Below are 56984 nucleotides of genomic sequence, written 5' to 3'. Positions count from 1 at the left end.
GTCACGTCGCCCGCCAGCAATTTGGTTCGACACGATCCGCAACTCCCCGCCCGGCAACTGAACGCGGGGCTGAGGCCGCGCGCTTCAGCCAGTTCGAGCAGCGTTCCGGACTCCGGAGTCCAGCGCGCCTCCTTCAACGAAGTCGTGAAGGCCACCGGGACCGGCCTGGTCGCGGGCGGCCGGCGCGGCGGTGCGGCCGTGGCCACATCGGTCTTTCTCACCAGCGATGAGGGACCGAACGCTTCGGCGTGAATCCTGTTGTCCGCAATGTTGTAGTTCCGCAAGCCATCATAGAGCGATTGCGTGAACTGCGGCGGACCGCACAGGTAAAAGTCGTAGTCGTTGAACGGCAACAGGCGCGACAGCAGCGTCATGTCGATCCGCCCCGCGGCGTCGTAGTCGAGGCCTTCCTCGGCGCCATCGACATTGCTGAGCACGCGGATGATCCTGATAGCGCCACCGGCGGCATCAGCGAGCTGCTGTAATTCATTGCCGAAGGCACGGTCCTGCTTGGAATGCGCCGCCTGGACCAGGATCGTCGGCCGGATGCCGCGAGTACGCAGCCCCTCGTAAACCACATGGTGCAGCATCGCGAGCATCGGTGTGATGCCGACGCCGCCGGCCAGCAGCACTGCGGGCCGCTTCTCGCGCGCATCGATCGTGAAGGCGCCGCTCGGCGCGCGCGCCTCGATGATGTCGCCGACCGCGATCCTGTCGTGGAGATGCTGCGACACCAGACCGTCGCGCTTCACGCTGATGCGGTACATTCCGTCCGACGGCGCAACCGACAACGTATAGGTCCGGATCACCGGCTTGTCCGTCCCTGATAGTGACAGGCGGATCGGCAGATGCTGTCCCGCATCGTGTGGAAGCAGCCCGGCCCCGTCATCCGGTTGCAGATGGAACGAACGGATCGAGGTGCTCTCATCGACGATCTTTGTCACCTTGAACGGACGCCACTGCGTCGCAAGCTCGGCTGCCCGGATCCGGTCGGCGGCCTGCGCCCAGTCGCCGGTCATCAGTGCGTTCGGCGACCAGCCGTCACTCCGGAAAGCCCAGCGCAGCGGCAGCGCGCCCCGCCTCCGCACCACACGACGGGCGCGGAAACTCCAGAGCCGTTCGGCGCCCTGAAACGCCGCGATCTCAGGTGAATCCAGCATCACCTCGGCATCGCCGGTCATCTGCAGCAGGTCGCCGGTTTCGAAATCGACGAACACCAGCCCGGCCTTGCCGTTCAGCAGGATGTTGCCGAGCGTGTTGAAGAACAGATTGCCGGCAAAATCGGGAATCGTCAGCGTGCCGTCGTCGCCGACCCGGACGAACCCCGCATTGCCGCCGCGATGCGAGACGTCGACCTGGCGACGATCCTTGCGCTCGGTGTAGGACGCGACGAAGAACGTGTCGGCCGCCTTGATCATGTCGCGCGCGGCTTGATCAAGACCGGAGTTCTCCTCGACCTGCCCCGTGAAGGCCTCGCTCGGCTCGCGCACGAACCTGAAATCCCGCAATTGGATGTACTGCGGACAATTTCCAAAGCTCTGATCGAGGTCGAAACTGAGCGCTTCGCCAACTGACGCGCGAAGCATCCCGTTCGCGCGGTTGCGGCGCCTTGTGTGCAGCTCGATTCCCAACAGGCCAATGGCGTCGCCCACTAGCGTACCCTCGCTCGCGGGATCGGTGGGGTCGGGCTTCGCATCGATCTCGAGGCTCCGCGGTGTCGGTGACGAGATGAAGCCCGGCCTGCCCGCCATCAAGGTAGCCCAAGCGTCGCTGCTGCGGTCGACGCTGCCCAACACGATGAAAGGAATCTGGGCGTAGAATTCGCGGTGCTGGTCCGGCATGAAGTCCCGCACGGCCCGCTCGCCTACGGCCAGCATCCGTTCGGAAACACCGACCTTCTGCTGGATCGCCTTTTCCCCGGCATGCCAAGTCGCCAACCTGGTTTTCGATCGCCTGTCGCTCATCGTCTCGCCCTCCCCTTCGGGGTTGGACGGGCGCGCCCAACGGCGCGTCCGGTCAGCGCGTCATGCGGCAGCCGCCAGACCGACCGCGGTCTTGGCGAAGGGCACGAAGCCCGGCAGCGCTTCGATCCGGCGCAGCAGCGCGTTGACGCGAGGATATGGCGACAGATCGACATTGCCTTCAGGCGCACTGGACAGATAACTGTAGAGCGCGACATCCGCGATCGTCGGCCCCGCGCCGGCCAACCATTCGCGGTCGGCAAGATGGGCTTCGAGCCGCTTGAGCAGGACATGCGCGCGGCCGATCACATCCTCCGGATTGAACTTCGCGCCGAACACGGTGACGAGCCGCGCCGCGGCGGGGCCAAATGCCACATCCCCGGCGGCTACCGACAGCCAACGCTGGACAGCGGCGGCGCCCTTCGCATCCGTGGGCAGCCAGTCGGTTCGGCCGAGCTTGGTCGCGAGGTAAACCAGGATCGCGTTGGAATCGGAGATGATCGTGCCGCTGTCGTCCAGCACCGGAACCTGGCCGAAGGAATTGAGCGCGAGGAATTCGGGGGTCTTGTGCGCACCCGACCTCAGGTCGACTTCGATCAGTTCGTGCGGAATTCCCAGCAGCGACATGAACAGGCGCGCGCGATGCGCGTGGCCCGACAAGGGATAGTGATAGAGCTTCATGATGCCGTTCCCGAGATCGTGGACGGGGTCATTCCCGATCCGCGACCTGAAGATGGCTCATTGCAGTCGTAATGATAACTGTCGGAATCGACACTTCATTATTGCAGTTACCGCAACAATATGGCCATGACGAGGACTTCGAGGGCAACTCAGACCACGAACTCCGCGCGGTGAAGCCGCCCCTTTGAGGGGGCGGCTTCGTGGTCGATCAGCGCATGACGAACGGGTTGGCCGGAACGTCCTGGGCAGTCGAGATCCACACGCTCTTGGTCTCGAGGTACTCGCGGACCGCATCGATGCCGCTCTCGCGCCCGACACCCGAATACTTCATGCCGCCGAACGGCATCATGTAGCTGATCGCGCGATAGGTGTTCACCCACACGGTGCCGGCGCGAAGTTGTTTCGGCACGCGGATGGCGCGGGCGAGATCCTTGGTCCAGATGCCGGCGGCAAGGCCATAGATGGTGTCGTTGGCGATCCGAACGGCATCGTCCTCGGTGTCGAAGCCGATGATCGAGAGCACCGGCCCGAACACTTCCTCACGCGCGATCCGCATCGAGTTGTCGACATCGGTGAAGATCGTCGGCTCGACAAACTGGCCGCCGATGATGCCGTCGCCCGAGGCCGGCTTGCCGCCGAGCAGGCAGCGCGCGCCTTCGGCTTTGGCAATGTCGATGTAGTCGAGCACCTTCTTGTACTGCGCAGGCGTGGTGATCGGGCCGACATTGGTGCCTGATAGCATCGGATCGCCGATCTTGGCGGTCCGCGCCAGCTCCAGAACGCGTTCGACGAACTTGTCCTTGATCGAGTTCTGCACCAGCAGGCGCGATCCGGCGATGCAGGTCTGCCCCGTCGCTGCGAAGATGCCGGAGATCGCGCCCGCCGCGGCGGCGGTCAGATCTGCATCCTCGAAGACGATGTTGGGGGACTTTCCGCCGAGCTCGAGCGACACGCGCTTCAGGCTCTTCGCCGCGGTCTCGTAGACCTTCGCGCCCGTCGTATCGGATCCGGTGAAGGTGATCTTGGCGACCCCAGGATGCGAGATCAGCGCGGACCCGGCCTCGGGTCCGAAACCGGTGACCACGTTGAAGATGCCATCGGGAATCCCGGCCTCCTTGGTCAGCGCGGCGAACTCCAGCGTGCTGGCAGAGGTGAATTCCGACGGCTTGACGACGACGGCACAGCCAGCGGCAAGCGCGGCTGCGCATTTCCAGGCGACGAACAGCAGCGGCGAATTCCAGGCGGTGAGCGCGGCAACGACGCCGACCGGCTCATGCGTCGTGTAGGCAAAGGTATCCGGCTTGTCGATCGGCACCAGGCCGCCTTCGAGCTTGTCAACCAGCCCGCCGAAATACCACCACCATTCCGAATGGTAGCGCACCTGGCCCAGCATCTCGGCCATCAGCTTGCCGTTGTCGCGCACCTCGATCTCGGCGAGACGCTCGACATTCGCGGCGACGAGGTCGCCGAGCTTGCGCATCGCCTTGCCGCGCGCCGACGCCGTCATCTTCGACCAGGGACCGCGCCACATCGCCTCGTTGGCGGCCTTCACCGCCTTGTCGGCATCGGCGGCGGATCCGCGCGGAATCTTCGCCCAGGCCTCGCCGCGATAGGGATCAATCGTGTCGAACCATTCGCCGTTGGCGGGGTCGACATACTGGCCGTTGACGAAAAGCTGGTAGGTTTTCACGATACCCTCCGGTCGAGGCAGGATGCATGCGGCTGACAACGATATAATGCATTCCGTGACGTCGTGACAACGAAGCCGGGTCGGCGCCGGGTCATCAGCCCGTGCCCCTAGACTTCCACAATCACGTAATTGTCCTCGACGTGCACCGGAAACGTCTCGGCCACATAAGGTCCCTTCTGCAATTCCTCACCGCTTTCGACCGCGACCGGATAGGAGCGGATCCTGAACCGGCTCGGATCGAACCAGGACTGGCCGTTGCGCATGTCGAATTCCCAGCCGTGCCACGGACAGCGCAGCATCTCGCCAACGCGGTCGCGCTTATAGATGCCGGGCTCCGGCGAAGTGAGCCGCGCCACGCAAGCGGCCTTCTCCAGCGGTGCGCCCTCATGCGGGCAGCGATTGAGCAGCGCGAAGAATTCGCCGTTAACGTGGAACACGACGATGTCGCGCCCGTCGACGCCGAACACCTTGTTGCCGCCGGCCGGAATCTCGCTGGTGCGCGCGACGATGTGACGGGTCATGGTCAGAACTTGTAGACCGCGCGCGCGTTGCTGTTGAAGATCTTGCGCCGCTCGATCTCGGTCAGCGGCGTCTTGAAGGCAAAGCGCGCATCGTCATAGTCCCAGTGCGGATAGTCCGACGAAAACAGCAGGCGATCGATGCCGACCCATTCGATCAGCGAACGCAGGTGCTTTGCTTCATCCGGCTCGTCGATCGGCTGCGTCGTGAACCAGAAATGCTCCTTCACATATTCACTCGGCTTGCGCTTGAGATGCGGCACCTCGCTGCGGAAGCGCTCGAAATGCTGGTCCATCCGCCACATCGCCGATGGGATCCAGCCAAAACCGCCCTCGATGAACACGATCTTCAGCTTCGGGAAGCGTTCGGGGACGCCTTCGAGCACGAGGCTCGTGAGCATCGACGCCATCGTATGCGCGTTGGACTGATGCTCCTCGCAATAGTAGGACGGCCAGCCGCCGCCGGTCGGCGCGTGCCCGCCATAGCCGCCGACATGGATGCCGAGAGGCAGGTCGAGCTCTTGCGCACGCGCATAGATCGGCCAGTAGCCGCGGCGCCCGAGCGGCTCGTTGGCGCGCGGCGAGACGTTGATCTGGACGTATTCGCCTGTTTTGGCACAACGCTCAATCTCGGCGAGGCCGAGGTCGCTGCCGTCCTGCCCGATCAGGATCGAGGCCTTCAGCCTCGGATCGCGGTGCGCCCAGAACGCCAGCTGCCAGTCGTTGATGGCGCGCTGGATCGCGGCGCCGAATTCCAGATTCTGCTGCGAGAAGATGAAGAGGTCGAGCACCTGTAAAATGCCGAACTCGACGTCAAAGGGATCGAGATGCTGCTTGCGCATGAAATCGAGGTCGGAGCCTGGCACCCCGCCGGTCGGCGGCCAGGCATCGCGCCGCGCGATCAGCGGCGAAGAGCGCGGATAGGGCGTGGTGCCGATATAGGGCGTCCGCAGATGGCTGCCATATTCCTTCAGATGCTGCTGCCAGCGTTTTGGCAGGAATTCGTTGAGGTCATCGTGCGAACGGATGCTCGGATGGATATCGCAGTCGATGATCCGCAAGCGCGTCGCGGCGGTTTTCTCAGTTTCCAGCATCGGGCGGTCGATGACATCACTCATGCGATCCTCCTTGGATCAAGAGTTGAGCTTCAAGCGCGGAAAGGTTTCCAGCGGATTGTCTTCGCACATCCGCGTGACGATGCTTTTCGGCAGATGCGGCGGGATCGGGTCGTCGCCGTCGAACTGCCAGTGCGGATAATCTGACGCGAACAGGAACATCTTGTCCGAGCCGATCTGGTCGATGATATCTTCGACACCGGTCGCATCCGGCGGGCCGTCGAACGGCTGCATGGTGACGCGGAAATGGTCGCGGATGATGGAGGCCGGCTCGCGTTCGACCCAGGGCACCTCGACGCGCACGCCGCGCCAGGTCTTGTTGGCGCGCCACATGAAGGCTGGCAGCCAGCTCACGCCTGACTCCATCAGCACGACCTTCAGCCCCGGAAACTTGCCGAACACGCCCTCATAGATCAGGCTCAGGGTCTGCGCCTGAAACGCCTGCGCTTCCGCCAGATAATATTCATAGCGATAGGACGGCCAGCCGATCGAACTTGGCGCACCCCGGTAGGCGCTGCCGGCATGGATCGCGATCGGAAGCTTGTACTTCTCCGCGGCTTGATAGATCGGCCAGTAGTGCCGCCGCCCGAGCAGCATCTCACCCTGCGACAGCACCAGCACGGAGACGAAGCGGTTGTCGCCGGCCCTGCGCTCGATCTCCTCGACGGCCAGATCAGGCGCCTGGATCGGCACCACGATCGAGGCGCGCAGCCGCTTGTCTTTCGACAGCCACTCCGCCGCGATCCAATCGTTGATCGCCTTGCAGAAGTCGGCCGCCATATAGGGATCGAACACCGCCTGCGCGCCATAGACGACGTTGCAGATCGCATGGCTGGCGCCGAGCTGGTCGAATGCGCCGCGCTGCACCATGGCGAGATCGCTGCCGGGCTTGCTTCCGTCGGACGGCCGCCAGTCGGCGCGGCCGCTCAGCGGCATCGACGGCGGATAGGAGTTGAGATCGAGACCGTCGATGGCGCGGCTGACCACCTGTTCCTTCCAGTGGTCGTTGAGATAGGGCAGCAGCGTGGTGCGCGTCCCCCCCACCGCGGGATGGATGTCGCAGTCGATGCGCATGGCCGCCATCGAGGTTTCCTCAGGCTTTGCTTTTTGGCGGCTGTTTCGAGCCGCTGGCCGAATGTGCCGCCGTGGGCCTGGAAGCGCAAGGACACAAGCCGCGGAACAGCTATTCGCTGGAGCCTCCAGCCACTGCCTAAACCTCCAGCCACTCCTTGCGCACCGCGGAATTCTCGCCGAAATCGGCTGGGGTGCCCCGAAACACGATCCGGCCGTGGCCCATCACGTAGAGCCGCACCGAGATCTTCAGCGCAATCGCCAGCTTCTGTTCGACCAGCAGGATGGACACGCCGCGTCGGGAGATCTCCTCCAGCAGGCCGCCGACCTGCTCGACCAGCTTTGGCGCGAGTCCCTCGGTCGGCTCGTCGATCAGGATCAAGTCGGGATCGCCCATCAGCGTACGGCACATCGTCAGCATTTGCTGCTCGCCGCCGGAGAGCAGCCCGGCCGCGATATCCTGCCGCGCTTCCAGATTGGGAAACAGCCGGTACACGTCGGCGAAATTCCAGCGGCCGAATTTGCTCGCGCGCTTCAGCCCGAGCTCGAGATTTTGCCGCACCGTCAGCGTCGGAAAGATCTGCCGGTCTTCCGGCACGTAGCCGATGCCGCCATGCGCTACCTGGTTCGGCCGCAGGCCGGTGATGTCGCGGCCCTTGAATTTGATGCTGCCCTGCGCCGGAACCAGGCCCATGATCGCCTTGCAGACGGTCGAGCGCCCGACGCCATTGCGTCCCAGCAGGCTGACGATCTCGCCGTCACCGACATTGATATCCACGCCGTGCAGAATGTGGCTCTGGCCATAGTAAGCGTGAAGATTGTTGACTTCGAGGATCATGCGGCGAGCCGGCCGAGATAGGCTTCCTGCACCGCCGGATCGGCACGCACCGCCGCAGGCGGCCCCGACGCGATGACCTGGCCATAGACCAGCACCGTGATCACGTCGGCGAGATCGAACACCACCTTCATGTCGTGCTCCACCATCACCAAGGTCTTGCCTTCGGAGACGCGACGGATCAGTTCGACGGCGTTGTCGGTCTCGGTGTTGCTCATGCCGGCGGTCGGTTCGTCGAGCAGGATGACGGACGCGCCGCCCGCGATGGTCATGCCGATCTCGAGTGCGCGTTGATCGGCGTAAGACAACAGGCCCGCGGCGGTATCGCGCCGCGTGGCAAGGTTGAGCTCTTCCAGCATCCGATCGGTGCGTTCGTTCAGCGCGCGTTGCATCCCCAGCGCCGTCCAGAACGAATAGCGATAACCCATGCTCCAGAGCAGCGCGCAGCGAAGGTTCTCGAACACCGACAGGCGGTGGAAGATCGAGGTGATCTGAAAGCTCCGCGACAGGCCCATCCGGTTGATCCGGTGCGGCGGCAATTCGTCGACCCTGACGCCGTTGAGCAGGATCTCGCCCGACGACGACGGAAAACGGCCGCTGATCAGGTTGAAGAGCGTGGTCTTGCCGGCGCCGTTCGGACCGATGATGGCGTGGCGTTCTCCCTTTGCGATGTCGAGATTGACGCCACGGATGATCTCGGTCGGTCCAAACGCCTTGGTCAGGTTGCGCAGGCTGAGCGCGGTCTCGGTCATGCCGCGCTCCGCCGCGGCTTGAGCTCGGCCATCAGTCCGTCCCAGACCTGCCGGAACGACCGCGCTTCGATCCGCAGCCACGCCATCCCGCCGAGCAGGCTGATGGTTGCGGCCGACCACGGCAGCACGGCGTGGACGTCGATCTTGCGGCCGAACAGCACCAGCGTCTTGCCCTGGGCCGCACCGATGGTCAAAAACGAGGTTAGTTCCACCAGGGCAACGAAACCGAGCAACGTCAGAAGACCAGGCACGATCACCCGCGCATAGGGCATCGCGAGCCGGCCGAACTGCCCGGCGCGGACGATCGGCCGGTGCGCCATCACGAGGCCCATCATGCCCTGCGGCGCGAAGATCACCATGCCGATGAAGAGCACGCCGACATAGACCAGCCAGGAATTGGACATCAGGCTGACGCCGCTCTGCAGCAGGGTGATCAGGACCGCGCCGAGGATCGGGCCGCCGAACACGCCGGTGCCGCCGATATAGGCCATCAGCAGCGCATTCGCTGACAACGGCGCGGCGAGCGCGTCGAAGGTGACGATCTCATAGGTGATGGCGTAGAGACCACCGCCGATACCGGCGAAAAATCCTGACAGCGCGAACTGCAGGAAGCGCACGATGCGCGGGTCGTATCCCATGAACTGCGCGCGCTCGAAATTGTCGCGCGTCGCGTTCGCCATCCGCCCGAGCGGAGTCTGGGTCAGGAAGAACATCGCCAGCGCAGCGATCAGCGTCCAGGCCAGGATCAGATAATAGACCTGGATGCTGGAGGCATATTTCAGCCCGAACAGGCTGTGATCGATCATGCGATTGGTATTGACGCCGCCTTCGCCGCCAAAGAAGTGATGAAAGCTCAACGCCGCCGTCGTCATCAGTTCGCCGATGCCGAGCGTGATCATCGCAAACGCCGTGGCGCGCTGCTTGGTCGCCATGTAGCCGAAGACGATCGCCAGGCCGAGCCCGCACAGACCCGACAGAAATGGAATCAGTTCGATCGGCAGCGGCAGGCTGCCGGCGCCCGCCATGGTGAGGAAATGCACGGTCGCGTAGCCGCCGATGCCGAAGAAGGTGGCGTGGCACAGCGAGAACAGGCCGGCCTGCCCGAGCAGCATGTTATAGGACAGGGCCAGGATGCTCATCATGCCCATCTGGCTCAGCATCGACAGCACGAAGCCTGACTGGCGGCCGGTGCTGGTGTTGAAGAACACCCAAGGTGCGGCGATCGCCGCTATCAGCGTGACGATCCAGACCCAGCTCTGACCCCATCTGCCGTTCATGTGTCGCGCGTTCCCATCAGGCCGCGCGGGCGGAACAGCAGCATGATGATCATGAGCGCGAACGGCAGCAGCGCGCCGATCCGCGCCACTGGCATGGTCAGGATTTCCGTGAACAGATTGTCCCCCGGCAGCGTCACGCCGAGCGGCTTGACCAGGTCGAACAGCGAGTAATTGATGACGACGGCAAAGGTCTGGATCAGCCCCATCAGGATCGAGGCGATGAAGCAGCCCAGCAGCGAGCCGAGGCCGCCGAACACGACCACGACAAAGACGATCGGCCCCATCGCGTCCGCCATGCCGGGTTCGGTGGTCTGATAATTGCCGCCGATCACGCCGGCGAGACCGGCAAGCAGGCAGCCGCCGGCGAACACGATGGTGAAGACGCGCGGCACGTCGTGGCCGAGCGCGCTCGCCATCTGCGGATGGGTCAGCGCCGCCTGGATGATCAGGCCGACGCGGGTCTTCTTCAGCAGCACCCAGGTGGCGAGCAGCATGCCGACCGAGACCAGCAGCATGAAGCCGCGATAGGCCGGGAAGTTGGCGCCATAGACCGTGAACAGCGGAAAATCGAGGCTCGGCGGCACGCGGTAGGCCATCGGCAGCATACCCCATATCATCTGCACGCCGCGCTGGATGATGAACACGAGGCCGAAGGTGAACAGCAACTCGGCGATGTGGCCGTTATGGTGCACCCGCCGCAGCCCCCAGACCTCGATCGCCGCGCCGATCAGCGCGCACAGCAGCGGCGCGACGATCAGCGCGGGAAAGAAGCCGATCAGCTGACTGACGGTGAAGGCGAGATAAGCGCCGATCATGTAGATGCTGGCATGGGCGAAATTGAGCACGCCCATCATGCTGAAGATCAGCGTCAGCCCACTCGCCAGCATGAACAGCAGCATGCCGTAGACCAGGCCGTTGAACAGCGAAACGAGGACGATCTCCATGATTGCGCCCCCGGTTTCGCCGCCCCTTCCGCCCGGCTATTCCGGGCGCTTCATCTTGCAGATCGTCGGCAAGGTCAGATCGGCGGCGGTTGCCGTCATGATGTTCTTCCAACCGAAGCCGGTATGTTCCGAGTCGAACTTCACATCCTTGCTGAAAACACCCGCGTAATACGGCATCAGCAGCTGATGATCTTCCTTGCGCATGATGTTGTCCTGGCCGACCAGGTCCTTCACATGCATGTCCTCGAGCGCGAGCGCCACCTTCAAGGGATCGGTCGAGCCCACCTTGTTGATCGCATTGGTCAGCATATCGATCATGGTGAGGAAGTTGAGCGTCGAGAAGTCGGTTGCGTGGTTGGCCCGCCAGTCGCTGGCAAGCTTCTCGGCGTCGGCGCTCTTCTGGTCGACGGCGACGTTGCCGTTGAATTCCATCACCGAGGTCAGGCGGTTTTCGCCGGCCGAGCCGATCGCGGTCGGGCCGCCGATCAGATGCGACAAATAAGTGTCGAAGCGCACGTCGAGACCGGCGTCGACCGATGCCTTGATCAACAGGTTGAGGTCGCGGTTGTAATTGCCGGTGACGACGCTCTGCGCGCCGGACGCCTTGATCTTGGCGACGTAGGACGAGAAATCCTGCACCTTGCCGAACGGCATCAGCTCATCGCCGACGATCTCGATATCGGGACGCAGCTTCGCCAGCCATTTCTTGGTATCATGCTGGATCGACTGGCCGAACAGATAGTCCTGGTTGAGCAGATAAACCTTCTTCAGATCGGCCGGCAGCGACTTGATCCGCGCCGCCGCCCGCATGTCGACGCTGCCGGCAAACCGGAAGTGCCAGAAGTCGCATTGCTCGTTGGTCAGTTCGGTGGCGAGCGCGCCGCAGTTCAGATACAGGATGCGGTTGTCAGGGTTGCGCGCGTTGTGCTTCGACACCGCGTCGATCAGCGCCGAGCCGACATTGGACCCGGTGCAGTGCATGACGAACGGGATGTTCTGGTCGGTCATGCTCTTGAGCGCGATCAGCGCTTCGGCCGGCTGCAATTTGTCGTCGAACGGAACGAGCTCGAACTTCTGGCCCAGCGCCCCACCGGCAGCGTTCTTTCGCGCAATGATGAACTGGAAGACCTTGAGGAACTCGTCGCCCCCCGAGGCGAACGGGCCCGAGAACGGATCGGTGTAAGCGAGCTTGATGGTGTCTTCGGCGAGAACCGGCCGTCCGGAACACAACAGACCCAGGATCGCAACAGAACAGCAAACCAGCCGTAACCAGCTCATGGCGCCCTCCCTGCTCCTATCCTTGGTTTGGACAGGCCTCGTCTTGTTGAGCCGGAGAGTACATCCCGCAAAGATTGAGTCAATTGCCGGCCTCCCCGGCGATGCCGGTCACGGCGACGTCACGACAGCGTATGAGCCAGTTCACCATTCGCAATTGCGGGATGTGTTACCGGTCATGTCCGTGCATTGGACCATCGTCCGGACCAGAGGAGGACATGATGACATCTGGAAGATCCGCTACCCTCATCCTTTCGCTTGTGGTGGCCTCCGTCTCCGCCGCCTCGGCCGCGCCCGCGACCACTTCGGGCTCGGTGGCGCTGGCGCTCGCCGGTGTGGTCGCGCCCTTTTCGCCGCTGCCGGCGGCGGAGAAGAAGGCGGTCGCCGCGTTCTTCGCCGGCAACAGCAATGTCCCGTACACGAAGAAGATAACCGTAACCGCGGACAAGATCCTCTGCCGCGCCAGCAATGTAGCGATCACATCACGCTCCTGCGAGCTGACCTTCGGCAGCCACACAAGCACCGTGAAGGGCCGCGCAGCCAACGAGATCTTCGCCACCGAGGCGCTGGCCGGCGTGCCCTCCGACGGCGCGGCGGGGACGATCTTCGAGGGCCTGACCAAGCTAAGCTGCACGCTCGATCCGAAGGTGATCAAGGAAAATGCCGGCGGCGGCGCCGACTGCACGTTCGAGCCGGGGAATTAGAGCGTGTACTGATAAATCCGACGAGCTCGTGTCTGCTGTGCCCTCTGGAGCGGACTACCTCGCTGGGGTGACGAGAGGACACTCGCTCTGTTCGAGCGGAGAGAACGCTTCCCCGGCTGGAATACGGCGAATGATTTTGTAATAGTCCCAGGGCTCCATCACTTCGGACTTTTTCTTGACCTCGAAAAGGTAGAAGTCGTGGATGAGCTTCCCGTCCACCCGGAGTTTGGAGCCTCGCGCGTAGAAATCGTCGACCGCGTTCTCGCGCATCCATGCCGCGACGGTATCGGTGTCGTCTGATCCTGTCGCCGCGACGCCTTTCAGGTAATGCGAGAGGCCGGAGTAGAGGGCTGCCTGGGGCGCTGTGGGCATTCTATGATGTAATTCGAAGAAGCGATGACCGAACGCTCTGGTTTCATCGTTCAGCCCCCAATACCAGGCAACGATTGAGGTGAGACCTCCCGCTATATCGAGCCCCATGCTATGGACGTCGGTCAACCACAACAGTTCGGCAACAGGCCGCTGCTTGCCGTCGTCCATCCCGAATTCTTTCCACTGCTTCATTGAATTAACGACCTGGTCGCCGGTATTCGCGAAGGCGACCACCTTGGCACCCGAGCTTTGGGCTTGAAGCAGAAACGAGCTGTAGTCGGTATTCGCCATCGGGTGATAGACTGCACCAAGAGATTTTCCGCCGACGCTCGCCAGGATGCGTTGCGATTCTGACACCATGTTCTTTCCAAAGGCGTAATCGGCCGCCACGAAAAACCATGTGTCTTGCCCCTGCGCCACAAGGGTTCGGATCGGTCCGGCGACCAGCGTGAAAGCATCGTGGAGCCAGGCGAAGCCGGTTTTCGTGCACTGCTTTCCGGTCAATTCTGTCGTTGCGACCGCAGTGTAAATAGCGATCTTGTTCTTGTCGCGGATCAGGTTTTGGAGTGCGAGGCCGACCGCCGAATTGCCCACGTCGGCAATGACGTCGACGCCGTCGGTTTCGAACCATTTGCGCACGATTGCGACCCCGACATCCGGCTTGTTCTGGTGGTCCGCGTACGCCACTTCTACTGCTATATTCGGGTGGCCTTTATGGAAATCGTCGACGGCCATTTTAGCGGCGACGAGCCCTCCCGAACCAGTCGCATCAGCAAGCGGACCGGACGCATCATTGATGACGCCGATCCTGACAACGCCGCCCGAAATTTGTTCCGCTCGCGCTGTTGTTACCCTCCCGTCAAAACCTGCTAGAAATGCCACAAGAATTGCGCTGGCAACCCGGCCCAAAAAACTCATCAACTTCACATTCGTGTTTGGCATCCCGGCCGGCTCCTCTGACAACGCCACGGTTTTCTGGTTAAGATTCGCTTGTCAAGGAAAGGTCATGCAAACGGCATGCCTCAGGATGATTACTCTTGTTGGGAGTTGCTTGCGCAAGGCTGCTTCACCCGCACAGGCTGCTTCACCAGCAAAAGCCGACATCATGCACTTGCGGGTCCACGCCATCGCCGGAATCTGCGGCCGGTCTGCTGGCTCCGCTACACCTGAACAACGATGCCCATCCTCGCAGCAATGCGTCGGGCGGTTTCCTCGCGTTGCGCCGTGATCGCGTGCACCGCCTGCCGGGCCTGTTGAAGGATCGCAGGCGGCGCCGTCTCAGGTGTGCCGCTGTTGAAGGGCGGCTCCGGCGCATAGGCCATGTACAGCTGGATCGCCCGCGCCGCATCGTCGCCTCGCAGTTCGGCAGCGAGTCGCAACGCGCCGTCGATACCCGCGGTAACGCCGGCGGCGAAGATATAGCTGCCATCCACCACCACGCGTTCGTTGACGGGGGTCGCGCCGAAGAACGGCAGCAAATGGAACGACGCCCAATGGGTGGTCGCCCTGCGTCCCTTCAAAAGGCCGGCCGCGCCGCACAGCAGCGCACCCGTGCATACCGAAAAGATGCGGCAGCCGCCTGCCGCCTGCTGGCGAATCCAGCCGAGCACCTCCGCGTCCTCCATCAGCGCCTCCTGGCCGAATCCACCCGGCACGTGCAGGACATCGAGCGGCGGCGCATCGGCCAGCAAAGCATCCGGCGCCAGCCGCAATCCCTTGACGTCGCGCACCGCACCCGTCGTCTTGCCGTAGATGCGATAGGTCGAGTTCGGAATCCGCGACAGCACCTCGAACGGACCGGTCAGATCGATCTGATCGACCGCCTCAAACAGCAGCGAGCCGATTTGCAGATGAACATCATGAGGTATCATTGAGGCTTCCTGTTCCGCTATGGACAAGGCAAGCCTATCGCGGCACGTTTCGGCAATGACGCCAAAATCCCCTCGTTCTCGGCCAAACGGGAGCCGACTGGTCGAAGTGCTCGCCTACCCGGCGGTGCAATTGCTCGATGTCACCGGCCCGCTGCAGGTGTTCGCGTCCGCCAACGCGCTGACGTCGAAAGCCGGTCACGCGGAGCCCTATAAGGTCCGCATTGTCGCCAAGGACGGTCCCTCGGTCGAAGCATCGGCCGGCGTCGGACTCGCCGTGCATCCACTTCCTTCCGTTGATGCAGCCGTCGATACGCTGGTGGTCCCCGGCGGCGACGGCGTCAATGCCGCGGCTGATGATGCGGTCCTGGTTGATTGGGTCCGCGAGCGCGCCGGGCGGGCCCGCCGCACGGCATCGGTCTGCACCGGCGCGTTCCTGCTCGCCGCATCCGGTGTCCTCGACGGCCGACGCGCGGTCACTCACTGGGGATTTTGCGCGGAACTGGCCCGGCGCTTTCCCGCCGTCCGCGTCGAGTCCGATCCGATCTTCGTACGCGATGGCTCGTTCTGGACCTCGGCCGGAGTGACGTCCGGCATCGATCTCGCGCTGGCATTGGTGGAGGAGGATCTTGGCCGCGCGGCCGCGCTCGCTGTCGCGCGCTATCTGGTCGTGTTTCTCAAGCGACCCGGCGGGCAGGCGCAGTTCAGCGAGATTCTGTCGCTGCAGGCAACCGACGACAAATTCAGCGCGCTGCATGACTGGATCAGCAACCATCTGGCCGCTGACCTCTCGCTTCCGACGCTGGCGAAACAGGCCGGCATGAGCGAACGCAGCTTCAGCCGGCACTACGCCGATGCGACCGGGCTGACGCCGGCGCGCGCAATCGAGCGGCTGCGGGTCGAAGGCGCACGGCATCTGCTGTCGGAAACGCGCCTGCCGATCAAGCGCATCTCGCAGCGTTGCGGCTTTGGATCCGAAGAGACGATGCGCCGCAGCTTCGTGCGATTGCTGGCGACCACGCCGCAAGACTACCGGACGAGATTTACCTGACGATCGGCCACAACAACAACACGGCGGCCATGCGGCCGCCGTGTTGTGAAGCGCGCGAGAGAGACTGCGGTTCAACCGTTCCAGGCGTGCGCCTGCAACGCCGCCTCTAGAGGTGGGTTGGTCACGCTGCCGGTGTAGTTGGTGATGGTCGAGGCCGCGACGATGGTGATCGCCTCGAGCAGCAGTTCCTTGCCGAATCCCGCCGCCACGAAGCATTCGATGTCCTGATCGTCGAGCCGCCCGCGCTTTTCGATCAGCGTCCGCGCCAGTGTCGAGAGCGCGCCGAGCCCCTTGTCCGATGGCGAACGGCCAGAGCGCATAGCCTCGACGTCGGCTGCATTGAGGCCGGCCTGCAATCCGAGCGTAGAATGGAGCGCAACCGCCCAGTTGCAGCCATTGGTGACGGCATCAGTGAGCAGCACGGTCTGGATCTGCTGCTCGGTGAAGTTGCCGCCATGAACCTTGTCGAAGATACCGATGAACGCCTGAATCAGCACCGGCGATGTCGCCATCGCGCCCGCGAGGTTGGGAATCATCCCGAATCGCGCCCGGACGTCGCGCAGGGCAGATTTGGAGGCTTCAGGCGCGGACTCGAGCGTGTAGACAGAAAAACGTGTCATGGGAATTGCCTTTTGTTGATGAGCTCGATGACGGCTATCTAGTCGCCCCCAGCGGGGAGGCTTCGCCAAAGTCCCCACCTTCCCCGCCAACGGCTCCCATCGCAGCGATTGTTCCGATGGGCGCATCAAGCGCTCACGAACGGTTCATCCGCTGACTAAATTTTCACCTGTCACAGGGCAATCGCGCGGCTTACGCTGCGGGCGATCCCGCTCCCGCAGTCGCGCAACCGTTCCCCGGAGACATCATGCCCCTCCTCATCCGCGGCGGCACCGTCGTCAATCACGATCACTCGCGCCGCGCCGACGTCCTGATCGACGGCGAAAACATCGCGGCAGTCGCCAGCGCGATCGATGCGCCCGCTGATACCACGACCATCGATGCCGGCGGCTGCTACGTGATGCCGGGCGGCATCGATCCGCACACCCATCTCGAAATGCCCTTCATGGGCACCGTCACGGCTGATGATTTCGAATCCGGCACCAAGGCGGCGCTGACCGGTGGCACCACGATGGTGGTCGACCACTGCCTTCCCGATCCCGGCCAATCCCTGCTTTCGGCCTATCAGGACTGGCGGCGCAAATCCGAGCTGGCGGCCGCCGACTACGGCTTCCACATGGCGATCACGTCTTGGTCCAAGCAGATCCACGACGAGATGGAGACCGTGGTCAAGACCTACGGCATCAACACCTTCAAGCATTTCATGGCCTACAAGGGCGCGCTGATGGTGAACGATGACGAGCTCTACAACTCGTTCGCCCGCTGCGCCGGTCTCGGCGCGATGCCGCTGGTGCATGCCGAGAACGGTGACATCGTCGCGCACATGCAGGAGGCGATGATGGCGCGCGGCGTCACCGGACCCGAGGGCCACGCCTATTCGCGGCCGCCGGAGGTCGAGGGCGAGGCCACCAACCGCGCCATCATGATCGCCGACATGACCGGCACGCCGCTCTATGTCGTGCACACCAGTTGCCGCGAATCGCATGAGGCGATCGCGCGGGCGCGCGCGGCGGGCAAGCGCGTCTATGGCGAGCCGCTGATCCAGCATCTGCTGCTGGATGAGCGCGAGTATGAGAGCAAGGATTGGAACCATTCGGCGCAGCGCGTGATGTCGCCGCCGTTCCGCAACAAGGTGCATCAGGACAGCCTGTGGGCCGGCCTGCAAGCGGGATCGCTGCAGGTCGTCGCGACCGACCATTGCGCCTTCACCACCGAGCAGAAGCGGTTCGGGCTTGACGATTTCCGCAAGATCCCGAACGGCACCGGCGGGCTGGAAGACCGCATGCCGCTGCTCTGGACCGCAGGCGTCGGCACCGGACGGTTGACAAACGAAGAGTTCGTCGCGGTGACCTCGGCCAACATCGCCCGCATCCTCAACATCTATCCGCGCAAGGGCGCCGTCGCGGTCGGCTCCGATGCCGATCTCGTGGTGTGGGATCCCGCGGCTACCAAGGCGATCCGCGCCAAGACGCAATTCAGCCGGATCGATTACAACGTGTTCGAGGGCTTCACCTGCACCGGCGCGCCGGCGATCACGCTGTCACGCGGCAAGATTGTCTGGAAAGACGGCGACCTTCGCGCCGACAAGGGCGACGGCCGCTACATCGAGCGGCCCGCCTTCCCGCCGGTCCATGTCGCGAATTCGACCTGGAAGGAATTGACAGCACCACGTGCCGTTCCACGCGGCCCTGTCACGCCCTGACAACCCGCATCGCGTGCGCCTAGGCACCCGCGCGATCCTTCACCCGCTGCGAGACGATCCCGAGCAGGCGGCCCAGCGTTCCGCTCGCGGGCCCCTTCTTGCGCGCCAGCGCGAGCGGGGCGACGAGGCCCGCGGCTCGGTCGAGGCGGAGATAGGCGACGCCTGTGGTCTCGAGCCGCGCCATCGATTCTGGAACGATCGAAATCCCAAGCCCCGCTGCGACGAGACTCAGCGTTGAGACCATCCGCGTCGCTTCCTGCGCCACCTTCGGACTGAAGCCTGCCGCGCGGCAGGCGGCGATGATGCTGTCATAGAGGCCCGGTCCGGTCGGGCGGCGATAAAGGATCAGCGGCTCGTCGGCAAGCGCGGCCAGCGAAATCCGGCGGCGCGTATCCTTGCGGGCGCGCGGATGGTGGTCGGGAACCGCGACCAGCATCTCCTCGTCCAGCAGATGGGTGATCGTGAGGCCCTCGAGCCGCTCGCTCGGCGAGCGCACGAACGCCGCGTCGAGGCGGTCAGCCTCGACGGCTTCGATCAGTTCTCCTGTAGAGGCCTCTTCAAACGACAGCGTGATCGCCGGCGTGTGCTCGCGCATTTCGCGCATCACACCGGTGACAAAGGGATGGAACGCGGCCGAGCTGGTGAAGCCGATCGCGAGCTGGCCCTCCTGGCCCCGGCTCGCGCGGCGCGCCGCCTCCACCGCAAGGTCGACGTCGCGCAGGATCAACCGCGCTCTGTCGACGAAGGCGCGGCCGGCGGCCGTCAACTCGACCCCGCGCGGCTGCCGGCGAAACAGTGGCGCCCCGATCGCCGCCTCCAGCGCGCGGATCTGCTGGCTCAGCGGCGGCTGCTGGATGCCGAGCCCGGCCGCGGCGCGGGTGATGTGGCCCTCTTCGGCAACGGCGACCGCATAGCGAAGGTGACGCAATTCGATCATCTGAAGCATCCATATCCAATAGATATGTATTTTGCCATTTCCATATATTTGAAATTTGGGACGCCGCAAACTAGGTTTGGGTCGACAACGATTCATACGGAGCCGATCCGCCGATGGACGCCGCACCCGCCGCAGTCGAGATCAAGCAGGACGCGCCTGGTGTCGGCGAATTGTTCGCCGGCTTCTTCATCCTCGGACTGACCGGCTTCGGCGGCGTGCTGCCGTTGGCACGGCGGATGATGGTGGAGAAGCGCGGCTGGCTCACCAGCGCCGAGTTCACCGACCTGCTGGGACTCTGCCAATTCCTGCCCGGCGGCAACATCATCAACATGTCGGTGGCGGTCGGGCTGAAGTTTCGCGGCATTTCCGGCGCCTTCGCGGCAATCCTCGGCCTGATCGCCGCGCCGACGGCGGTCGTGATCGCGCTTGGCGTGGTCTATGACCGCTACGAAAACGAGCCGACGGTCCGCCATCTGTTCGGCGGACTGGCCGCCGCCGCGGCAGGGCTTTTGATCTCGATGGCGATCAAGATCGCCTGGCCGCTGCGGCGCGACGCGGCCGGCCTTGTTGTCGGAACGCTCTGCGTGCTGGCGATCGCCATCTTCCGATTGCCGCTGCTGCCGACCTTGTTGACGCTGGCGCCGCTCAGCATCCTGCTGAAAGCGAGGCTCACGCCATGAGCGGGGTCCTCGTCACGCTGGCGCTGATCTTCGCCGAACTCTCGCTGCTCGCCTTTGGCGGCGGCAACACCATCCTGCCGGAGATGCAGCGTCAGGTCGTCGATATCAATCACTGGATGACGGCGCGCGAGTTCGGCGCGCTGTTCGCGCTCGCGCAAGCCGCGCCCGGGCCAAACATGATGGTCGTCCCGCTGGTGGGCTGGCATGTCGCCGGCCTCAACGGCGTGCTGGTGACGTCGCTCGCGAAGTTCGGCCCATCCTCGCTCGTGACCGGTTTCGCGCTAAAACTCTGGGAGCGCTTCAAGGACCGGCCGTGGCGACGCAAGGTGCAGGCCGGACTCGTTCCTGTTACGGCCGGCCTGGTCACGGCCAGCGCCATCGTCATCACCCACGCGTCGGCCGCGAGTTGGAGCCTCATGCTGATCGCAGCGCTGGTGGCTATCGTCACGACCACGACCCGCATCCATCCGCTGCTCGCACTCGCCGCCGGCGCGGCGATCGGCCTCACCGGCCTCGGCCAGCCGTAAGACAACTCAGGCCGGCGTCGCCTCGTCGCTCACCGGCGAGGTGATGACCAGGAAGACGAGATCGACGAGGCCGGAGTTCGAGATCGCGTGCTCGACGCCGGGCGGCAGGAAGATGACGTCATGCTTGCGCACGACCTTGCTTTCGCCCGCGATCTCCATCAGCCCTTCACCCTCGAGCACGTGGTAGATCTGCTCCTGGACCAGATGCTTGTGCCGCGCGACGTGAGCCATCGGCTGATACAGCGAGATGCGATAGTCGAGGTGGCGCGAGCCCACGGTCTCCGGCATCACCAGCGGCTTCGACAGCGCGCCGCCGAAATGATTGGGAAATTCGCGCCACGGCACCTCCGCGATGTTGCGGATCGAGGCGCCATTACGTTCTGCGGCCATCGGATGTCGTCCCTGGTTCGGCTCATCCCTGCGCGGAGCGGCGCTTGACATAGAGCGCGAGCGGCACCGCATAGAAAAAGTGCGACATGAAGCCGCCGATGATCACGGCTGGATCGAGATAGTTCGGATGGTTGTCCGAAACGAGCACGATCGCGACATGCATGACGATCCAGAGCACGACGGCAAAGGCCATCGCCACCAGCGTCGCCTCGTAGCCACGGCGCGCGAACCACGGCCACGCGAGGGCGAACGTCACGCCCCAGCCCAGCGCAAACACGAAATGAATGCCGGTGCCGACGAAATAAGCGATACCGCCAAGCTGGTCCTGCACCGCCTTGCCGAACACCAGCCCGGTCGCGTTGCGGGGAATGCCGGCAAGCGGCATCAAATGCTGGACCCCAACCCAGACAATGGCTTCATAGATCCAGATGACCACGCCGCCGATCAGGCCGCCAAGCAGGCCTATCTGAACCGTTGCTCTGGTGTCGGGCTTGCTGCTCGCACGCGTCGCCGCCGCGATGCTGCCAATGATGCCTTGCGATGCCATCGCTTCTCCTTCCTTGAGAGTTGACGGACGCTGAACGCGCCGTCAGATCACCAGCGCGCCGCCGTCGAGATAGACCGTCGATCCCGTCATGAAGCCGTTGGTCATGCAGGCTGCGATCTGCCGCGCGACATCCTCGCCCTGACCGACGCGTCCGACCGGAAGGCTCGCCGCGGCCTTGGCCAGCATCTCCTGTCGCGCGTCTTCCGGCATCGCCGCCCGGATCGGCGTGTCGATGATGCCCGGCGAGACGCAGTTCACGCGCAGCGGTGCGAGTTCAAGCGCAAGCGCCCGCGCGAGCGCCTCCAGCGCGGCGTTGGCGGCGCTGATGACAGCCGAGTTGGGCCTTGGACGGATGCTCAGGAAACCCGAGACCAATGTCAGCGATCCGCCGGTGCGAAACTCGGCCGCGCGCGCAACGCGCCAGGCGCCCCAGAATTTTCCTTCGAATGTGGACCGCACGTCCTCCATCGCCACGGTCTTGAACGGACCGGTGCGCAACTGCGCGGCGGTGACGACGACATGGTCGACCGGACCGGTGCGCTTGAACAAAGCAGCGACACTGCTGTCGTCGGTGACATCGGTCGGAATTGCCGCGACGTTGAGCCGCGCGGCAACCGCATCGAGCTTCGCCGCACTGCGCGAGGCGATGGTGACATCCGCGCCTTCGCGCTTCGCCAGTTCCGCGGTGGACAGGCCGATCCCGGACGAGCCACCGACGATGACAACCTTCTTCCCTGCAATCTGCATGCTGTCTCCAAACTTCGATCAGGCGGGCTGAAAACGGGTGCCGATCCCGGGCTTGCTCTGGCCGAGCCCCGGCAGCTCCCAGACCCCGGCGCCGGACGGATTGACGTCGGCCGCGATATCGACGTCGATCAGATACGGCTTGTTGGCGGCAATTCCCTTGCGCAAGGCCTCGCCGAGGTCGCCTGCGCGGTCGATGCGGACGCCCTCAACGCCGCAGGCGCGCGCCATCGCGGCAAAATCCGGATTGTAGCGCTGGCCGGAGATCGGATCGTGGAAATCGGTCGCGAGCTCGCGGCCGCCGAGATAGCCGCGCTGTAGCCCGCGGATCGAGGCATAGGCGTAGTTATTCCAGACCACCCAGACCACGGGCAGATTATATTCGACCGCGGTGCCGAGCACGTTGGCGTGCATGAAGAAGGCGCCGTCGCCGCACACCGAGACGCAGGGCCGGTCGGGAGCTGCGAATTTCGCGCCCATCACGCCGGCAACGCCAAAGCCCATCGGGCCAAACCCCATCGAGCCGATCAGCGAATCCGGCCGCCGCGGCTTGCAGAAGCCGAGCAGCCAGTTGTGGTGCACGCCGATGTCGCTGACCAGGATCGCATCCGCCGGCAGCGCCTTGTCGATTTCGGCGGCGGCGCGCTGCGGATTGATCGGCGTGGTGTCGTCGGAAAAGCCGGGAGCGACGAAGCGGTCCCACTCCTGGCGGTAGGTGTCGATCTGCGCCAGCCATTTCTGGCGCGCATCCGCCTTCGCCGTGACGCTGGCGCGGCGATCGAGCTCGGCATGCACCTGCTGCAGGAACACGCGCACGTCGGACATCAGGCCGAGCGCCACCGGATAGTTGCGGCCGATCTCCTCGGGATCGATGTCGACATGGATCAGCCGCGTCGGCGGGATGGTGAAGGAGTAGCCGGGAATCCACGAACTCGAGGTGCGGTCGTCGAAGCGGACGCCGAGCGCCAGCAGCACGTCGGCCTGCCGCGTGGCGTGGTTGGCCTGATAGTGCCCGGCGCGCGCGACCAACCCGAGCGCCAGTGGGTGATGGCAGTCGAGCCCACCGAGGCCGCTGGCCGACGCTGCCACCGGAATCTGCAGACGCTCGGCGAGCTTCTTCAATTCCTCGGCCGCGCCGCCATAGCGCATGCCCTGTCCGATCAGCATCACCGGGCGATCGGCGCCGAGCAACATGTCGACGGCCTTCACCACGCCGTCGGGATCGGCGCCGCAGCGGCTGGAGATATTGCCGTTCCAGGCCTGCGCGTTCGGCGCCTCTTCGGCCGCGGATTCCATGAACACATCGAAGGGAACGTCGAGCACGACCGGGCCTGGCCGGCCCGAAATCATCGTCTTCCAGGCCTGCCGCACCGCGAGCGGCACCATCTCGCCGCGGGTCGGCTGGAACACCTTCTTGCACATGGTGCGCACGGTGGAGGGGAAGTCGGCCTGGTAGTGCCGGTACATCTCCTGGAAGGCGCCACGATTGAACTGGCTGGTCGGCACATTGCCGGTGACAGCCATGAACGGCACCGAGTCGAGGAAGGCGTTGGCGAGCGAGATCGGCAGATTGGCCGAACCCGGACCGCAGGACGTGAACGTCGCGGTCGGCCGCCCCGAGACGCGGTAGTACACATCGGCCATGAAGCCCGCGACGCTCTCATGGTGCACGGAGATCGTCTTGATGTCGGCGGACCGCTCATAGAGCGCGTCGATGAACTGGATGTTGCCGTGGCCGCAGAGGCCGAATACCTGCGGCACCTTCTCCTGGATCAGATAGTCGACGATCACCTGAGCCCCGTTGAGCATGTTGCGTGACATCGACTGCACTCTCCCTTTGGGCTCAACGGCCGGCCGGTTGACCCGGCCTTGGCGGGCAAACCGTATGTCTCATAATACTGTACGTCAATTGCTATTGTGATATATGGATTCTCCAAGCATCGACCCGTCCTGCAAGACTGTGTCGATCGCCAGACAAAAAGAGGCTCCGTGAAACCGCGCACCAAGGACAACACCGCCGCAAAACCCGCCGGCCTGCGCAAGGCCGCGATCGCCAAGCTGGTGCAATCGCCGCATCGCGACATCGACGACGAGGCCAAGAGCCGCGCGCACGGCGGCGTGCAGTCGCTTGGCCGCGCCTTCTCGATCCTCGAAGAGGTCGCGCGTCATCGCGACGGCATTGGCTTAGCGGATGTGAGCAAGCTGGTCGGCCTGCACAACTCCACCACGTTCCACCTCGCCAAGACGCTCGTCTCGCTCGGCTATCTCCGCCAGGAGAAGGATTCAAAGCGCTATCGCATCGGCCGTCCGCTGTTCGCGCTCGCTGCGAGCGCGCTCGACGAGATCGAGATGGTGAATGTCGCCACCCCGATCCTGGAGGATATGTCGCGCGAGACCGGTGAGAGCGGCCATTTCGCCGTGCGCATGGGCGATGCTGTGGTGGTGATCGCGCGCACAGCGGGCCCCGGCGCATTCCAGCTTACCGACCGCGTCGGCGTGGTGCGGCCGGCGCATTGCACCGCGCTCGGCAAGATCATCCTCGCGTCCCTGCGGCCAGACCAGCTCACCCGCTTCCTGGAGCGCGTCGAGTTGAAGCCGTCGACTACGAAGTCGATCACCGAAGCTCCGGTGCTGCTGCGCGAGATCGCCGAGATCAAGCGCACCGGGATTGCCTTCGACGACGGCGAATACAATGCCGAGGTGCGTTGCATCGCCGTCCCGGTGATGGACTTCACCGGCCAGACCATCGGCGCGCTCGGCATTTCCGGCCCCGTCTGGCGGATGACCAACCAGGCGCTGCAGGCCCACGCCAAGGCGGTGCGCGCCACCGCCAACCGCCTGTCAGTCGAGTTCGGCGCCAAGGGACTGGTCAAGCCGGCCTAAAATATAAGCCCGCATAAGACCAAAGGCGCGTGGCCGCTGTTAAGCGTTGACAGCGGTCATCGCGTCCGGAAATATCCTCCAATAATAACAATAAGTCTCTCACAATGTCGCATAAGCGACGAGAGACCACGCGGCGCGCCCGGGAGGAGACCATGATCCGCTACAGCCGACGCAAGTTCCTGGCCGGCAGCGCTGCGCTTGCCGGCGCCGCCGCGATCGGACCGCCATCGATCGCTTACGCGCAGGCCGACAAGATCAAGATCGGCCATTTGACGCCGCTGACCGGCTTCCTCGGCGCGCTCGGCGCCTATGCACAGCTCGGCATCCGTATGGCGCAAGAGGAGATCAATGCCGCCGGCGGCGTGATGGGCCGGCCGCTCGACATCCTCTCGGAAGACTCGGTCAATCCCGCGACCGCCGCGACCAAGGCGCAGCGCATGCTCGAGCAGGACGGCGTCGCGGTCTTGATGGGCGAGATCAACTCGGCGTCGGCGCTGACCATCATGCAGGTCGCCGCACGCAACAAGCGGCTGTTCATGCAGATCGGCGCGCGCTCCGACGCGCTCCGCGGCAAAAACTGCAACCGCTACACCTTTCACGTCGACATCCCCTCGACCGTGATGGTGAATGCGGTCGGCAAGGCGCTGGTGCGCGACAACATGATGAAGGACAAGACATTCTACACCCTGACCGCCGACTATATCTTCGGCCATGATCTGGCGCGTGCTGCCAAGGCATTCTTCGACGGCAATGGCGGCAGGCTGATCGGCGACGAGTTGGTCGCCACAGACGTCACCGATTTCAGCCCGTATCTGCTGAAGATCCGGCAGTCCAAGCCTGATATCGTCTGCTCCAACCTCGCCGGCAACCAGGTCACCAATCTGATCAAGCAATATGCCGAGTTCGGCCTGCCTTACCCGATCGTCGGCTTCAATCTCAACACCGCGGATGCCTGGGCGGCCGGCGACGGCAATCTCAGCGGCACCTGGCCGACGGTCTGGTATCACACCTCGGACGTTCCGGCCTCGAAGACCTTCGTCGCGAACTTCATCAAGAAATACGGCAAGCCGCCGGAGAACCACGCCTGGATCGAATACGTCTCGCTCCGGATGATGGCGCAGGCGATCAACGAGACCAAATCGACCGACACAGACAAGTTGATCGGGTATTTCGAGAAGCAGCCCGAGTTCGACATCCTGAAGGCCCGCAAGGCCTATTTCAGGGCGTGGGATCACCAACTGATGCAGGAAGCCTATCCGTTCACGGTCAAGCCCAAGGGCAAGGCGAAAGACCAGTGGGACACGCTCGAACTCGGCGCCGCGATCCCCGCTCCTGGCGAGTCCCTGGAATCGATCGCGCTGACCAAAGAGCAAAACCCCTGTTCGATGTGAGCCATTCCGCGTTCGTCCCGCGACCATGACCTGAACCGCCGTTAGAGATCGCAGCATGCAGTTCGGGTTCTTGCTGGAACAGGTGGTGAATGGCCTCGTGCTTGGGGGCTACTATCTGCTGATTGCGCTCGGCCTGTCCCTGATCTTCAGCGTCGGCGGCATCGTCAATCTCGCCCATGGCGCGTTCTATGCGCTCGGCGCCTATCTGTCGGTCGAGATCACGCGCTATCTCGGCTTCGGCCCGGCGATCGTGCTGTCGCCGGTCGCCGTGGCGGTGCTCGGCATCCTGTTCGAGCGCTTCATCCTGCGCCGCTTCTACACATCGGACCCGATCCTGAGCCTGCTCGTCACCTTTGGGCTGGCGCTCGTCGCCGAGCAAGCGATCCGGATGATCTGGGGCGCAGCTCCCTTGTCGGCCTCGATCCCGCCAGCGTTCCGCGGCTCGATCATCGTCGGCGACTTCCTGTTCTCGCGCTATCGCCTGCTGATCCTTGCCGTGGTCGCTTCAGTGCTGCTCGGGGTCTGGCTGCTGCTGCACAAGACTTCGTTCGGCCGCGTGGTGCGCGCCGGCATCCAGCGGCCGGACATGGTCGCAGCGCTCGGCATTCGGCTGGAGCCCTACATGACCGTGATCGTGATGCTCGGGGTCGGCATGGCCGCGCTCGGCGGCGCGTTCTTTGCGCCGATATCAATCGTGCATCCGGCGATGGGCGCCGAGATCATTACGGTCGCCTTCGTCGTCGTTGTGATCGGCGGGCTCGGCAGCTTCTGGGGCGTGGTGATCGCGGCGCTGCTGGTCGGCGTGGTCAGGGGCATCACCATCCATTTCGCGCCGGCCGCGGGCGAAGCCTCGATCTACATATTGATGTTCCTGGTGCTCATGGTGCGGCCGCGCGGCCTGCTCGGCGAGCGGATCGAGAAATTCGAATGACGCTCACGGCGACGGAGAAATATCGCCCGCTGCTATTGGCGACGCTGACGCTGATCGCGTTGCCGTTCCTTCTGCGCGCGCTCGGGCTGTCCTTGAACAGCGGCACGACGGTGGTGGCGTTCGCGGTCGCAGCGATGGGGCTCAACCTCTGCATCGGCTACACCGGCCTCGTCTCGTTCGGTCACGGCACCTGGTTCGGCATCGGCGCCTATGCCGCCGGGCTGATCCAGCTGCATTATTTCCCCGACGAGATCTGGCGGCCGTTGCTATCAGCGACGGTCGTGGTCGCGGTCACCGCGACGCTGGTCGGCATCGTCATCCTGCGCCGGCGCGGAGTCTATTTCTCGCTGCTGACGCTGGCGCTCGCGGCGCTGACCTACACCACCGCATTCCGCTGGAGCAGCCTGACCGGCGGCGAGGACGGGCTCGGCGGATTGCAGCGCGGCCGGCTCGGCCCGCTCAATCTCGACGACACGCTGACTTATTATGTCGTGGTCGCGCTGATCGCGCTCGGCGTGCTCTATCTGCTGCTTCGGCTGGTGCGCTCGCCGTTCGGCCATGTGCTGGTCGCGATCCGCGAGAACCCGCTGCGTGCGAGCTTCCAGGGCTATCGGATCGAACGCTACAAGCTCGCGGTGTTCGTGATCTCGGCCGTGGTCACCGGGCTCGCCGGCGGCCTGATCGGTTTCCAGAATTATCTGGTATCGGCCGAGGCAGTGTCGGTGCCGTTCTCCGGCGAACTGCTTGCGATCGTCGTGATCGGCGGCATGCGCAGCATGTTGGGCCCGGCGCTCGGCGCGCTGTTCTTCATCCTGTTTCGCGAATTGCTCTCGATCTGGACGCCGAACTGGCTGCTGTGGTTCGGGCTGATCTTCGTCGCCTTCGTGATGTATTCGCCTGATGGCCTGGTCGGCATCTGGTCGCAGCTCGCGCGCCGGCTGTGGCCCGCGCCGGAAGAGGCCGCCGCGATGAGCCGGCGCAAGACCTATGACGGCCTGCCGCTGCCGGACTTCCTGATCCCGGAAACCCGCGTCGGCATCGTGCTCGAGGTTGGCGGCGTCTCGAAAGCGTTCGGCGGCATCCGCGCGGTATCGAATGCCAGCCTCAAGCTCGCCGCCGGCGAGATCCACGCGCTGATCGGCCCGAACGGCGCCGGCAAGACCACGCTGTTCAACCTGGTCTCCGGGCTCTATCCGACCGACCGCGGCACCATCGCCCTCAACGGGCGCGAAATCCAGGGCACGCCATCTGACCTGATCTGCCATCAGGGCCTGTCGCGCTCGTTCCAGATCACCAATCTGTTCAAGGGCCTCTCGATCTACGAGAATCTGCGGCTGTCGCGGCAGGCGCAGCATCCCCGGCGATTCAACCTCTGGCGCGACATCGACAGCTATACGGACATCCACGCCGAGACGCAGACGCTGGTCAAATTCTTGGGGCTGGAAGGCATCGAGGCCATCGACGGCGGCGCTCTCTCCTATGGCGGCCAGCGGCTGGTCGATCTCGGCATCGCGCTCGGCTCGAAGCCGAAGGTGCTGCTGCTCGATGAACCGCTCGCTGGTCTCGCCGCCGCCGAACGTGAGCGCGTCTCCAACCTGATCCGATGTGTCGCGGCGAAAATCCCGATCCTGATCGTCGAGCACGACATCGATCGCGTACTCGGCTTCTCGCACCACGTCACCGTGATGAACCAGGGCGAGGTGCTGATGACGGGATCTCCCGCCGAGGTGCGCAGCGACCGCCGGGTGCAGGAGATCTACACCGGCTCAGGCATTCCGCCGGTCGAGCATTCGCGCCATGCCGATGCCACCGCCGATACCGCACCGCTCTTGCGCGTCGATCGCGTCAACAGCTTCTATGGCAAGAGCCATATCCTGCATGATGCGACCTTCGACGTCCGGCCAAATGAGATCGTCGCGCTGCTCGGCCGCAACGGCGCCGGCAAGTCGACGCTGCTGAAAACGCTGGCGGGCCTGGTGCCGGCGGCCTCCGGCACCATCGCCTTGGACGGAAGCGACATCTCCCACCTCGCGGCATCAGACATCGCGCGGCTCGGCGTCGGCTACGTGCCGCAGGGCCGCGGGCTGTTCGCCGGCATGACGGTGCGGGACAATCTGGCGCTCGGCCGCCTCGCCCGTGCCACCGACGGCAGCAGCGGCGTGGTGTGGAGCGAGGCTGATATCCTCGAGCATTTCACACGGTTGAAGGCGCGCATGAACGTCGCGGCGGATTACCTTTCCGGCGGCGAGCAGCAGATGGTCGCGGTGGCCCGCGCGCTCTCGGGCAATGTCAGGCTGTTGCTGCTCGACGAGCCGTTCGAGGGCCTGGCGCCGGCGGTGATCCTCGACCTCTTCAAGGTGTTCGACCGGCTGCGCGACAAAATCTCGATCGTGATCGTCGAGCACAATCTGGACCTGGTGCTGGCGCTGGCCGACCGCGTTTTCGCGCTGGAGCGCGGCGCCGTGTTCCACGAGGGCCCGGCGAGCCCGCTGCTGGTCGATCTCGATTACCGCAAGAAGGTGTTGTGGCTGTGAGGAAGCTCGGCTCGCGCCGCGACAGCTATCGTGTCGATGCCGACTCGGTATATGAAGTGCTCATCCGGTGAATGAAGTACGCACGGGGACGATGGCAAGGTCGGTGCAAACCAACGGACTGGTCTACAAGCGCTGCTACGTCGACTGGGGCGGAAGATGTGCCTATTGCGGCGTGGGGCTGCCCAAGGTCAAGCATGTCGACGGCAAGATCCGGGCAAGCGTCGACCATTTCATTCCCCTCGGGAAGGGTGGCCTCAATTCAAGAGGCAACCGCGTGCTGGCCTGCTACCCCTGCAACCTCGCCAAGAACGACACCGATCCCCGCGAGACCAAGCAGTGGCCGCATATCGAACAGCGCCTCGCCGAACTCGCCGTTGCGCCGAAGATGGGTCAACGGAAGCTCAAGATGCTCACGGCCGAAATTGTCGCGCAGGTTTTTCCACAACATAATGCGGATGTGAAGGAAGAGAATTCGCACGACGCCGCAGCGGCTCTCCCGCCCTCCAGTGAGGGAGCCACCGGCGTGAGGGAGCCTGAACAGCGGGATCACCTCACATAAACAGCCACCACCGCGCGCGGCTCAGGCGGCGACGTGGCCCTGCCCCATCTCGATTCCGTGCCGGCGTCCGCGCGCAATGCCTTCGGCAATCGCTTTCGCGACAATCTCGGCGTCATCGGGGGACAGCAGGTCGAGCGGTTTCCATGCGCGCATGATGTCGCGTGCGCGCTCCATGTCCCAGTGAATGGCTATCGGGGGAAGGGGCTTGATTCGCATGGTCGTCACTCCCAACCACAATCTGCGCGAGCCTACATGACCTGCATGCGGACAGCTATGTGTTCGACGGCAGAAATCCGTGCTTTTGCGTCGCGTGGATGCATGCCGGCAGCCACCACGATATCAGCCTGACCGGCCTTGAACGACCTCGCGCGTTGCAGCAAAGTTGCGGCGCAAACTGCGAAAGTGAACCACATGTCGTCCTCGGACCTGGAAAACCGTATCCGGCGCGTGACGTCCGATCTGCGCGAGGAGACAACCATTCCAGGCCAGGTTGGTTCGCCGCGTCCGGTCGAGCAAAGGATGGCGGAAACCAGCACGCCGGCAGTCAGCGTCGGCGTGATCGATGACTTCGAGGTAGCGTGGACACGCGGCTTCGGCACGCTTGCCGCAGGGGCCGCGCCCGCAACAGCGCATACGCCTTTCCAGTGCGGTTCGATCAGCAAGCCGGTGTTCGCGCTCGCGGTGATGAAGCTCGCCGAGACCGGGACCATCGATCTCGACGCCGACGTCAATGAGTACCTGACATCATGGCGCGTGCCGGCCAATGACGGATGGCAGCCACGGCTCTCGCTGCGTCAGCTGTTGAGTCACACCGCCGGCACCACCGTGCACGGATTTCCGGGTTATCCGGCGTCGGGACCATGGCCCACGGTGCCTGATGTCCTGCGCGGCGCCGCGCCGGCGAACAGCCAACCGATCGTCGTCGATGTTCTTCCGGGCACGCAATTCCGCTACTCCGGCGGCGGCACGACGATCGCCCAGCAGACGATCGTCGACGTGACGGGAAAGCCGTTTCCCGACATCATGCGGGAGCTCGTGCTGGATCCGGTCGGGATGACGGACAGCAGCTACCAACAGCCTGCGCCGCCCGCGTTCATCAATCGCGTTGCCCGCAGCCATCCCTGGAACGGCACCGAGACGTCAGGCGGCTATCACATCTATCCCGAAATGGCCGCGGCCGGCCTCTGGAGCAGCGCGGCCGATCTTGCACGGCTCGGCGCTGATGTCATGCGGGCGCTGCGAGGCAAGCCGTCCAAACTCGGACTTGCGTCAGAGACGGTGAGCAGCATGCTTCGTCCGCAGCTCCCGAACCAGGAGGTCGGACAGGATTTCGTGGGGCTTGGCTGGTTCTGCGCAGGTAAGGAAGAAACCTTCCGGTTTTTTCACGACGGCTGGAATCACGGCTACGTCGCCTCGATGCTGATGCTGCCGGCGATAGGCAAAGGCGTCGTCGTGATGGTGGATTCCCACCAAGGCTGGATGTTGCGTGGCGAGATCACCGCTGCGGTGGCGCGTGAATATGGCTGGCCCGCGCTCAAGGATGTGCCCGAGATCAGCGACATCGCGCCTGACATTGCCTACGCCGGCTCTTATGGGAGCGCGAACGAAACAATACGCGTGACGCAGGACGGCAAGCGGCTTCTCGTCACGTTCCCGCCTCAACAGCCGCTGCCGCTGTATCCCGGGATGGGCGGCGAATTCTTCGCAACCGCGATCAACCTGCGTTTGCGGTTTGCCGGCGTCGATCCGGCGAGACCGTCCGAACTGACAATCGTCACCGGCAGCAAGACGGAAACGTTCACGCGCGCCGACTGAGGCTCCGGGCGGCGCGCTTAACCGTAGAGTTGGTCACTCCCCGCCGGATCCGCCCTGCACGATCTTCTCGCTCAGCTTCTGATCGACGATCTCGACCGTGCGGTCGATCTCCGCGCTCGGCGTGCCGAGCTGATGCGAGATCAGCTTCACCAGGAGGTCGACGCGCTCGATGAACGGCGCGCCGGCGGCCACCGCGCGGGCGGCCGATGACAGCTTGAGCAGGCTTTCCGCCGCTTTGGCGTATTTCGGGAACGGGACCTGATCCGCAGGATCGGCGCCGAGACGGCGCGCGATCGTGTCGACATGGTCGTAGATCGACTGCGACAGTTTGAGATCGCCATGCACGGCGTCGCGGATCGATTGCGGCTCCGACGGCGTGATGCAGCGGTAGTTGCCGGTCAGCAGCATCGACCATTTCGCCAGCGGGACGAACAGCGAAGAGAATACTTTCAGCTTCACCGGAACGTCCTGGCCATCCAGCGTCACCGCGTCGATGTCGGCTTCCAGCTCGCGCAGGACCTTGTTGTGCTTGTCGTCGGCAAAGGCGGAGGCCTTGAAGTTTGTCGGCAGGCCGACATGCAGCACGTTCGCCTTCTCGTCCGGCGGACGGAAGGCCTGCGGGTCGGGCGAGCACAGCGTCACCAATCCCGGCTCGAAGCGCTCCCACACCTGCGCGTTGGTGTAGGCCTCCTCCAGATCCATGTCGGCCAGCGCCGGAATCCGCTTGAGATAGGGTAGCGGCGGCATGTTCATGATCGACAGGCACGGCAGCTTCGCCGCCGCGATCTTGATCATCAGGACACGAACCGTGTGGTTGGTGTATTGCGGCTCCTGCATCGCAAGACCGACCATGTCGTAACGCGACAAATCGACGTCGGCGGGCGTCACGGCATCGAGCTTGCCCGGCAGGTCGCGCGAGAAGATCGAGCGGTGCTGCTTTTCGTCGCGCAGCTTGATGCGGACTTCGGTGCCCTCGCGGTTGATCAGCTCCGCCGTGTTCTTGCGGCAGACCAGGGAGACGTTGTGACCCGCCATCAAAAGCTTGGTCCCCAGCAAAGAGCCGTACGAGGCTCCAAGGATCAGAATGTTGCGCGCCATGCTCTCTCTTTCAAAGACAATGCCGGAAGTTTCTTCAACGCCTGAGCCAGGCTTGGCCGACAAAGGTCTGCGTGCGCGGACCATCGGGCCAAGTCTGGTATACCACGGGAGCAACCACTTACTGCAAGGCACGCCGGTGTCCAGCGCAAAGTGAAGGACGCGAGGAATCGCTCTGCCGTCGTGGCCAGACTTGTCCCGGCCATGACGAGCCCTAGCTGATCACCGATTTGCCCGACGCGGCAGGCCCTTGGCCCACTGCTACACTCCGCCGAATGGCCCTGCTCCAACTCACGTCCTGAGCTTGGCTATCTCGTTTCGCCCGATTTGTTCGACCCATGCCGCAAAACGCGGATGTTTGGTGAATCTGCCTTGCAGGGCTGCCAGTTCCTGCTGGAAGACCGGAAGGGACAACACGCGTTCAATGTCGGGCTCCCTGATCTTCCAGATCGCCGGCGGAATGAAGCCATGTACTTTGAGCTCATAGAGTTCGAAGATCGAGTAGATGACTTCATGCACAATTCGGCGCTCTTCCGGCGTCATCTCCAGATTGGCAGAAGCGCTCCCGTCGAAGAATGCAGTCATCGGCAGGCTGCGCCGCAGATCGGAAACGCGGTCGGAATATCTGAGGAAGATGTCGGCGCCCAGACGCCGGTTGTTGGTGTGCAGCGCCGTGTAGATCGCAATGACGCCGACGAGGATGGTCCCAAGTGTCATGAACCTGAGAATATGATCGAGCACGGCGGTTTCTCCTTCTTCCACGCTTCTCGATCGCAGGCGAAGCCGTGGGCGCGCCCTTGCCATCTCCCTTAATGCCGGAGGCACGCCAATCGTCAAGATCGCGGATCACTGATTTGCCAGGCCCATGGGTGCAATCGGCACCCGGCTTTCCCTCCGCCCTCTGCAAGAGGAGAGGGCGGAACGAAGAGCACAGCTCGGACAAATCATGTCGCGAGAATGCGAAGCTGCGTCCCATATAACGCTGTCATCGCCCGGCCTGTGCGCAATTGCGCACATGGACCGGGCGACCCAGTACGCCGCGGCCCATCGGCTCAAGCATAACTGTCTCTGGAATACTGGATCACGCGCATGCGCGGGTGATGACACCGAACATGCTGTTTGACAGGTGAATCAGAATCGCCCCCGTCATTGCGATGAGCGAAGGCGGAAGCAATCCATGTTTCCGCACGCGGCGCTTTGGATCGCTTCGTTCCGCTGGCAATTACGATGCGGAGATAGCGTGGCTTGCCGAGCCGTAGCTCGCGGCAACCAGCCCGCCTTCGCCTTTCGGCTTCGGCGTGGCATCCTTCTCTCGCTTCGCGAGCGAAGGATGGTGGGCGCGACAGGGATCGAACCTGTGACCCCTACCATGTCAAGGTAGTGCTCTCCCGCTGAGCTACGCGCCCGAATTGTCGTATTGGGTCGGGTCCCTATAACGGACCCCGGCGGGGCAGGCAAGGACGCAAAGTCCGGAAAATTGGCCCGAATCAGGCCGCCAGCATCTTGTTCACTTCGCTGACCAATTCGCGGAGGTGAACCGGCTTGGCCAGCACCTTGGCGTTTTTGGGCGCCTCCGAATCGGAATTCAGGGCCACGGCCGCAAAGCCGGTGATGAACATGATCTTGATGTCGGGGTCGAGTTCCGAGGCGCGGCGCGCCAGCTCGATGCCGTCCATCTCAGGCATCACGATGTCGGTGAGCAGCATCTCGAACGGCTCCTCGCGAAGCCGCTGATAGGCCGACATGCCGTTGTCGTGCGGTGAAACCTGGAATCCGGCGTTTTCCAGCGCCTTGACCAGGAAACGGCGCATATCGTTGTCGTCTTCGGCGAGAAGGATTTTCGGCATGACAGGGATCGTCGAATCCGGCTGGAGGATATCGGTCAGAACACTAAGCCCGACAGTCGGTAAATTTCGGGTGAAGTTTGCCCGGACCGCGGCGGCGAGCGCGATCTATTTGTGGACCGAACCACGCATCGAATCAACCAGGTCGCGGTTTCCTGTTCTTAAGACGCGTTCCAGCAGGCACCACACTCTTTTCACTTGGCAGAATGGCCGCGATTACCGACAATAAGCCCCCATAAATCTCCGCTTTTCCGGCAGAACCAATTTTTCCGGATATGACGGACACAAGGGACGGCGCCAAGGGAATGACCGAATTTGCCGGCGAGTTGTCGCCCCCGTTCGAGATCGTCGAGCCGCAGACCTGGCGCGCGCCGGTGATCTTCAATTCCCCGCATTCCGGCTCGGTCTACCCGGCCGATTTCCTGAACGCCTCGCGGATCGATCTTGCTGCGCTGCATCGCTCCGAAGATTCCTTCATGGACGAGTTGATCGCGGATTTGAGCGACCGCGGCTTCCCGACGGTGCGGGTCAATTTTCCGCGCTCCTATGTCGACGTGAATCGCGAGCCCTATGAGCTCGACCCGCGCATGTTCACCGGACGGCTGCCGAGCTTTGCCAACACGCGCTCGATGCGGGTCGCCGGCGGCCTCGGCACCATCCCGCGCGTGGTCGGCGACGGCCAGGAGATCTATCGCGAGCGGCTCGACGTCGACGAGGCGCTGAACCGGATCGAGACGCTCTACAAGCCTTATCACCGTGCGCTGCGCCGGCTGATCAACAAGGCCCACCAGGCGTTCGGCACCGTGATCCTGATCGACTGCCATTCGATGCCCTCGATCGGCGTGTCGCGCGACGAGCCGCGACGGCCCGACATCGTGATCGGCGACCGCTACGGCACGAGCTGCGCGCCGCTGCTGCCCGATCTCGTCGAGGAGACCATGAGTTCGCTCGGTTATTCGATCGGCCGCAACAAGCCCTATGCCGGCGGCTTCATCACCGAGCACTACGGCAATCCGGCGAGCGGCCTGCATACGGTCCAGATCGAGCTCAACCGCGCGGTCTATATGGATGAGCGCCGCCGCGAGCGCGGCCCGCGCTTCGCCCAGGTAGCTGCCGATTTCGCAACGCTGGCCGATGCGCTCGCCGATCTGCCGCTCAGCGATCTCGGCCCGTTCCAGGCGGCAGCCGAGTAAGTCTTTACCGTCATGCCGGGGCACGCGAAGCGTGAGCCCGGACTTCATTGATCAGCAAAACCAGTGGCAAAATAGATTCCGGGCTCGCGCTTCGCGCGCCCCGGAATGACGAGGCCAAGAAAAAAGGGCCGCTTGAATGAACAAGCGGCCCAAGTCTAGGGAGGAAACGCCCAAGGAGGGCAGCGATAGCGCAAGGCGCTACCGCACCGCAACAATATGCCGCCGCGCTGCACAAAGCGCAAGAACTTTCGAAACATTTCCCACGCAATCTGCGCCGGACTGACGAATCTGCAACAGACCGGAAAAGATCAATTTTATTATTTTATATCATACAGTTACAAGAAATGAACGAACTGCTCAGCGTTAGATGCATAGCCCGTATACCAGAACTCGCAGCTTCGTGAAGGCCGCCGCGGCCAGCATCGCTTTCACATCGAAGCCGATTCGAAAGTCGGGAACCGCATCATCAGAGCGGGATAACGTTCCGTTAATCGTGCGCGTCGCATTGGATTGAGCTAGAGCGTTTTCGAGCGAAGTGGATGCCGGTTCGCGTAAAGAAAACGCGTCAAAAGAAGAATCTAGCGCCCGTTGCGATTCCATCGGAACGGAAAAGGCTCTAGGCAAGACCACTTCCGATCCACTCGCCCAAGCGCTTTAGGGAACCGCCGTGACGGTCATCGACTTTACCGCCTTCATCGGCCGGCTCGCGACCGTATCCGGCGAAACCATCCTGCCGTTCTTCCGGACCTCGCTCTCGGTCGACAACAAGAGCACAAACGATTTCGACCCCGTCACCGAAGCCGACCGCGCCGCAGAAGCGGTGATGCGGCGGCTGATCAAGGCGAGCTTTCCGCAGCACGGCATCGTCGGTGAGGAATTCGGCAATGAGCGCGAGGACGCCGACTATGTCTGGGTGCTCGATCCGATCGACGGCACCAAATCCTTCATCGCCGGCTTTCCGATCTGGGGCACGCTGATCGCGCTGCTGCACAAGGGCGCGCCGGTGTTCGGCATGATGCACCAGCCTTATATCGGCGAGCGCTTCTCCGGCGACAACGGCTCGGCGCAGTATTCCGGCCCCTCGGGCGGGCGCAAGCTCACGGTCCGGCGCTGCGCCGCGCTGAAGGAAGCAACCGCCTACACCACGAGCCCGCTTCTGATGAACGAGGCCGACCGCGCCTGCTTCAAGCGCATCGAGAACGCGGCGCGCCTGACGCGCTATGGCGGCGACTGCTACTCCTATTGCATGCTCGCTGCCGGCCACCTCGACCTCGTGATCGAAACCGAGCTGAAACCCTACGATATTGCCGGCCTGATCCCGATCATCACCGGCGCCGGCGGCATCGTCACCACCTGGGACGGCAAGCCGGCCCAAGGCGGCGGCCGCATCATCGCAGCGGGCGATCCGCGGGTGCATGAAGCGGCGATGAAGGTGCTCAACGCCTGATGTCTTGAGTTGCCGGAGTGGCGTTCTGCGCCCATGCTGACTGCAACGAGAAAAGTCAGGGACGGGCGCACATGAAGATTGGCGGCAGACTGTTAGCAGGACTGATCCTGCTTCTCATACCCGTCGCGGCTGCCGCGCAGGATTTCCCGGCTAAACCGATCCGGCTGATCGTGCCGTTCCCGCCCGGCGGGCCGAACGACGTCATCGCGCGCGTGGTCGGGCAGAAGATGTCCGAACTGATCAAGCAACCCGTCATCGTCGACAATCGCGCCGGCCAGGGCGGCGTGCTCGGCACCGATGCGGTCGCGAAGGCCGCGCCCGACGGCTACACTATCGCGATCGCAAGCGCCGGCGCGCTCGCGGTCAGTCCGAGCATGGAGAAGGTCGCCTACGATACGTTGAAGGACCTCGCGCCGGTGACGCTGGTCGCCACCGTGCCGGAAATGCTCGTCGTCGCCACCGACGTCCCTGCGAAAAACATGAGCGAACTCGTCGCTCTGGCAAAAGCGCAACCGGGCAAACTCAATTTCGCCTCCTCCGGCGCCGGCAGCCTGCCGCATCTGGCCGGTGAATTGTTCAAGCTGACGGCGAAGATCGACATCGTGCATGTGCCCTATCGCGGCGCCGCGCTGGCCGTGAACGATCTCCTCGGTCAGCAGGTGCAGATGACCTTCCTCGACCTCCCGGTGATCCTGCCGCAGATCAAGGCCGGCACGCTCCGCGGAATCGCGCTCGGCGGCCGCGAGCGCGCCCCGACCGCATCAGACGTGCCGACCACGGCGGAAGCCGGCATGCCAGACCTGATCATCGAGAACTGGTACGGCATGGTCGCACCATCAGGCACGCCGCCGGCGATCATCGCGAAGCTCAACCAGATCGCGACCACGGCGATGGCCGATGCGAGCGTCAAGGACAAGCTCGCCGAGCAGGGCCTGACATTGGTCGGTGACACGCCGGAGCATTTCCGCGACTTCATCACAGCCGACATCAAGAAGTGGGCAAAGGTGATCAAGGACGCCGGCGTGGAGACGGCGAAGTAAGGCACCATATCAGCGCTGCACTTCCGCCCGCAGATAGTCGACGAGCTGCTTGGCCGGCCGCGGTAGCGCCTTGAAGCTGCGGGCGCAGATCGTCAATCGGCGATTGGCCCAGCCGTCGCGGATCCGGATCGCCACGATCGGCATCGCCGCGGTGCAGCGCCGGGCGGCAGTTTCCGGGACCACGGCAACGCCGACATCGGCCGCGACCATCTGGCAGATGGCGTCGAAATCGCGCAAGCGCGCACGGAAGCGCAGCCGCGCGCCGAGCTTTGCCGCATGCCTGGACACATGGAGTTGCAGCGCGGTGGTCGCCGTCAGGCCAACGAAATCGCGCTCGACCACCTCCTGGAAATCGATCTGGCGACGGTTGCCGAGATCGCTACGCCGCGACGCCACCAGCATCAGCCGGTCCTCGCTGAACAGGAAGCGCTCGACGTTGTCGGGCAGCGCGTGTTCCGCGGCAAAGCCCAGATCGGCGGCGCCGCTGGCGATCGCGGTCGCGATGTCGGTGCTCTCGCGTTCTTCGACGTCGATGTTGATCTCGGGGTGTTCATGCAGGAAGGCGGCCAGCGCTCGCGGCAGATGCTCCGACAGCCCCGAAGTATTGGCGAGCAGCAGCACGCTGGCGCGAACGCCGCTGGCATAGGCGGCGAGATCGCCCTGCAAGGCCTCGACATTGTGGATCACGATGCGGGCGTGGTCGAGCAGGCACTCGCCCGCCGCCGTCAGTTCGACGCCGCGGCGGCCGCGCTTGAGCAGCGCGACGCCCAGCGCCTCCTCCAGGCCCTTGATCCGCTCGCTGGCCGAGGCCAGCGCCAGGTTCGCGCGCGCCGCGCCCCGGGTGATGCTGCGCGCATCCGCCACCGCGATGAACAATTGCAAGTCGATCAGGTCGAACCGCATGGCGTTTCCTGCCCTTACCTTCGGTCCATCCGAAGGCTAACCCCGTAACCTCCAGATTGTGCCGATCGCATCGATCGGTCAATCTGCGGCCATGGTCGACCATCTCCTGATCTTCATCGCTTTCGCCTTCCTGCTCGCCGGCTTCGTCAAGGGGGCGCTTGGCCTTGGCCTGCCGACGGTTGCGATGGGGCTGCTGGCGGTGACGATGCCGCCGGGCCAGGCGATCGCGATCGTGATCGTGCCGGCCATCGTCACCAATATCTGGCAGACCTTCGTCGGGCCGTATCTGCGCGACATCCTCAAGCGGTTGTGGCCGTTGATGGTCGGCACCGTCGTCGGCATCTGGCTCAACGCCGGGCTGCTCACCGGGCCTTATGCGCCCTACGGCACCGTCGTGCTCGGCCTGTTGCTGGTGATCTATGCGATCGTCGGATTGAGCAAGTTCAGTTTCAAGGTTGCGCGGCGCGACGAGAAATGGGTCGGCGGCATCGTCGGCGTCGTGACCGGGCTGATCTCGGCGGCAACCGGCGTGCAGGTCATCCCCTCGATGCCGTTCATGCAGGCGATCGGGATGGAGCGGGACGAACTGGTGCAGGCGCTGGGCGTCTTCTTCACCACGGCGACCGTCGCACTGGCCTTCAATCTCACGGCAGCCGGCCTGCTGACCGCAGCCACCGCACTGCCCGGCGCCGTTGCGATGGTGGCGTCCTTTGTCGGCATGTTCGTCGGCCAGTCGGTGCGCTCACGGATGCACCCGGACGTGTTCCGCCGCTGGTTCCTGATCTCGATGATCCTGCTCGGCATCTATCTCGCCGGCAGCGCGCTGATGAAGCTGCACGGCTAGCGCGACTCGAGCATCGCGACGCGGAAGCCGAGATAGATGAACAGGGCGCCGAGCGAGCGGTTGATCCAGGCGATCACCCCGGCCGATTGCCGGATGCGGCCGGCGGCCCGCGCCGCGAAAGCCGCGACGCCGAGGCACCACAGCGTGCCGGTGACGATGAAGATCAGCCCGAGGAACAGGAAGGCGAGCGTCTTGTGCGGGGCGTCAGCCGCCACGAATTGCGGCAGGAAGGCGAGAAAGAACAGTGCAACCTTCGGGTTCAGGACATTGGTCAGCGTCCCCTGCCAGAAGATCCGCCCGACCGAGGTCTCGCCGCCCTGTCCCGTCATGTCCGCGATCGGTTTGGCGTGCGACAGCAGCATCTGCAGGCCGGTCAGCACCAGATAGGCCGCTCCAATCAGCTTGACCGCCAGGAACGCAGCCGACGACGCCATCAAGAGCGCCGACAGTCCGATCGCCGCGCCCAACACATGGACCAGGCAGCCGCAGCTGATGCCGAGGGCGGCCGCGGCACCGCCACGCCACCCCAGCTGGATGCTGCGGCCGATGATGTAGGCGGTATCTGGCCCCGGGGTGATGTTGAGCAGCAGGCCCGACAGGACGAAGAGCCAGAGTTCGTGGATACCGAGCATGGCCGCGAGACTAACCTATCTGAGTAACGAACCGGAAAGGATGCCTGCCCAGAATAGCGCCATCCCTGCGACATACACATTCATTAGAGTATCGGATTGTGAAGTCCGTTGGTCGCATGCCAATTCCTGTTACAATGCACTAGGTCTTGTAACTAATGGATTCGGCTACATCGGTTGAGTGGCCATTCCGGGGCAAAAGGGACATGGAAAGACGGCTAGCCGCCATTCTTTGCGCTGACATCGCCGGCTATTCCCGCATGATGGGTGCCGACGAGGCGGGTACCCATGCCTCGTTCAAAGCGCACCGCAGCGCGATCTACCCGATCATCCTCAATCATGGCGGCCGAATCGTCAAAAATACCGGCGACGGCTTCCTGCTCGAGTTTCCGAGCATCATCGGCGCCATCGAGGCCGCGGTCGCGATGCAGACCATGATGGCCGAACGCAACGAACACCTGCCGGCCGATCGCGCCATGCACTTCCGGATGGGCGTCCACATGGGTGACGTCATGGCGGACGAGGACGAGGTGTTTGGAGACGACGTCAACATCGCGGTCCGTCTCGAGGCGGTCGCAGCTCCCGGCGGCATCGCGGTCTCGGAGAAGGCCCGCACCGAGGCCGGGCGGCGGCTTGCCGTCACCCTGCTCGATGCCGGCCCGCACCGCTTCAAGAACATCGCCGAACCGGTCAGTGTCTGGACCTGGGCGCCGGCCGGATCCGATCTGCAGGAGAAGGTCGCGCAGGACGGGCCGCATCTGCCGGGGCAATACAGGACGGCGATCGTCGGCGTGCTGCCGTTCGACAATCACAGCGGCGGCGCCGACGAATACTTCTCCGACGGCCTGACCGAGGATCTGATCCACGCGCTGTCGCTGCAATCCTTCTATCGCGTGCTGGGCCGGAACTCGACCTTCGCCTACAAGGGCAAGAACGTCTCTACCCGCCTGATCGCGCGCGAGATCGACGCGAGCTATCTGATCCAGGGATCGGTGCGGCGCGCCGGCAACAAGATCCGCGTCACCGCCGAACTGATCGCGCCGGAAAAGGGCGAACAGTTGTGGACCGGCCGCTATGACCGCGACATGGGCGACCTGTTCGCGATGCAGGACGAGATCACGTCCAATCTCTCCGCCGCGGTTGCCCAGGAGATCTATCGCGCCGAAGCCTCCGCGCCGGCGCGCTCGCCCAATTCCGAGCTGACCGCGTGGGACCGCTTCCTGAAGGGCCTGTCGCACTACTATCACCAGACCAAGGACGATTTCGAAATCTCGATTGCGCTGTTCAAGGAGGCGATCAAACTCGATCCCGCGCTGTCGATCGCTCGCGCCTATCTAGCTACCATCCAGATTCAGGGCTCCCAGTTCGGATGGATCCCAAGCACGCGCGAATTGTGGGTATCGTCGGTCGCCCTCGCCGAAAGCAGCGTGCGGCTCGACCCGCGCTCGTCCTTTGCCTTCTCGCTGCTCGCCTATCTGCACGCGATGCAGGGGCACTACGAAGCCGCGATGGACGCCATCAAGCGGGCGATCGAGCTCAACCCCTACGACATGGGCGCACGGGGCGTGCTCGGCATCTGCCACATGGTGATCGGCGATCACCGCAGGGCGGTCGAGCTGTTCTCGATGGCCGTTCAGCGCGACAACAGCGATCCCCGCTATCAATGGGGAGCTTTGAACGCGTTCAGTCATTACCTGCTCGGGCAATATGACGCATCGCTGTCATGGTCGCGCGAAACGCTCTATCTCAACCCGAACCACCTGCAGGGCCTTGCGGTGCGCGCTGCGGCGCTCGCCCAATTGGGGCGTACGAATGAGGCCAAGCAGGCCGCCGAAGCGCTGCTAGCTAATTATCCGGGGCTCACCGTCGAACGGCACTTGCGCAATTTCCACTGGAAGAACGCGGCCGACATCGCCCACTATCGCGAAGGCCTCTTGAAAGCCGGCATCCCTTTCGGCAAACTCGCCCTGGTTGCACCGACAATTAGACTCGCCGCAAAATCCTAGGTGGCTTCATCCCGAGGTAACGAGTCTCTTTTAGTCTGAAGGCTTTTCAGGGATATTGTTTGATGCCCGATATCGCTGCGCGCGAGACGCCTGCCCCGCAGGTTTCGCCCGATAATCCGTGTCCATTCCTGCGCGCGCTGGTCGCCGGCGACTATGTCGGCGGCCATGTCGTGCCGCTGCCGGAGTTGACCAAGACCATCGGCCGCGCGACCGGCAAGACCGGCCTGCCTGGGCTCGATGCCGACGCGAAGATCTTCATGGTCGCGCAGATGGCAAACGGCATCGGTCCGTTCAGCCAGCTGCGCAGCCTGACCAAGGGCGCCATCCTCGATGAATTGCGCAACGGTCCGCTCGACAAGCACGGCGCCGGCTCGCGCATCCTCGACCAGCATGCCGTGGTGCATGAGGACGAGATCGCGCGCCTCGCCACCTTCGGCAAGGACTACGCGAATCCCGACGGCGGCGCCGAACGCGGGCTGTCCGCCTCCGACATCAAGACCTTCATGGCCGCCAACTTCCAGCGCGCCAAGGACGAACATCCGCCGTCCTACGCGATCCTGCACTTCTATTATCCGCTGTTGATGCTCGGCGAGTGGCCGGTGCTGCTCGACATCATGGGCAAGGGCGAAGGCAAGGACCGCTATCTCAGCGTCGCAGAGGTCAGGACCCTGTTCGTCGACCGGCGCTTCCCCGACCGGATCGTCGCGCGCCTGAAGCGGTGAGGTGTTATCGCCTCCGGTTCACTTAAACAGCGGCGTGCCTGGCACGAAGGCGTCGAACGCCGCCCAGAATTGTGCGCGATAACGATCCTGTTCCTGCAGGATCTCGTGCTTGGAGCCGGCGATCACGAGGTGCGAGCCGGCGCGTAAGTGATAGGCGAACTCCTCGATCGCTGCTGTCGACACCACGTCGTCATTGCTCGCCGCGAGCATCAGAATCGGCTGCCGGATCTCGGACGGGTAGGACTTGCCGCGGAAGGTCCGCATCGCGGTGAACGCCGTATCGGCCCAGGCAACCGTCGGCGCCGCGATGCCGAGCGTCGGGGCTTCCTCCAGGATCGCGGCATTGCGGGCATAGCGCACCGGATCGCTGGTGACGGGATTGCCGACGAAGTCGGACACGCCGACGAGGTGATCGCTGCCGCCCGGAACGTAGCGGCCGCCCTGCCCGGTCAATCGCATGATCCTGAGCAGCGCGCTCGGAATGAAGGAGGTGCGGCGGCGCGGCAGATCGATCATCGGAGCCGAGAGCACCATGCGGTCGAACCAGCGCTTGCCCGCATGCGCAGCGCGCAGCATCACCGCGCCGCCCATCGAATGCGCCAGCGCGAAGTAGGGCGGCGGGCAATCCGGCAGCACAACTTGCTGCACGAAGGTCTCGACGTCGACCTCGTAGTCGGCGAAGTCGCGCACATAGCCCTTGCGCGAGTCGCGCAGCCGCCGCGACGAGTGGCCCTGCCCGCGCCAATCGATCATCGCTACCGCGAAGCCGCGATCGCGCAGGTCGCGCACGGTCTCGAAGTATTTTTCGATCATCTCGCCGCGCCCGGCGAAGATGCAGACCGTGCCCTTGCGGCCTGGCGGCGGCGCCCAGCGCGCGAAGCGCAGCTCGGCTCCGTCTGGGGTCTTGATGGTGCCGCTGACAACGTCCTCCGGAACCGGATTGGCTGGAATCGAGACGAGCGTCATGCACGGAACCGGTTAGGTGGAACGAGGTGGAAATCAAGAGCGCGGGCGCCAAAAAACGACGCTGTTTCCAGCTCTTGAACGCAACACAGCCCCTCCCATATCACCTCCGTGCAGGCCGCTACCAGTGTTTCGGAACCGGAACATCAGGCTGCACACAGACTAGGCCCGGCCCGATGGCGGGCGGGTATTTGAAACAGTCGCTCAATGGAGGACTATCCCTATGCGTACCTATGATCTCACCCCGTTCTATCGTTCCACCGTCGGCTTCGACCGCCTGTTCAGCCTGCTCGATCAGGCGACCTCGGACGGCAGCCCCGGTTATCCCCCCTACAACATCGAGCGCACCGGCGAGAACGCCTACCGGATCAGCGTTGCGGTTTCCGGCTTCTCGCAGGCCGAGCTCTCGATCGTCGCCAAGGAAAACACGCTGACGATCAAGGGCGAGAAAACCGCCAACGAGAACTCCGGCGACAAATCCGAAGTGCTCTATCGCGGTATCGCCGCGCGGGCGTTCGAGCGCCTGTTCCAGCTTGCCGACTTCGTGCAGGTGAAAAACGCCTCGCTCGAGAACGGCCTGCTCCACGTCGACCTCGTCCGCGAGATCCCCGAGGCCAAGAAGCCGCGCAGCATTCCGATCTCCAGCAGCGATAAGGCCCCGCAAGTCGTCGACGGCTCGGCTGCCAAGGTCGCTGCCTAACTAAGTCCAGCGTCGGCAGATATTGGCCGCACGCGAAAACGCCCCGGGAAACCGGGGCGTTTTTCGTTTTGTGGGTTCACGCGTCGTTCCGGGGCGCGCGAAGCGCGAACCCGGAACCTCGAGATTCCCCGGTGCGCAATTGCGCACCTGAGGTCTGGTCCTTCGGACCGTCCCGGAATGACGGTGCCCGACTTACTCCAACCCCTGCACCTTGGGCATGTCCTGGGTCGGCAGAATCGCGGGCGCAGCCGGCGCCGGCGGAGCGGCCAGACCGACTGTCGGGGTTTCGGCTTTCGCATTGGACTGCGTGGCCTGCGCCTCAGTCGGCTTCGGCGCGGCGGCTGCGGTCTGCTGGGCGGGCGCGGGGGCTGCCGCTTCTGCGGCAGCAGGCGCCGGTGCCGTGGCCTCAACCGGGGTCGGAGCAGATCGCGCCGCAAGCGGGCTCCGCTTCGGCACCGGGACGGCGCGGCTTGCGACATGCGGGATCGGAGCCGGCGGACGCGGCACGCGGGCCTGGATCGGCGGCGGCATCGGGCCGGCCGGTCCGTAGGTCGCGGTCAGTTCGTCATCGAAATTGTCGCCCATATCGTGGGCCGGCGTGAAACCGACGATGCGCCCGTTACGGGCGTCGATCACCAGCCGCCCGTCGTCACCGCCATGGTCGATCACCGCGATCGTGTAGACGAAGCCACGCTGCCGCGGGGCACCAAGCGGCAGGTAACCGTTCTCGCGGAGCACGGTGTAGACCTCCATCGGCGGCAGCAGGCTCGGCACGCGGCCATAGCGCGGCGGCGGCGGAACCTCCGGCATGGCGGCATAGGGCCCCTCGACGTCGGAGACCTTGATGGCCAATGAATTGCCGAGCTCGTAGGGCGCCAACAGTTGCGCCTGCGCCGAGGCTGCGCTGAGCGCCAGAACGGCCGCTGCAACCGATCCTGTGAACAACTTCATTGCCGTAGCTCCTGTCTGCCCACGCCAAAGGAGCGTTCCCGCCCTCTTGCTGGCTGCCACCGGCGGAATTTCCTTGTAAATTCCGGCGGTCCTTGGCCGCTCCTTGGGCCGGATCGCGGCGCGTTTGCTTCAAATCAAGGGCGGCAAAGGCCGTGCGAGCTGTCCGATCCGAGCATGCAGGCGAGGACTCTCACGCGCTTGTGTGATAGAGAAAAATTTGGCAAGGTCGGAGTTAGGACAGCAAGACTGTCTCAATTTCGAAGCCATCCCGGCACAGGGATTGCAACGAAAACTCGGCGCCCCGGGCTCCGAGAGTGCTGCAGGCAGGGCTGTTCCACAGGGACGTTGAACGCCCGTCGTCTGAACTAAGGAAAATGCGGCTCGCGGCGGACGAGCGGTGGCCCGGTGGGTGCCGCAACGCCCAAGGTGCGCCAATGAGGGTAAGGCCCCTGACGTAAGGGAGAGGACACATGAGCGGGTCGGAATTCGAGCGCGAAACCATCGTGGCAGGAACGCTGTCGGCGACCGCGGATTCGAAAGCCGCCGAACCTGCCGATGACCTCTACCCGCGTGAACTCCACACCTGGCGCCCGGAAGCGGAAGGCCTGTTCGATCCGAGTTTGGAGAAGGACTCGTGCGGCGTCGGCTTCATCGCCAACATCAAGGGCCAGAAGTCGCATCAGATCGTCTCCGACGCGCTGAGCATCCTCTGCAATCTCGAGCATCGCGGCGCCGTCGGCGCCGATCCGCGCGCCGGTGACGGCGCCGGCATCCTGGTGCAGATCCCGCACGCCTTCTTCGCGCGCAAGACCGCCGAGATCGGCTTCAAGCTGCCGAAGCCCGGCGAGTACGCCATCGGCGCGCTGTTCATGCCGCGCGATGCGGCGTGGCGGAACGTGATCAAGAGCATCATCGCCGAGGAGATCAAGAACGAGGGCTTCAAGCTGCTCGGCTGGCGCGACGTGCCGTCAGACAATTCCTCGCTCGGCGTCACCGTGAAGCCGACCGAGCCCTATCACATGCAGGTCTTCATCGGCAGCAACGGCGCCGCCAAGACCGAGGACGATTTCGAACGGCGGCTCTACATCCTGCGCAAGTCGATCTCGCAGGCGATCTATCAGCGCCGCGACCGCGGCATGGCGGGCTATTACCCGTGCTCGCTGTCGTGCCGCACCGTGATCTACAAGGGCATGTTCCTCGCCGACCAGCTCGGCAAGTACTATCCCGACCTGCACGAGGCGGATTTCGAGAGCGCGCTGGCGCTGGTGCATCAGCGCTTCTCGACCAACACCTTCCCGACCTGGTCGCTGGCGCATCCCTACCGGATGATCGCCCATAACGGAGAAATCAACACGCTGCGCGGCAACGTCAACTGGATGGCGGCGCGGCAGGCGTCCGTGCATTCGGAGCTCTACGGCAAGGACATCAGCCGTCTATGGCCGATTTCCTATGAAGGCCAGAGCGACACCGCCTGCTTCGACAATGCGCTCGAATTCCTGGTGCAGGGCGGTTACTCGCTGCCGCACGCCGTGATGATGATGATTCCAGAAGCGTGGGCCGGCAATCCGCTGATGGATGAGCAGCGCCGCGCCTTCTACGAATATCACGCCGCCCTGATGGAGCCGTGGGACGGTCCGGCCGCCATCGCCTTCACCGACGGCCGCAAGATCGGCGCCACGCTGGACCGCAACGGTCTGCGCCCGGCGCGCTACCTCGTCACCAAGGACGACCGCATCGTGATGGCGTCCGAAATGGGCGTCTTGAAGATTCCGGAGGAGCAGATCGTCACCAAGTGGCGGCTGCAGCCCGGCAAGATGCTGCTCGTCGACCTCGAGCAGGGCCGCCTGATTCCCGACGACGAGATCAAGGCCGACCTCGCCAAGAGCCACCCCTACAGCGAATGGCTGCACCGCACCCAGCTCCAGCTCGAGGATCTGCCGGGTGCGCCGGCCAAGGGCGTGCGCTCCAACCTGCCGCTGCTCGATCGCCAGCAGGCGTTCGGCTACAGCCAGGAAGACATCACCATCCTGATGACGCCGATGGCGTCCACGGGCGAGGAAGCCGCGGGCTCGATGGGCAACGACACGCCGATCTCGGCGCTGTCGGACAAGCCGAAGCAGCTCTTCACCTACTTCAAGCAGAATTTCGCGCAGGTCACCAACCCGCCGATCGACCCGATTCGCGAGGAGCTCGTGATGAGCCTCGTCTCGATCATCGGGCCGCGGCCAAACCTGTTCGACCTGCAGGGCCTGGCCTCGACCCAGCGCCTCGAAGTGCGCCAGCCGATCCTGACCGACGCGGACCTCGAGAAGATCCGCTCGATCTCTGACGTCCCCGACACCCATTTCAAGTCGCGCACGCTCGACACCACCTTCCACGCCGGCTTCGGCGCGGCGGGCATGGAGCAGGTGCTCGACGAGCTCTGCGCCCGCGCGGAAGGCGCGGTGCGCGAGGGCATCAACATCATCATCCTGTCCGACCGGATGACCGGCACCGACCGGATCCCGATCCCGTCGCTGCTGGCCTGCGCCGCCGTGCATCATCATCTGATCCGCACCGGCCTGCGCACCTCGGTCGGCCTGGTGGTCGAATCCGGCGAACCGCGCGAGGTGCATCACTTCGCCTGTCTCGCAGGCTACGGCGCCGAGGCGATCAATCCCTATCTCGCATTCGAGTCGATCCTCGCGATGAAGGAGAGGCTGCCCGCCGCGCTCGACGACTACGAGATCGTCAAGCGCTACATCAAGTCGATCGGCAAGGGCCTGCTCAAGGTGATGTCCAAGATGGGCATCTCGACCTACCAGTCCTATTGCGGCGCGCAGATCTTCGATGCCGTCGGCCTGAAGGCGGACTTCGTCGCCAAGTATTTTGCCGGCACCCACACCCGCATCGAGGGCGTCGGGCTGGCCGAAATCGCCGAGGAGACGGTGCGGCGCCACAATGACGCGTTCGGCGACGCGCAGGTCTACAAGACCTCGCTCGACGTCGGCGGCGAATATGCCTATCGCAGCCGCGGCGAGGACCACGCCTGGACCGCGGAATCGGTCTCTTTGCTGCAGCATGCCGCGCGCGGCAATTCGCTGGAGCGTTATCGCGCGTTCGCAAAGATCCTCAACGAGCAGTCGGAGCGTCTGCTGACGCTGCGCGGCCTGTTCCGGATCAAGAGCGCCGAGGACGACAAGCGCAAGCCGGTCAAACTCGAGGATGTCGAGCCGGCCAAGGACCTCGTCAAGCGCTTCGCCACCGGCGCGATGTCGTTCGGCTCGATCTCGCGCGAGGCGCACACCACGCTCGCGATCGCGATGAACCGGATCGGCGGCAAGTCGAACACCGGCGAAGGCGGCGAAGAGAGCGATCGCTTCAAGCCGCTGCCGAACGGTGACAGCATGCGCTCGGCGATCAAGCAGGTCGCTTCGGGCCGGTTCGGCGTGACGACGGAGTATCTCGTCAACTCCGACATGATGCAGATCAAGATGGCGCAGGGTGCCAAGCCCGGCGAAGGCGGCCAGCTGCCCGGCCACAAGGTCGACGCAACGATCGCGCGGGTCCGGCACTCGACGCCGGGCGTCGGCCTGATCTCGCCGCCGCCGCACCACGACATCTATTCGATCGAAGACCTTGCCCAGCTGATCTACGATCTCAAGAACGTCAATCCGGACGGCATGGTCTCGGTCAAGCTCGTCTCCGAGGTCGGCGTCGGCACGGTTGCCTCCGGCGTCGCCAAGGCGCGTGCCGACCACGTCACCATCGCGGGCTTCGAGGGCGGCACGGGTGCCTCGCCGCTGACCTCGATCAAGCATGCGGGCTCACCGTGGGAGATCGGCCTCGCCGAAACCCACCAGACCTTGGTACGGCAGCGGCTGCGCAGCCGCATCGTGGTCCAGGTCGACGGCGGCTTCCGCACCGGCCGTGACGTCGTGATCGGCGCGCTGCTCGGGGCCGACGAGTTCGGCTTCGCCACCGCGCCCTTGATTGCGGCCGGCTGCATCATGATGCGCAAGTGCCACCTCAACACCTGCCCGGTCGGCGTCGCCACCCAGGATCCGGTGCTGCGCAAGCGCTTCACCGGCCAGCCCGAGCACGTCATCAACTACTTCTTCTTCGTCGCCGAGGAAGTGCGCGAGATCATGGCGCAGCTCGGCTACAAGACGTTCGACGAGATGATCGGCCAGGTCCAGATGCTGGACCAGACCGCGCTGGTCACGCACTGGAAGGCCAAGGGCCTCGATTTCTCCAAGCTGTTCGTGCGGCAGCCGGAGGAGAAGGGCCAGAAGATCCATCACTCGGAATGGCAGGACCATCACCTGGAGGCTGTTCTCGACCGCCGGCTGATCGAGCAGTCGCGGGCCGCGCTCGACCGCGGCGCGCCGGTGAAGATCGAGGAAGAGATCAACAACACCGACCGTTCCGCCGGCGCGATGCTGTCGGGTGCGGTGGCCAAGATCTACGGCCATGCCGGCCTGCCGCTCGACACCATCCATGTCAGCCTGAAGGGCACGGCGGGACAGGCGTTCGGCGCCTGGCTCGCCAAGGGCATCACCTTCGAGCTCGAGGGTGAAGGCAACGACTATGTCGGCAAGGGCCTTTCGGGCGGGCGCATCATCGTCAAGCCGCCGAGGCACTCGGGCATTGTTCCGGAGGAGTCGATCATCGTCGGCAACACGGTGATGTATGGCGCGATCGCGGGCGAGTGCTACTTCCGCGGCATCGCCGGCGAACGCTTCGCGGTGCGCAACTCGGGCGCGGTCGCAGTCGTCGAAGGCGCCGGCGATCATTGCTGCGAATACATGACCGGCGGCATCGTCGTCGTACTCGGCAAGACCGGGCGCAACTTCGCGGCCGGCATGTCGGGCGGCATCGCCTATGTGCTGGACGAGGCCGGCGACTTCGCCAAACTCTGCAACCTCGCGATGGTCGAGCTCGAGCCGGTGCTCTCGGAGGAGATGATCAACGAGGGCACCTACCATCACTCCGGCGATCTCGAGGCGCATGGCCGGGTCGACGTGTTCCAGAACTTGCTCGACTCCGACGTCGAGCGGCTGCACGTCCTGATCACGCGTCAGGCCAAGCTGACGGGCTCGAAGAAGGCGGCCGGCATCCTCGCGGACTGGAAGACATGGCTGCCGAAATTCCGCAAGGTGATGCCGGTGGAGTACCGCCGCGCGCTGAAGGAAATGAAGGCCAACGCCGACGCCGAGCCGAAAATCGCAATCGGAGCGTAGGTTCACCAGGCGTCATTCCGGGGCGCGCGACGCGCGAACCCGGAATCTCGCGAAGCAACCTCCAGGCTCCGGGTTTGCGCCTGCGGCGCATCCCGGAGCGACCAACCAAGACGAACACGAGATGCAGGGGCATCAGGTTTAATGGGCAAGATCACAGGTTTCCTCGAGATCGAGCGGCACGACCGCAAGTACGGACCGGTCGCGGAGCGGCTGAAGAACTTCGACGAGTTCGTCATTCCCCTGAGCGAGAAAGACACCCGCGACCAGGCCGCGCGCTGCATGAACTGCGGCATTCCCTATTGCCACGGCACCGGCTCCGCCGTGCCGGGCACGCCGGGCTGTCCGGTCAACAACCAGATCCCCGACTTCAACGACCTCGTCTATCAGGGCAACTGGGAAGAGGCCTCGCGCAATCTGCACTCGACCAACAATTTCCCGGAGTTTACCGGGCGCATCTGTCCGGCGCCGTGCGAGGCGTCCTGCACGCTCAACATCGACGACAACCCGGTCACCATCAAGACGATCGAATGCGCGATCGTCGACCGCGCCTGGGATAATGGCTGGCTGAAGCCGGAGATCGCCCCGCAGAAGAGCGGCAAGAAGGTCGCCGTGATCGGCTCCGGCCCGGCCGGCATGGCCTGCGCGCAGCAGCTCGCGCGCGCCGGCCACGATGTGCATCTCTACGAAAAGTTCGCCAAGGCCGGCGGCCTGCTTCGTTATGGCATTCCCGACTTCAAGATGGAAAAGAACGTCATCGACCGCCGCGTGGCGCAGATGGAAGCCGAAGGCGTCACGTTCCATTATGGCAAGCCGGTCGGCGGCAGCGCAGCTGATGCAATCGATCCGCAGGAGCTGGCCAAGCAATATGACGCGGTGGCGCTGACCGGCGGCGCGGAAGCCCCGCGCGATCTGCCGATTCCCGGCCGCGATCTTGCCGGCATCCACTTCGCGATGGATTTCCTGCCGCAACAAAATCGCCGCGTCTCCGGCGAACCGCTGAACGGCGTTACCGACATCCTCGCCGACGGCAGGCATGTCGTCGTGATCGGCGGCGGCGACACCGGTTCAGATTGCATCGGCACCTCGTTCCGGCAGGGCGCCAAATCGGTGACCCAACTTGAGATCATGCCGGCGCCGCCCGAGCACGAGGACAAAGGCTTGACCTGGCCAAACTGGCCGCTGAAGATGCGGACGTCGTCGAGCCAGGCCGAAGGTGCTGCGCGCGAATTCGCGGTGCTGACAACGAAGTTCGAAGGTGTCGACGGCAAAGTGACAAAACTGCACTGCGTCAAGGTCGACGACAAGTTCAAGCCGCTGCCCGGCACCGAATTCGTGCTAGAGGCCGAGCTTGTGCTGCTCGCGATGGGCTTTGTGCATCCCGTGCACGAGGGCCTGCTCAAGACGCTCGGCGTCGATCTCGACCAGCGTGGCAATGTCCGCGCCAATCTGCAGGACTACCAGACCTCGAAGGCCAAGGTCTTCTCCGCCGGCGACATGCGCCGCGGCCAGTCGCTGGTGGTCTGGGCGATCCGCGAAGGCCGCCTCTGCGCCAGGTCGATCGACACGTTCCTGATGGGGAAGACGGACCTGCCGCGGTAAGGCCGCGGCGGTTACCTCGACCAGCAATCACAAACTCAACTGTCATCGCCCGCGAAAGCGGGTGACCCAGTATTCCAGAGACCTCACTGCTTGAGCGAATAGGCCGCGGCGTACTGGATGCCCCGCATGCGCGGGGCATGACACCTAGCGTGTGGACACGGCTCGCGCCAACCCGCTAGCTAGTTCTGCACCCGCACGCCCAGCATCACCACCGTCGAGGCTGAGCTCGATCCCGGTGAGCTCGAATCCAGGATGTCGCGACGGAGCGTGCCCTTGATCCAGAGGCTGCGGGTCAGCTTGTAGATCAGGTCGCCCGAGAGCGAGTAGATCTTGTCCGAGCGGTTGTCGCCCTGGTAATCGAGCGTGCCGTAGGTGAACCTGCCGATGCCGGTCAGCCAGCGGCGGAAGTCGTGATCGACCTCGAACGTGTAGGTGCGCGACAGCACGCCCGAGGTGCCGGGCAGCGTGGTCTCGCCGAGCTGCGTATCGGAATAGAATTTCACCGTCGTCAGCGGCGTCGCAGTCCAGGTCAATGAGGCCGTGGTGAGCAGGCCCTCCAGCCGGTTGAGCCGTGTGTCGGCATAGTCGCGCATCGCGTAGCCGATCGAGATCTCGCCGAACAGCAGCCGCGTGAACTCGAAGGACGTGCCGGCCTTGGCGTAGCCGCCGGTCGAATCGCGCGCATAGCCGTTGCGGTCGAGGGTGAGATCATGGACGCGGCTGTCGCCTTGCACCTCGATGAAGGGCTTGACGGCCGGCGTCAGCTCATAGCTGACGCGGCCGACGCCGCCATACGTGGTGAAGTTGCGGTCGTCGTTCGACGACATGGTGCCGTCGGTCAGCTTCGACCATTGATAATCGGTGCGGTCGATGGTGGCGCCGGCGGAGACCTGCAGGCGGTTGAAATTCTGGTCAAAGCCGAAGGTGCCGCCGATCGTGCTGTAGAGCGGATATTGGGCGAGGCCGGTCTGCACGTTCGGGCTACCGGGATTGTCGGTCGCGACGAGGAAGCGCGCCTGCGCGGTGAGGTGGGTGTCGCGCGAAACGTCGAAGCGGCCGTCGATATGGCCGATTAGATTCGGGCGGTCGACATCGAGCGGCGCCGACAGCGGCGTGCCGTCGGCGTTCGGCGTCAGGCTGGAGCCGTATCCGGTGAAGGAGCCGCGCAGATCGGCGACAACGGAGTGACGCTCCCAGTCGGACACTGCGAGGAATTCCGGCGAGACCATGTAGAAGGCCTTGCCCTGCGGCTGATACAGCCGGCCCGGATTGGTGTCGTAGCCGCCCATGACCTCGACCGCCGTCTTGATCAGGAACGAACCGGCATAGTCGCCGACCGCGCCGAACGGATCGTCGTCGACCTTCAGCCGCTTGCGCGGCGGCTGGCCCACAATGGTGCCGGCCATCGCCGGCGGCAGCGGCGGCTTGTTGGCGGTCTCCGACGGCGCGATCGACAGGCGCAACTGCCCGGTCGCGTTCCGCGGCGGCGGTGTGGGCGGCGGCGTGCCGGGTCCGGGCCGCGGCTTCGGCTTGGCCTGGCCCGGATAGTATTTCGGCTGCTGCCGCTTGCGATTGAGCGAGTCGTAACCGGCAGTCGAGGCGCCGTTGGCGGCGGGCGTGCCATAGATCGGGACCTGGCCGATACGCGACGGCGCGCGCCTGTCACGATCGGGGTCGGGCAGCTTGGAGTCGTTGAGGGGATCGGCGGCGTCGGCCGTGGTCCGGCGCAGCGGCGAGTTCGGATCGGCGATCTGGCTCTGGCGCGTCGAGCTGAACAGGTCCGGGGTCACGGTCTGGGCGCTGGCCAAGCCCGGCATCGCGATCAGCACAAGGCATGGCAAGGCAACGCGAACGAGGCGTGCGCGCCCTTCTCGGCCCGTTGCTGGACCCCGCACCACGATGAAAATACCCCAACTAATTCATACACTTGTCAGACGCACTCCGACCGGCGGCGGAAAACGTCGTTAATGGAGTTAAGACAATTATGGTTAACGACCCGTTGAGGACGGCGGCCGACGCGTCGCCTCTTTGCCGCGGCCGTGCTAAGGGAGGCGCCCGGGCGAAAAGCCCTCCCTGGAATTCGACATGGCCAAACCGAAACCGCTGATGACCAAATCATCCGGGCCTGATGACGGCGCCGTTCAATCGGCGCTCCGCACCCTCGATGCCGAAGCAAGCGGCATCGCCGCGATCAGCGCGGCGCTCAAATCCGACCTCGGCGCGTCCTTTACGGCGGCCGCCGAAGTGATCCGCAAGGCCAAGGGACGCGTGATCGTCACCGGGCTCGGCAAGTCGGGCCATATCGGCCGCAAGATCGCCGCGACCTTTGCCTCGACCGGCACGCCGGCGTTCTTCGTGCACTCGGCCGAAGCCAGCCATGGTGATCTCGGCATGATCACGGCCGACGACGCGATCCTCGCGCTGTCATGGTCCGGCGAGCAGCCGGAGATGCGGAACCTGATCGCCTATGCCGCACGCTTCGGCATTCCGCTGATCGCGATGACGGCGGACCAGGACTCGACGCTGAGCAAGGCGGCCGACGTGCAGCTGACGCTGCCGAAGGCGCGCGAAGCCTGCCCGCACAATCTCGCGCCGACGACGTCCTCGCTGATGATGCTGGCGCTCGGCGATGCGTTGGCGATCGCGCTGCTGGAAGGCCGCGGCTTCACCTCGACCGATTTCAGCGTGCTGCATCCGGGCGGCAAGCTCGGCGCGCTGCTGAAATATGCGCGCGATCTCATGCATACCGGCGACGCACTGCCGCTGAAGCCGCTCGGCACGAAAATGTCGGACGCGCTGGTCGAGATGACCTCGAAGGGTTTTGGCTGCGTCGGCATCGTCGATGCGCGCGGCCATATCGTGGGCATCGTCACCGACGGCGATCTGCGCCGGCAGATGCGCCCGGAGTTGCTGACCTTGTCGGTCGACGAGGTGATGACCAAGAACCCCAAGACGATCAGCCGCGACACGCTCGCCGGCGAAGCGCTGGAGCTGCTCAACGCGTCGAAGATCACCACACTGATCGTGACGGATGCGAAGAAGCCGGTCGGCATCATCCATTTGCACGATTTGCTGCGGGCGGGTGTGGCGTAGGCTCGCTCACTTTGTAGGGTGGGCAAAGCGAAGCGTGCCCACCATTCCACCACCGAGTGCTTGATGGTGGGCACGGCGCAAGCGCGCCTTTGCCCACCCTACGGTCCCGGGATTACCCCGGAAACCGCTCCGCGGTCGCCTCAAGCGGCAGCGCCAGCGCGTTGGCGAGATACGACACCGTGCGGTAGAAGCCGCACAGCAGAATGATCTCCAGGATCTTGTCCTCATCATAATGCGCCGACAGCGCCGCGAACTCGGCGTCATCAAGCGTCGCGCGCGCGTGCAGCGCATCGACGGCAGCTAACATTGCCTGTTCGGCCGGCGACCAGCAGCCAGCGTCGGCCTCGCCGTGCACTGTGGC

Annotated in this window: 51 protein-coding genes and 1 tRNA gene (2 of these 52 cut by a window edge); 21 read left to right on the top strand and 31 right to left on the bottom strand. The window is 64.2% G+C overall.

Annotation, left to right across the window (positions count from 1 at the left end; all coding sequences use genetic code 11):
* The 11 genes from UP10_RS24810 to UP10_RS24760 all read right to left on the bottom strand — a co-directional run.
* Nucleotides 1-1964: the 5' portion of a 2Fe-2S iron-sulfur cluster-binding protein gene (locus tag UP10_RS24810; RefSeq protein ID WP_044589826.1), read on the bottom strand. It extends 112 nt beyond the left edge of the window; the window shows 1964 of its 2076 coding nt (coding positions 1-1964); the start codon lies at nucleotides 1962-1964; its stop codon lies off the left edge, out of view.
* 60 nt (nucleotides 1965-2024) lie between these two features.
* On the bottom strand, nucleotides 2025-2642 hold the full coding sequence (locus UP10_RS24805; protein ID WP_044589825.1) for a glutathione S-transferase family protein: 618 nt from the start codon (nucleotides 2640-2642) through the stop codon (nucleotides 2025-2027).
* Between the two features lie 208 nt (nucleotides 2643-2850).
* Nucleotides 2851-4332 carry an aldehyde dehydrogenase gene (locus UP10_RS24800; protein WP_044589824.1) on the bottom strand — a complete coding sequence of 494 codons (1482 nt, stop codon included), beginning with the start codon at nucleotides 4330-4332 and terminating at the stop codon, nucleotides 2851-2853.
* Between the two features lie 107 nt (nucleotides 4333-4439).
* A complete protein-coding gene (locus UP10_RS24795) occupies nucleotides 4440-4853 on the bottom strand; it encodes a Rieske (2Fe-2S) protein (RefSeq protein WP_044589823.1) in 414 nt (137 codons plus the stop codon).
* A 2-nt stretch (nucleotides 4854-4855) separates the two neighbouring features.
* Nucleotides 4856-5968: an amidohydrolase family protein gene (locus UP10_RS24790; protein ID WP_044589822.1), complete on the bottom strand. Its 1113-nt coding sequence runs from the start codon at nucleotides 5966-5968 to the stop codon at nucleotides 4856-4858.
* A gap of 15 nt (nucleotides 5969-5983) precedes the next feature.
* A complete protein-coding gene (locus UP10_RS24785) occupies nucleotides 5984-7048 on the bottom strand; it encodes an amidohydrolase family protein (protein ID WP_044589821.1) in 1065 nt (354 codons plus the stop codon).
* Between the two features lie 127 nt (nucleotides 7049-7175).
* Nucleotides 7176-7871, bottom strand: coding sequence for an ABC transporter ATP-binding protein (locus UP10_RS24780; RefSeq protein WP_044590102.1), 696 nt, complete (start codon nucleotides 7869-7871; stop codon nucleotides 7176-7178).
* Nucleotides 7871-8623: an ABC transporter ATP-binding protein gene (locus UP10_RS24775; protein WP_044589820.1), complete on the bottom strand. Its 753-nt coding sequence runs from the start codon at nucleotides 8621-8623 to the stop codon at nucleotides 7871-7873. The genes UP10_RS24780 and UP10_RS24775 overlap by 1 nt, the downstream gene beginning before the upstream one ends.
* Nucleotides 8620-9900: a branched-chain amino acid ABC transporter permease gene (locus tag UP10_RS24770; protein WP_044589819.1), complete on the bottom strand. Its 1281-nt coding sequence runs from the start codon at nucleotides 9898-9900 to the stop codon at nucleotides 8620-8622. Before UP10_RS24770 ends, UP10_RS24775 begins: the two co-directional genes overlap by 4 nt.
* Nucleotides 9897-10847, bottom strand: coding sequence for a branched-chain amino acid ABC transporter permease (locus UP10_RS24765; RefSeq protein ID WP_197086899.1), 951 nt, complete (start codon nucleotides 10845-10847; stop codon nucleotides 9897-9899). The genes UP10_RS24770 and UP10_RS24765 overlap by 4 nt, the downstream gene beginning before the upstream one ends.
* Nucleotides 10848-10880: 33 nt before the next feature.
* The gene (locus UP10_RS24760) at nucleotides 10881-12122 is read right to left on the bottom strand and encodes a branched-chain amino acid ABC transporter substrate-binding protein (RefSeq protein WP_044589817.1); all 1242 of its coding nucleotides are present in this window, start codon (nucleotides 12120-12122) and stop codon (nucleotides 10881-10883) included.
* Between the two features lie 218 nt (nucleotides 12123-12340).
* On the opposite strand from UP10_RS24760, the gene UP10_RS24755 reads away from it, so the two are divergent.
* Complete coding sequence (locus UP10_RS24755; RefSeq protein ID WP_044590101.1) at nucleotides 12341-12823, top strand: hypothetical protein; 483 nt, start codon at nucleotides 12341-12343, stop codon at nucleotides 12821-12823.
* Nucleotides 12824-12877: 54 nt separating this feature from the next.
* On the opposite strand, the gene UP10_RS24750 is transcribed toward UP10_RS24755, so the two are convergent.
* Nucleotides 12878-14137 carry an ABC transporter substrate-binding protein gene (locus UP10_RS24750; protein ID WP_245321837.1) on the bottom strand — a complete coding sequence of 420 codons (1260 nt, stop codon included), beginning with the start codon at nucleotides 14135-14137 and terminating at the stop codon, nucleotides 12878-12880.
* A gap of 218 nt (nucleotides 14138-14355) precedes the next feature.
* Nucleotides 14356-15066, bottom strand: a complete 711-nt coding sequence (locus UP10_RS24745) for a DJ-1/PfpI family protein (RefSeq protein ID WP_044589816.1) — start codon at nucleotides 15064-15066, stop codon at nucleotides 14356-14358.
* A gap of 55 nt (nucleotides 15067-15121) precedes the next feature.
* Here UP10_RS24745 and UP10_RS24740 point away from each other — a divergent pair, with 55 nt between their 5' ends.
* Complete coding sequence (locus UP10_RS24740) at nucleotides 15122-16114, top strand: GlxA family transcriptional regulator (protein WP_044590099.1); 993 nt, start codon at nucleotides 15122-15124, stop codon at nucleotides 16112-16114.
* Between the two features lie 71 nt (nucleotides 16115-16185).
* On the opposite strand, the gene UP10_RS24735 is transcribed toward UP10_RS24740, so the two are convergent.
* Nucleotides 16186-16734, bottom strand: a complete 549-nt coding sequence (locus tag UP10_RS24735) for a carboxymuconolactone decarboxylase family protein (RefSeq protein WP_044589815.1) — start codon at nucleotides 16732-16734, stop codon at nucleotides 16186-16188.
* A gap of 245 nt (nucleotides 16735-16979) precedes the next feature.
* On the opposite strand from UP10_RS24735, the gene hydA reads away from it, so the two are divergent.
* Nucleotides 16980-18434, top strand: a complete 1455-nt coding sequence (gene hydA / locus UP10_RS24730; RefSeq protein ID WP_044589814.1) for a dihydropyrimidinase — start codon at nucleotides 16980-16982, stop codon at nucleotides 18432-18434.
* A 19-nt stretch (nucleotides 18435-18453) separates the two neighbouring features.
* On the opposite strand, the gene UP10_RS24725 is transcribed toward hydA, so the two are convergent.
* Entirely contained in the window at nucleotides 18454-19371 is a 918-nt protein-coding gene (locus tag UP10_RS24725) for a LysR family transcriptional regulator (RefSeq protein ID WP_197086894.1), read from the bottom strand.
* Between the two features lie 113 nt (nucleotides 19372-19484).
* Here UP10_RS24725 and UP10_RS24720 point away from each other — a divergent pair, with 113 nt between their 5' ends.
* On the top strand, nucleotides 19485-20051 hold the full coding sequence (locus tag UP10_RS24720) for a chromate transporter (protein ID WP_044589813.1): 567 nt from the start codon (nucleotides 19485-19487) through the stop codon (nucleotides 20049-20051).
* Nucleotides 20048-20578 (top strand): chromate transporter, encoded by a 531-nt coding sequence (locus tag UP10_RS24715; protein WP_044538771.1) that lies wholly within the window; start codon nucleotides 20048-20050, stop codon nucleotides 20576-20578. Before UP10_RS24720 ends, UP10_RS24715 begins: the two co-directional genes overlap by 4 nt.
* A 6-nt stretch (nucleotides 20579-20584) precedes the next feature.
* Here the strand turns inward: UP10_RS24715 and UP10_RS24710 are convergent, their stop codons facing one another.
* The 4 genes from UP10_RS24710 to UP10_RS24695 are packed head-to-tail and all read right to left on the bottom strand — an operon-like array spanning nucleotide 20585 to nucleotide 24080.
* Nucleotides 20585-20968 (bottom strand): cupin domain-containing protein, encoded by a 384-nt coding sequence (locus tag UP10_RS24710; protein ID WP_044589812.1) that lies wholly within the window; start codon nucleotides 20966-20968, stop codon nucleotides 20585-20587.
* Between the two features lie 22 nt (nucleotides 20969-20990).
* Nucleotides 20991-21515, bottom strand: coding sequence for a hypothetical protein (locus tag UP10_RS24705; protein ID WP_044589811.1), 525 nt, complete (start codon nucleotides 21513-21515; stop codon nucleotides 20991-20993).
* A 42-nt stretch (nucleotides 21516-21557) separates the two neighbouring features.
* Nucleotides 21558-22262: an SDR family oxidoreductase gene (locus UP10_RS24700; protein ID WP_044589810.1), complete on the bottom strand. Its 705-nt coding sequence runs from the start codon at nucleotides 22260-22262 to the stop codon at nucleotides 21558-21560.
* Nucleotides 22263-22280: 18 nt separating this feature from the next.
* The gene (locus tag UP10_RS24695) at nucleotides 22281-24080 is read right to left on the bottom strand and encodes a thiamine pyrophosphate-binding protein (RefSeq protein WP_044589809.1); all 1800 of its coding nucleotides are present in this window, start codon (nucleotides 24078-24080) and stop codon (nucleotides 22281-22283) included.
* 168 nt (nucleotides 24081-24248) lie between these two features.
* On the opposite strand from UP10_RS24695, the gene UP10_RS24690 reads away from it, so the two are divergent.
* From UP10_RS24690 to UP10_RS24670, 5 genes are all read left to right on the top strand, one after another.
* Nucleotides 24249-25142 (top strand): IclR family transcriptional regulator, encoded by an 894-nt coding sequence (locus tag UP10_RS24690; RefSeq protein WP_044589808.1) that lies wholly within the window; start codon nucleotides 24249-24251, stop codon nucleotides 25140-25142.
* Nucleotides 25143-25294: 152 nt separating this feature from the next.
* Complete coding sequence (locus tag UP10_RS24685) at nucleotides 25295-26533, top strand: ABC transporter substrate-binding protein (RefSeq protein WP_082077240.1); 1239 nt, start codon at nucleotides 25295-25297, stop codon at nucleotides 26531-26533.
* 55 nt (nucleotides 26534-26588) lie between these two features.
* Nucleotides 26589-27464: a branched-chain amino acid ABC transporter permease gene (locus UP10_RS24680; RefSeq protein WP_044589806.1), complete on the top strand. Its 876-nt coding sequence runs from the start codon at nucleotides 26589-26591 to the stop codon at nucleotides 27462-27464.
* Nucleotides 27461-29998, top strand: a complete 2538-nt coding sequence (locus UP10_RS24675; protein ID WP_044589805.1) for a branched-chain amino acid ABC transporter ATP-binding protein/permease — start codon at nucleotides 27461-27463, stop codon at nucleotides 29996-29998. Before UP10_RS24680 ends, UP10_RS24675 begins: the two co-directional genes overlap by 4 nt.
* A 103-nt stretch (nucleotides 29999-30101) precedes the next feature.
* Nucleotides 30102-30557: an HNH endonuclease gene (locus tag UP10_RS24670; protein WP_197086893.1), complete on the top strand. Its 456-nt coding sequence runs from the start codon at nucleotides 30102-30104 to the stop codon at nucleotides 30555-30557.
* Nucleotides 30558-30578: 21 nt separating this feature from the next.
* On the opposite strand, the gene UP10_RS24665 is transcribed toward UP10_RS24670, so the two are convergent.
* The gene (locus UP10_RS24665; protein ID WP_044589803.1) at nucleotides 30579-30773 is read right to left on the bottom strand and encodes a hypothetical protein; all 195 of its coding nucleotides are present in this window, start codon (nucleotides 30771-30773) and stop codon (nucleotides 30579-30581) included.
* 195 nt (nucleotides 30774-30968) lie between these two features.
* On the opposite strand from UP10_RS24665, the gene UP10_RS24660 reads away from it, so the two are divergent.
* Nucleotides 30969-32372: a serine hydrolase domain-containing protein gene (locus UP10_RS24660; RefSeq protein WP_082077239.1), complete on the top strand. Its 1404-nt coding sequence runs from the start codon at nucleotides 30969-30971 to the stop codon at nucleotides 32370-32372.
* 33 nt (nucleotides 32373-32405) lie between these two features.
* Here UP10_RS24660 and UP10_RS24655 read toward each other — a convergent pair whose 3' ends face one another.
* From UP10_RS24655 to cpdR, 4 genes are all read right to left on the bottom strand, one after another.
* Nucleotides 32406-33470 (bottom strand): ketopantoate reductase family protein, encoded by a 1065-nt coding sequence (locus UP10_RS24655; RefSeq protein WP_044589801.1) that lies wholly within the window; start codon nucleotides 33468-33470, stop codon nucleotides 32406-32408.
* Nucleotides 33471-33758: 288 nt separating this feature from the next.
* Nucleotides 33759-34304 carry a hypothetical protein gene (locus UP10_RS24650; protein ID WP_156180235.1) on the bottom strand — a complete coding sequence of 182 codons (546 nt, stop codon included), beginning with the start codon at nucleotides 34302-34304 and terminating at the stop codon, nucleotides 33759-33761.
* A gap of 494 nt (nucleotides 34305-34798) precedes the next feature.
* Nucleotides 34799-34873, bottom strand: a tRNA-Val gene (locus UP10_RS24645).
* An 81-nt stretch (nucleotides 34874-34954) separates the two neighbouring features.
* Complete coding sequence (gene cpdR / locus UP10_RS24640) at nucleotides 34955-35314, bottom strand: cell cycle two-component system response regulator CpdR (protein WP_027583737.1); 360 nt, start codon at nucleotides 35312-35314, stop codon at nucleotides 34955-34957.
* A gap of 302 nt (nucleotides 35315-35616) precedes the next feature.
* Here cpdR and UP10_RS24635 point away from each other — a divergent pair, with 302 nt between their 5' ends.
* Nucleotides 35617-36504 (top strand): N-formylglutamate amidohydrolase, encoded by an 888-nt coding sequence (locus UP10_RS24635; protein ID WP_044590097.1) that lies wholly within the window; start codon nucleotides 35617-35619, stop codon nucleotides 36502-36504.
* A gap of 363 nt (nucleotides 36505-36867) precedes the next feature.
* On the opposite strand, the gene UP10_RS44520 is transcribed toward UP10_RS24635, so the two are convergent.
* Entirely contained in the window at nucleotides 36868-37128 is a 261-nt protein-coding gene (locus tag UP10_RS44520; protein WP_156180234.1) for a hypothetical protein, read from the bottom strand.
* 43 nt (nucleotides 37129-37171) lie between these two features.
* Here UP10_RS44520 and hisN point away from each other — a divergent pair, with 43 nt between their 5' ends.
* Together hisN and UP10_RS24625 are read left to right on the top strand one after the other, a co-directional pair.
* Nucleotides 37172-37951 carry a histidinol-phosphatase gene (gene hisN / locus UP10_RS24630; RefSeq protein ID WP_044589799.1) on the top strand — a complete coding sequence of 260 codons (780 nt, stop codon included), beginning with the start codon at nucleotides 37172-37174 and terminating at the stop codon, nucleotides 37949-37951.
* A 71-nt stretch (nucleotides 37952-38022) separates the two neighbouring features.
* Entirely contained in the window at nucleotides 38023-38991 is a 969-nt protein-coding gene (locus UP10_RS24625) for a Bug family tripartite tricarboxylate transporter substrate binding protein (RefSeq protein ID WP_044589798.1), read from the top strand.
* A gap of 9 nt (nucleotides 38992-39000) precedes the next feature.
* Here the strand turns inward: UP10_RS24625 and UP10_RS24620 are convergent, their stop codons facing one another.
* The gene (locus UP10_RS24620; RefSeq protein ID WP_044589797.1) at nucleotides 39001-39894 is read right to left on the bottom strand and encodes a LysR family transcriptional regulator; all 894 of its coding nucleotides are present in this window, start codon (nucleotides 39892-39894) and stop codon (nucleotides 39001-39003) included.
* Between the two features lie 91 nt (nucleotides 39895-39985).
* Here UP10_RS24620 and UP10_RS24615 point away from each other — a divergent pair, with 91 nt between their 5' ends.
* The gene (locus UP10_RS24615) at nucleotides 39986-40738 is read left to right on the top strand and encodes a sulfite exporter TauE/SafE family protein (protein WP_044589796.1); all 753 of its coding nucleotides are present in this window, start codon (nucleotides 39986-39988) and stop codon (nucleotides 40736-40738) included.
* Here the strand turns inward: UP10_RS24615 and UP10_RS24610 are convergent.
* A complete protein-coding gene (locus UP10_RS24610; RefSeq protein WP_044589795.1) occupies nucleotides 40735-41370 on the bottom strand; it encodes a LysE family translocator in 636 nt (211 codons plus the stop codon). The genes UP10_RS24615 and UP10_RS24610 overlap by 4 nt on opposite strands.
* A gap of 203 nt (nucleotides 41371-41573) precedes the next feature.
* On the opposite strand from UP10_RS24610, the gene UP10_RS24605 reads away from it, so the two are divergent.
* The gene (locus UP10_RS24605) at nucleotides 41574-43373 is read left to right on the top strand and encodes an adenylate/guanylate cyclase domain-containing protein (RefSeq protein WP_044589794.1); all 1800 of its coding nucleotides are present in this window, start codon (nucleotides 41574-41576) and stop codon (nucleotides 43371-43373) included.
* A gap of 62 nt (nucleotides 43374-43435) precedes the next feature.
* Complete coding sequence (locus tag UP10_RS24600) at nucleotides 43436-44095, top strand: hypothetical protein (protein WP_044589793.1); 660 nt, start codon at nucleotides 43436-43438, stop codon at nucleotides 44093-44095.
* 18 nt (nucleotides 44096-44113) lie between these two features.
* Here the strand turns inward: UP10_RS24600 and UP10_RS24595 are convergent, their stop codons facing one another.
* Nucleotides 44114-45061, bottom strand: a complete 948-nt coding sequence (locus UP10_RS24595) for an alpha/beta hydrolase (RefSeq protein ID WP_044589792.1) — start codon at nucleotides 45059-45061, stop codon at nucleotides 44114-44116.
* Between the two features lie 220 nt (nucleotides 45062-45281).
* Here UP10_RS24595 and UP10_RS24590 point away from each other — a divergent pair, with 220 nt between their 5' ends.
* Nucleotides 45282-45758, top strand: a complete 477-nt coding sequence (locus tag UP10_RS24590; RefSeq protein ID WP_044543154.1) for an Hsp20 family protein — start codon at nucleotides 45282-45284, stop codon at nucleotides 45756-45758.
* A gap of 192 nt (nucleotides 45759-45950) precedes the next feature.
* Here UP10_RS24590 and UP10_RS24585 read toward each other — a convergent pair whose 3' ends face one another.
* Complete coding sequence (locus UP10_RS24585) at nucleotides 45951-46709, bottom strand: hypothetical protein (RefSeq protein WP_044589791.1); 759 nt, start codon at nucleotides 46707-46709, stop codon at nucleotides 45951-45953.
* A 470-nt stretch (nucleotides 46710-47179) separates the two neighbouring features.
* Between UP10_RS24585 and gltB the strand changes: the two genes are divergently transcribed.
* A complete protein-coding gene (gene gltB, locus UP10_RS24580; protein ID WP_044589790.1) occupies nucleotides 47180-51931 on the top strand; it encodes a glutamate synthase large subunit in 4752 nt (1583 codons plus the stop codon).
* A 141-nt stretch (nucleotides 51932-52072) separates the two neighbouring features.
* Nucleotides 52073-53530, top strand: coding sequence for a glutamate synthase subunit beta (locus UP10_RS24575; protein WP_044589789.1), 1458 nt, complete (start codon nucleotides 52073-52075; stop codon nucleotides 53528-53530).
* Between the two features lie 179 nt (nucleotides 53531-53709).
* Here UP10_RS24575 and UP10_RS24570 read toward each other — a convergent pair whose 3' ends face one another.
* Nucleotides 53710-55347: an outer membrane beta-barrel protein gene (locus UP10_RS24570; RefSeq protein ID WP_197086892.1), complete on the bottom strand. Its 1638-nt coding sequence runs from the start codon at nucleotides 55345-55347 to the stop codon at nucleotides 53710-53712.
* Between the two features lie 268 nt (nucleotides 55348-55615).
* On the opposite strand from UP10_RS24570, the gene UP10_RS24565 reads away from it, so the two are divergent.
* On the top strand, nucleotides 55616-56623 hold the full coding sequence (locus UP10_RS24565; RefSeq protein WP_044589787.1) for a KpsF/GutQ family sugar-phosphate isomerase: 1008 nt from the start codon (nucleotides 55616-55618) through the stop codon (nucleotides 56621-56623).
* Between the two features lie 112 nt (nucleotides 56624-56735).
* Here UP10_RS24565 and UP10_RS24560 read toward each other — a convergent pair whose 3' ends face one another.
* Nucleotides 56736-56984, bottom strand: the 3' portion of a protein-coding gene (locus tag UP10_RS24560) for a carboxymuconolactone decarboxylase family protein (RefSeq protein WP_044589786.1). The gene runs 291 nt beyond the window's last position; the window shows 249 of its 540 coding nt (coding positions 292-540); the start codon falls outside the window, past its right edge; its stop codon occupies nucleotides 56736-56738.

This window comes from Bradyrhizobium sp. LTSPM299, assembly GCF_000938235.1.
Classification (GTDB): domain Bacteria; phylum Pseudomonadota; class Alphaproteobacteria; order Rhizobiales; family Xanthobacteraceae; genus Bradyrhizobium.
The sequence above is the reverse complement of the archived record's forward strand: the minus strand, read 5'-3'. Positions and strand labels throughout refer to the sequence as shown.

Bases quoted from the DNA above. Each gene is read 5' to 3' on its own strand.
- UP10_RS24805 (WP_044589825.1), bottom strand. From the start codon at position 2,642: ATGAAGCTCTATCACTATCCCTTGTCGGGCCACGCGCATCGCGCGCGC.
- UP10_RS24795 (WP_044589823.1), bottom strand. From the start codon at position 4,853: ATGACCCGTCACATCGTCGCGCGCACCAGCGAGATTCCGGCCGGCGGC.
- UP10_RS24790 (WP_044589822.1), bottom strand. From the start codon at position 5,968: ATGAGTGATGTCATCGACCGCCCGATGCTGGAAACTGAGAAAACCGCC.
- UP10_RS24785 (WP_044589821.1), bottom strand. From the start codon at position 7,048: ATGGCGGCCATGCGCATCGACTGCGACATCCATCCCGCGGTGGGGGGG.
- UP10_RS24775 (WP_044589820.1), bottom strand. From the start codon at position 8,623: ATGACCGAGACCGCGCTCAGCCTGCGCAACCTGACCAAGGCGTTTGGA.
- UP10_RS24770 (WP_044589819.1), bottom strand. From the start codon at position 9,900: ATGAACGGCAGATGGGGTCAGAGCTGGGTCTGGATCGTCACGCTGATA.
- UP10_RS24760 (WP_044589817.1), bottom strand. From the start codon at position 12,122: ATGAGCTGGTTACGGCTGGTTTGCTGTTCTGTTGCGATCCTGGGTCTG.
- UP10_RS24755 (WP_044590101.1), top strand. From the start codon at position 12,341: ATGACATCTGGAAGATCCGCTACCCTCATCCTTTCGCTTGTGGTGGCC.
- UP10_RS24750 (WP_245321837.1), bottom strand. From the start codon at position 14,137: ATGCCAAACACGAATGTGAAGTTGATGAGTTTTTTGGGCCGGGTTGCC.
- UP10_RS24745 (WP_044589816.1), bottom strand. From the start codon at position 15,066: ATGATACCTCATGATGTTCATCTGCAAATCGGCTCGCTGCTGTTTGAG.
- UP10_RS24740 (WP_044590099.1), top strand. From the start codon at position 15,122: ATGACGCCAAAATCCCCTCGTTCTCGGCCAAACGGGAGCCGACTGGTC.
- UP10_RS24735 (WP_044589815.1), bottom strand. From the start codon at position 16,734: ATGACACGTTTTTCTGTCTACACGCTCGAGTCCGCGCCTGAAGCCTCC.
- hydA (WP_044589814.1), top strand. From the start codon at position 16,980: ATGCCCCTCCTCATCCGCGGCGGCACCGTCGTCAATCACGATCACTCG.
- UP10_RS24725 (WP_197086894.1), bottom strand. From the start codon at position 19,371: ATGATCGAATTGCGTCACCTTCGCTATGCGGTCGCCGTTGCCGAAGAG.
- UP10_RS24720 (WP_044589813.1), top strand. From the start codon at position 19,485: ATGGACGCCGCACCCGCCGCAGTCGAGATCAAGCAGGACGCGCCTGGT.
- UP10_RS24715 (WP_044538771.1), top strand. From the start codon at position 20,048: ATGAGCGGGGTCCTCGTCACGCTGGCGCTGATCTTCGCCGAACTCTCG.
- UP10_RS24710 (WP_044589812.1), bottom strand. From the start codon at position 20,968: ATGGCCGCAGAACGTAATGGCGCCTCGATCCGCAACATCGCGGAGGTG.
- UP10_RS24705 (WP_044589811.1), bottom strand. From the start codon at position 21,515: ATGGCATCGCAAGGCATCATTGGCAGCATCGCGGCGGCGACGCGTGCG.
- UP10_RS24700 (WP_044589810.1), bottom strand. From the start codon at position 22,262: ATGCAGATTGCAGGGAAGAAGGTTGTCATCGTCGGTGGCTCGTCCGGG.
- UP10_RS24695 (WP_044589809.1), bottom strand. From the start codon at position 24,080: ATGTCACGCAACATGCTCAACGGGGCTCAGGTGATCGTCGACTATCTG.
- UP10_RS24685 (WP_082077240.1), top strand. From the start codon at position 25,295: ATGATCCGCTACAGCCGACGCAAGTTCCTGGCCGGCAGCGCTGCGCTT.
- UP10_RS24680 (WP_044589806.1), top strand. From the start codon at position 26,589: ATGCAGTTCGGGTTCTTGCTGGAACAGGTGGTGAATGGCCTCGTGCTT.
- UP10_RS24675 (WP_044589805.1), top strand. From the start codon at position 27,461: ATGACGCTCACGGCGACGGAGAAATATCGCCCGCTGCTATTGGCGACG.
- UP10_RS24665 (WP_044589803.1), bottom strand. From the start codon at position 30,773: ATGCGAATCAAGCCCCTTCCCCCGATAGCCATTCACTGGGACATGGAG.
- UP10_RS24660 (WP_082077239.1), top strand. From the start codon at position 30,969: ATGTCGTCCTCGGACCTGGAAAACCGTATCCGGCGCGTGACGTCCGAT.
- UP10_RS24655 (WP_044589801.1), bottom strand. From the start codon at position 33,470: ATGGCGCGCAACATTCTGATCCTTGGAGCCTCGTACGGCTCTTTGCTG.
- cpdR (WP_027583737.1), bottom strand. From the start codon at position 35,314: ATGCCGAAAATCCTTCTCGCCGAAGACGACAACGATATGCGCCGTTTC.
- UP10_RS24635 (WP_044590097.1), top strand. From the start codon at position 35,617: ATGACCGAATTTGCCGGCGAGTTGTCGCCCCCGTTCGAGATCGTCGAG.
- UP10_RS24625 (WP_044589798.1), top strand. From the start codon at position 38,023: ATGAAGATTGGCGGCAGACTGTTAGCAGGACTGATCCTGCTTCTCATA.
- UP10_RS24620 (WP_044589797.1), bottom strand. From the start codon at position 39,894: ATGCGGTTCGACCTGATCGACTTGCAATTGTTCATCGCGGTGGCGGAT.
- UP10_RS24615 (WP_044589796.1), top strand. From the start codon at position 39,986: ATGGTCGACCATCTCCTGATCTTCATCGCTTTCGCCTTCCTGCTCGCC.
- UP10_RS24610 (WP_044589795.1), bottom strand. From the start codon at position 41,370: ATGCTCGGTATCCACGAACTCTGGCTCTTCGTCCTGTCGGGCCTGCTG.
- UP10_RS24605 (WP_044589794.1), top strand. From the start codon at position 41,574: ATGGAAAGACGGCTAGCCGCCATTCTTTGCGCTGACATCGCCGGCTAT.
- UP10_RS24600 (WP_044589793.1), top strand. From the start codon at position 43,436: ATGCCCGATATCGCTGCGCGCGAGACGCCTGCCCCGCAGGTTTCGCCC.
- UP10_RS24595 (WP_044589792.1), bottom strand. From the start codon at position 45,061: ATGACGCTCGTCTCGATTCCAGCCAATCCGGTTCCGGAGGACGTTGTC.
- UP10_RS24590 (WP_044543154.1), top strand. From the start codon at position 45,282: ATGCGTACCTATGATCTCACCCCGTTCTATCGTTCCACCGTCGGCTTC.
- UP10_RS24585 (WP_044589791.1), bottom strand. From the start codon at position 46,709: ATGAAGTTGTTCACAGGATCGGTTGCAGCGGCCGTTCTGGCGCTCAGC.
- gltB (WP_044589790.1), top strand. From the start codon at position 47,180: ATGAGCGGGTCGGAATTCGAGCGCGAAACCATCGTGGCAGGAACGCTG.
- UP10_RS24575 (WP_044589789.1), top strand. From the start codon at position 52,073: ATGGGCAAGATCACAGGTTTCCTCGAGATCGAGCGGCACGACCGCAAG.
- UP10_RS24570 (WP_197086892.1), bottom strand. From the start codon at position 55,347: ATGCCGGGCTTGGCCAGCGCCCAGACCGTGACCCCGGACCTGTTCAGC.
- UP10_RS24565 (WP_044589787.1), top strand. From the start codon at position 55,616: ATGGCCAAACCGAAACCGCTGATGACCAAATCATCCGGGCCTGATGAC.